Below are 57671 nucleotides of genomic sequence, written 5' to 3' on the forward strand. Positions count from 1 at the left end.
AAGATAGAAGCAAAAGTAAAGCACGTTCAATCCATCACTTTTCAGGATCGAAGAGTTGTGAGTGAATCGATCCGAATTGGACAATGGGAGCAAGAGATAAAAATAAGCTCCACTCCAGCCTTTATTAGAGGTAGGCTAATAGGATGTCTAATGATGATGCAAAACTTAAGTGAAATAAAAAAAGAAGCGCAAAAATTAGAGCAAGCTAAGCGATTAATTAGAAACTTGGAAAAGACATTCACTTTTGAAGATTTTATCGGTCAATCGTTCGAGATTAAAATGGCGAAGGAACACGGTAAATTATACGCAAAAACAAATGCCCCTCTATTTATAGAAGGAGAGACAGGAACTGGCAAGCGAATGCTAGCCCATATCATCCATTTTGCCAGTAATCGAAGTAAGCATCCATTTCGCCATATTCGTAACGATGGTCAAAATGTCAAGAAGCTGGAGGAACTACTCTTCGGTAACCAACAGCAAAAAGGCATCATAGAAACAGTTAAAAACGGAACACTCTTTATCGAAGAGATTACCGCTATACCGATAAATATACAATTGCAATTGGTAGAATTATTTCAAAACAATAAATATAATATTCGCTTAATCGTGAGTACTAGTAGAAAGGATATAAGGCAGAAGCTCGATTCAAAGTTTGCAGAGATGTTCCTTCGCTTTCCTATTCATTTACCGTCATTAACGAAAAGAAGAGAGGATTTAACTTTATTAGTGAACCATTTTATTACACAAAATAATTTGAAATATGGTATGAATATTAAAACGGCTGATGAAAATGTATTCGATTATTTTTACACATACGATTGGCCTAAAAATGTGTCAGAGCTAAAGTATTGGATGGATATAGCTTTTACTCATGCTGATTCATTAACAGAAGTATTAACTCTTGATCACTTTCGATCATTCATAGTAAACAAGCAAAAGGATATTTCGATTGATGATTCTCTTCCTTTGCAATCAGCTATGGATTTGTTCGAAAAAAAATATATATTGCAAATGTTAGAAAAATGTAAATATAACAAAACACAGACTGCTAAATCATTGGGAATTTCAGTTCGAAATTTATACTATAAAATGGATAAATATCAGATCAATAGGGAGAGTTCATAGCCAATGTCGAATAGCTATCGGGTTTTAGTAATTAATCCATTACTTTATACGACTAGAATTGCCGTATTCGAGAATGAACAAAATTTATACGAAGAAGAATTACCCCTTTCACTTCACGATGTAAATTTAGATATCTATGAACAGGTTCATATTAGAAGGGATGCAATATTTCAAGCATTTCGAGAAATTGGCTTAAACATTTCATCCGTAGATGCTGTTTGTGGCAGAGGTGGTTTACTTCAACCAATCAGTGGTGGAACATATGTTGTAACCGAAAAGATGATTGAAGATTTGTTTCAATCCATTAATGGAAAGCATGTTTCCAATTTAGGGGCAATTTTGGCTAATGAAATCGCTACTAATCTTAATATTGATGCATATATTGTTGACCCCGTTGTAGTGGACGAGATGACGACCATTGCAAAAAGAACAGGAATACCTACTATTCAAAGGAAGAGTATTTTTCATGCATTAAATCAAAAATCAGTAGCTCGGGAAATAGCTGAACTATCTAATTCTAACTATGATGAGATGAATTTAATTATTGCACATATGGGTGGCGGTGTAACAATTGGAGCCCATGCCAATGGCATAGTAGTTGATGTCAATAACGGCTTTGATGGAGAAGGACCCTTTTCATTAGAGAGAGCAGGCAGTATTCCAAATAATGAATTAATTAATTTGAGCTATCAACATCATGATCAAAATATGCTAAAGGAAATGATTATACATCAAGGTGGTATATATGCATATTTAGGAACAAATAAAGCAAGGGATGTAAAGGATCTGGTGGAAGCTAACGATAATAAAGCTATTTTAGTAATAGAAACACTTGCTTACCAAGTAGCTAAAGAAATAGGTAAAATGGCTGTAGTTCTTGAAGGGAATGTTGACAAAATAGTTCTAACAGGCGATTTAGCAGAGATTCACTATTTAAATCAAAAAATAATGAATCGTGTTAGTTGGATTGCAGACGTCCATGAATATCCTGGCGAGAATGTAATGCTAGCTTTATCAAGAGGAGCCTTAAGAGTTTTAGAAGGTACGGAAATACCAAAAGAGTATGAGAAAGAAATAAAGGATGATGGAGAATGGCAAAAGAATATGATCTGGTCCTATTAGGTGGCGGAACCGGAGGCTATGTTACCGCAGCAAGAGCAGCACGCTTTGGATTAAAAACAGCAATTGTGGAAAAGGAAAAACTAGGCGGCACTTGTCTTCATAAAGGCTGTATACCTACAAAAGCATTGCTGAAAAGTGCAGAAGTTTTCCAACAGGTAAAGAATGCAAAACAATTTGGTGTGGAAGTGAAGGAAACACAATTTCATTTGAATCAAGCAATAGAACGAAAGAATCAAATTATTAACACCCTACATAATGGTGTAAAATCTTTAGTTCAAAGTGCAGAAATCGATGTCTATCAAGGGTATGGCAGAATTTTAGGTCCGTCCATATTTTCTCCGATGGCAGGTAGTATCTCCGTAGAATATCAAGATGGAAGAGAAAATGATATCTTAGTACCAAAAAATGTTATTATTGCAACAGGTTCTGCACCAAATACGTTACCAGGCTTGGAGATTGATGGGGAAAAAGTCATCACATCTGATCATGCTCTTACATTAAATGAGCTACCAACTTCCATTATGATTGTTGGTGCAGGAGTAATTGGCGTAGAATGGGCATCCTTCTTCCAAGATGTTGGTGTAGAAGTAACGCTAATAGAAGCGGAGGAACAAATTTTACCTCACATGGATCAAGATATTTCGTCTGAGATGAGTAAATTGTTAACTAAAAGAGGGATTCAAGTATTAACCAATACAGCTGTTGATCCGAATACGCTACGTAAACAAGATCAGGTCGAGGTTGAAACAACCAATGGAAAAAAAATCAAAACAGATCTCATGCTAGTTGCTGTCGGTAGAAAAGCAAACACTCAAAATATCGGTTTAGAAAATACCGATATTCGAACATCAAGCAATGGTTTTATTGAAGTCAATAAATATTTTCAAACAAAGGAATCTCATATATATGCAATTGGCGATGTTAATGGAGGGAAACAACTAGCACATGCTGCGACATATGAAGGCAATATTGCAGTCGAACATATTGCTGGTAATTATCCAAGCTTATTAAAAGAAACAGCTATCCCTTCATGTGTTTATGGCAATATTGAAATTGCAACAATAGGATTATCTGAATCTGATGCAAAGCTTCAAGGAAAAACAGTCAAAATATCCAAAACATCTTTCCAAGCAATAGGAAAAGCTCATGTAAACGGAGATGTAAGTGGTTTTGCTAAGATTATTTTGGACAAGAATAATGATGATGTATTAGGTGTTCACTTGATTGGAAAAAATGTGACAGAATTAATAGGTCAAGCTAGTTTAATCCAATATTTTGATGGATCAGGGATAGAAACATCTGAAGCGGTATACCCACATCCGTCATTAAGTGAGATTATTGGAGAAGTTGCTTTAGCAGCTGAGGGGAGGAAAATTCATGGTTAACTTAAAAAATAGTAGCTTATTGAATGAGGAAACATTGTTAGAAATGTATAGAGAAATGCTCTTAGCTAGAAGAATAGATGAAAGAATGTGGTTGTTAAATCGTTCTGGCAGTATACCGTTTGTTGTCTCAGGCCAAGGACAGGAAGCACTACAAATAGCTGCAGCGGCGGCGCTGGATAATCAAGTCGATTATGTCCTGCCCTATTACCGAGATCTAGGTGTTGTGATCCATTTTGGCATGTCAACAAGAGAAATATTCTTACAAGCTTTTGGAAAAGCCGAGGATCCAAACTCTGGCGGGAGACAGATGCCTAGTCACTTCGGTCAACGAAAAAACCGAATTGTCACAGGCTCTTCTCCTGTAACTACACAAGTTCCACATGCTGTAGGCTTTGCTTTAGCTGCCAAAATGGAAAATAAACCACTCGTTAGTTTTGTTACACTTGGGGAAGGTTCATCAAATCAAGGAGATTTTCATGAAGGGTTAAATTTTGCTGGTGTTCATAAACTACCTGTCATTTTTATGGTAGAAAATAATAAATACGCCATTTCTGTACCATTAAACAAACAAGTAGCATGTGAAAAAATTTCCGATCGTGCAATAGGTTATGGTATGTATGGGATAACTGTAGACGGCAATGACCCAATTACGGTGTATCAAGCAGTAAAAGAAGCAAGGGAGCGTGCTTTAAAAGGGGAAGGACCGACCTTAATTGAAGCAACTTCCTATCGTTTAACCCCACATTCAAGTGATGATGATGATATGACGTATCGAACGAAAGATGAAGTGACAACCGCTCGAGAGACTGATGGTATTTGGTTATTTAAACAGGCACTGCAAGAAGAGAATATTTTGACAGAGGATTTGGAACAGGAAATGGAAGAAAAAATAAAACAAGAAATAAACGAAGCAACCAGTTATGCCGAAAATGCTCCATATGCGGATATTCGTACATTGACAGATCATGTATATGGGGAGGAGGGAAAATAATGGCAGTATTATCCTATATTCAAGCAGTTACAGCTGCACTAAAAGAAGAAATGGAAAGAGATGAAAAGGTATTTATTCTTGGAGAAGATGTTGGTCCAAGAGGGGGAGTTTTTCGTGCAACAGACGGGCTATACGATCAGTTTGGTGAACAAAGAGTATTGGATACACCTTTAGCTGAATCTGCAATTGCTGGAGTTGGAATTGGTGCAGCGATGTATGGGATGCGCCCAGTCGCAGAAATGCAATTTGCTGATTTTATTTTGCCAGCTGTTAATCAAATCATCTCAGAAGCGGCAAAAATTAGGTATCGTTCGAATAATGATTGGCATTGTCCTATTACGATCCGTGCACCATATGGTGGTGGTGTTCATGGAGGACTATATCACTCTCAATCAATCGAGGCGATTTTTGCTAATCAGCCAGGTTTAAAAATTGTTATGCCATCAAGTCCTTATGATGTTAAAGGTTTGTTAAAGGCTTCTATTCAAGATGATGATCCTGTATTATTTTTAGAACATAAACGTGCTTACCGATTGTTAAAGGAAGAAGTACCAGAAACAGATTATACGGTACCTCTTGGAAAAGCAGAGGTGAAAAAAGAAGGCTCGGATGTAACGGTGATCACATATGGCCTTTGTGTTCATTTTGCGAAACAAGCGGCAGAGAAGCTAGAACAGGAAGGTATCAGTACAGAAATATTGGATTTAAGAACCGTTTACCCTCTTGATCAGGAAGCAATTATTAAGGCTGCTACCAAAACTGGTAAAGTTCTTTTAGTCACAGAAGATAATAAAGAAGGCAGTATTATAGGAGAGGTTGCTGCCATTATCAGTGAAAATTGCTTATTTGATTTAGATGCACCGATTAAACGACTTGCGGCACCGGAAGTACCTGCAATGCCATTTGCATCACCATTAGAAAAAGAATTTATGATCAACCCTGATAAAATAGAACAGGCAATTAAAGAATTAGCGGAATTTTAATTAGATCGGAGTGAGACGCTTGACTGTGGAAAGAATTAATATGCCCCAACTTGGTGAGAGTGTTACAGAGGGAACAGTGAGTACATGGTTAGTCAAGGTAGGGGACTATGTTGAAAAATATGATGCAATTGCTGAAGTCATGACAGACAAAGTAAATGCAGAGGTACCTTCTTCCTATTCTGGAGTGATTAAAGAAATCATCGCACAAGAAGGAGAAACAATAGAGGTCGGCCAATTAATGTGTTATATCGAAATGGAAGCAGAACAAGCAGTTGCTGCACAGGAGAGTGAACAACCGCAGCAAGTCGTTGAACCAGGGCACGTTTCGACTGAGAAAACGATGAAAAACCGTTATTCACCTGCAGTAATGCGTATGGCACAGGAAAACAACCTAGATTTAAAAACGATTAATGGTACAGGAAAAGGTGGAAGAATTACGCGAAAAGATGTAGAAAAAGTCATCGAAAGTAAGCACTCTCCCCAAAAAGATAACCAGGAGCCTATTCCTACTAAAAAGGAAGAAGAAGAATTTGAGGAATTTACACCACCAATCATCCGTCGTAAACCAGTCAAAGCAAGACAAGGTGATAGGGAAATTCCTGTTACTGGCTTAAGAAGAACCATTGCTCAAAATATGGTGCGCTCCAAGACAGAAATACCTCATGCATGGATGATGATCGAGGTAGATGTGACGAACTTAGTTGCCTATCGAAATGCAGAAAAGGATTCCTTCAAGGAAAATGAAGGATATAACCTTTCTTACTTTGCTTTTTTCTTGAATGCCGTAGCAAAAGCTTTGAAAAAATTCCCTGAGCTTAACAGTTGCTGGGCTGGAGATCGAATTATCCAAAGAAATGAGATTAATCTATCCATTGCGGTAGCTCATGAGCATGAATTATATGTACCAGTAATTAAAAATGTGGATGAGAAAAGTATTAAAGGAATAGCAAAGGAAATTCACCAATTATCAAGAAAAGCAAGAACAGGCACCCTTGCAAAAGAAGATATGGAGGATGGCACGTTTACGGTTAATAATACAGGATCCTTTGGTTCCGTTGAATCGATGGGCGTTATCAATTATCCTCAAGCTGCTATATTACAAGTAGAGTCGATTGTAAAACGACCGGTTATTATAGATGACATGTTTGCCGCAAGAGATATGGTTAATCTTTGTTTATCTTTGGATCACCGTGTATTAGATGGTGTCATTTGTGGTGCTTTCATGTCACATGTGAAATCCATATTAGAAAATATATCTAGCGACACTACACCTATTTACTAAAAATAGGTTATTCTCTCAAAAAGTTGTTTCTTTTTATAACAAAATTTCGTATACTATGTAAGAAGGAAACCCTAGCACAGTGACAGGGTTTCCTTCTTTTTAGAAGCTAGCAAATGAGACGCAGCTTAGTCTGTAAGTGTTGCTAAGTACAAGGTCTTGGATGACATACACCTTGACTCTCATCTCTAAGGCGTTAGCTAGCAAGCTATTATGTATCGAGATTTGGATGGATATTATGCAAAAACTGTTGAAAATCTTATATGATTCGCTTATGATTTTATTGATTATTGTAACCATATTAACCCTATGGTCCGACAATGAAATAAATTCTGAGATACACTTTATTGTCTGGTTAGTGTTTGCAATTGATTTTATTGTAAGATTTGCATTGGCGAAAGAAAAGTGGCAATTTATTAAGAAAAACCCTTTTTTGATAATAGCAGTTATTCCGTTGGATCAATTTTTTCAGTTAGCTAGAATAGTGAGGATTTTCTATCTTTTTCGAATTAAGACAATCACGAAATATTATATTAAACCTTATTTAGAGAAATTAGAGCGAACTCATAAACTAATCATAATATGTATAATTCCTTTTGGGTTATGGATAGAAGCACTAATTATCTGGAGAATGGATAACAAACTGGATTCATGGAATAATGCGATAATAGAAGTTTTTAGTCATCTTTTTTTATTTGCTAAAAGTATAGAAATGATAAAACATTTTCCTACTATTATTCTGTTAAGCATCACTTCGATATTAGGGGTACTACTCCAAGGTTTAGCATTGCAATGGTTTTTTACAAAAATAGAGGATGTTTATCGCCGAAGTGTGAATTAGTTTCGAAGGAGGACATGGGATGTTTTTAATTGAAACATTTGTTTATATTGGAACAATGGCGTTTGCTATATCGGGTTCTATTTTAGCCATACGTAAAAATTTAGATATATTTGGAGTTTTGTTATTAGGACTAACTACTTCTTTGGCTGGTGGAGTTATACGTGATTTAATGATCGGAAATATACCGCCAACAAACTTGATCTACCCGCAATATTTTCTAGTCAGTTTGTTGGCGAGTTTAGTGACCATTTTATTTTATGAAAAGATTCGACAGTTTAAAAATAGTATTGCCTTTTTTGATGCGATTGGACTTGGTGTATTTACTGCTGTTGGTGCAAACGCAGCAATTAGTTTAGATTATTCACAACCCTTTCTTATTGTAGCAATGGGGCTGGTGACAGGGATTGGCGGTGGTGTTTTACGAGATGTATTCGTTAAAGAGATTCCGTTAGTATTTAGGAAGGAAATTTACGGAATAGCCTCCATAGCAGGGTCCCTTGTATTAATTCTAACAAATGATTTCCTTCCATTGATGATCAGCCTATATCTTTGTTTTATTATGACGTTTGCTATACGTATGCTTGCACTTAAATGGAAGTGGAATGTTCCAGTTGTCACCAAAAGAACTAAAATAAAAAATACGATCAAGTCTTAAGTAGCTTCTCGATTCGTGATATAGCCTGTCAGAATTACAGCCAATGTTAAAATACAGGAGAATAATAAAGGAATAACGGCATGATGAATTTGAAATAGCTGGATGATAAATTCTTCATGAACAATCATGTCGGCACCGGTGTAGACTAAAATTGCTGATCCAACATACATTAAAGACGGGAATTTTTTTAATAATATCACAATAAATTTAGCACCAAAAACCATAAGTGGGATGCTAATAATCACTCCGATAGCTAATAACGGAATATTTCCTGCTGATGCTCCAGCGATAGCTACTACATTGTCTAAGCTCATTACTAAATCAGCTGAAATGATTGTGAGGATGGCACGATATAAGGAATGATGGGAAGAGATGTCTGGATTCTCTTCTTTTTTTATTAAAATTTTGTAACCAATCCAAATGAGTAGGAGACCACCAATTAGATAGATAAATGGAAATCTCAACAAGTAAATAATTCCACTGGCAAAAAGTATTCGAAGCACAATTGCTCCTGCAACACCTATGAAAATGGCTCTATTTTGATATCTTTTCTCAAGATTTTTAGTTGCCATCGCGATAATTAGTGCATTATCACCAGATAGGACAATATCAATGGAGATTACTTGTAGCAAGCGAACCCAATCAATGTCCCATTGTAATAAATAAAATAACAATATAACCCCCCCTTGTAATGACTTACTATATTCTATGCTTATCCAATTTTCCTTTATGACAAAATGGTCCGTTTTTTTTGTACGAGCTACTTAAAATGTTTTTGTCGAATTAAGGTGAATTATGTAAAAGTATGTGTTCAAATCGAATTCTTTTATGTATAATGAAAATGGAAGACATCAATATAGGGAGTACAAAAATGGATGCTAAAAAACAAATAAAATTAATTTTTACTGTTATACTATCAATTATTTCCATTTTCTTTATCATCTTATGTGTCAAGACAACACAAATTATAAGTGATATGAATGCTTCTGAAAAAAAGACGACAAATGTACTCATACTAACGACAGATGAAATGACTGACCAGAGCTGGGGAAGTCTTGCTTATAAAGGGAAATTATTAATAGAAAAACAATTTGATGTTCAAGTTTCCATGGAAGATGAAGTAGATATTGACTCGGATTTAAAAAATTTGATAAAGGCAAACAATAATGAAAAAGAATTGGATTTAGTAATTGGCCATGGAAGAGAGTTTTCAGAGGCTTTTTATACGATATCTAATCAATTTAAAGATATTCAATTTGTTACGATTCATGGTGATTATCTAAATTCCAATTTAACGGTTTATACATTTGATCATCAGGAGATGGAGTATGTTGCAGGTGTTGCTGCAGCATTACAAACAAAGACAAATAAAATAGGTGTGATTGACGCAGTTAATAATGAGCATTTGGATTGGGGGTTTTCCTCTGGGATAGAAGCCATTAATCCGAAGATTGAATTATTATATGAAGTTGTTTATAGTAGAGAGGACAAAGAAAGAGCCCTTTCGATAGCTGAAAAGATGATAGATGACGGTGTCGATATTATTTATACAAAAGGAAATGGTTATAACCAAGCCGTTATTAATTATGCCAAAACGAAAGGTATATATATGATTGGATACTTAGAAGATCAATCTTATATGGCAGAGAACCATATGTTAACAAGTGTGTTAAACAATGTTCCGCAAATGTATGTCGCTATTTTGAAAGATTTTCAAAAAGACCTTAAGACTCCGGAAAAGAAAGTTTATTTAGATTCATATGACGGAGTTTACGGACTAGCGCCATTAGGGAAAATGTACACAGAAGATGAAATAGAAATTATTGAACAAGAAAAAAAGGAAATTTTATCACAAAACAAAAAATGAAAGTGTTAAGAAGTGATTGGAGTAATGCAAATGCGTGATTTTTTTAAACAATTTTCATTAAAAAATAAGCTTTTAAGCATTCTCCTCTTTATCTTGGTTATTTTTAGTGGTTTTTCTCTTTTCCTGATTCAATCCATTGATGAAATAAGTGAAATCACTAATCGGATTAAAAACAAAAACATTCCAGAATTAACTTGGTATAAACAATTAGAGCAAGAAGTGATGATAAAAAAATATCTAGTGGAGGCTCATCTTGAGAAAGGAATAGAACCTGACCTAGTTGATAAATATCAAGATCTAGAAACTGAACAACAAGCAAGTGATTTGTCTGAATTAATGCCTATCCCAAAAGATTTGGAAGCTTACCAAAATCAAGTACAGACATTGGATTTTATCATTGTAAATAAAGTGGGAGGATTGCTAGAATACGAGAATCAAGAAGTAGCCGAAGATGTGATCAGAAATGAATACTTACCGAAGCTAGAAGAAATACATACATCCATTCAGTCTGCAAGTAATGAGGAATTTAAAATCTTTAATGAGAATGCCAATACTTATCCAGTTATTATTGAAAAGTCTTTGATCGTATTATTAGTTATTACATTAGTAGCATTTATCATTTCCATCATTTTATCCTATCGCATTAGCCGAAGTATGACAAAGCCAATTGAATCAATGGTGGAGAAGGTGAATAAAATTGCGAAAGGGAACTATGGTGAAAGACTAAAGCATTCCAACCAATTAGAGCTGCAAAGTCTGACGGAATCGATTAATCAAATGTCTCTTCAATTACAGCAGTCATTTCAAACCATTATTGGAGATAAAATAAAGCATGAACAGGTACTTAATTCGCTACCAATTGGCATTATTACATACGATAATAAAAGTCGAGAATATACGACTAACTCCTTTGTTTATAATACTTTGAAGATTACGACAGATGAATTGAAGCGATTAGTCATTGAGGAAACAGAGGAATTACATCCATTATTAGAAATGTTTATTTCCGAAAGAAATTATCACAATAAAAAGATTCTCATAAATTTAAATAAGAACAAATATGTATATTTAGTATCCCAAACAAAGTTAAGAGATCAGGAAGATAACATTACAGGTCGAATTTTTTATTTTATCGATGTCACAGAGTCAACACTTCTAGAAAAAAGAATTGTTCAATCTGAGAAATTAGCTCTAGTTGGGGAAATGGCAGCAATGTCAGCACACGAAATCAGAAACCCACTAACAGTTATTCATGGATTTTTAACGTTAATGCTAGAATCATCTGAAAAAGATTTGATGGAAAAGTATAATGTGAATTTAATGATGAAAGAAGTAGAAAGATTGTATTCCTTAGTCGAACAAATGCTTCTTATGTCTAAACAAAAAGAACCCGAAAAACAACTAACGAAAGTGAAGGATGTTTTAGATGATTTAATGCCTTTACTTAATAGTACTCTAGAGGCCAAGAATATTCATTGCGAGTTAGATATAGAAAATCATTATATTTTTGCTGATATGAAGCAATTAAAGCAAGTATTTCTGAATCTATTTAGAAATAGTATTGAAGCAATTGGTTCAAACGGAAAAATTGAAATCAAGTCAATGGTCGCGGCAGACCAGTGTATACTATCTTTTAAAGATAGTGGCCATGGAGTTCCTGACCATATAAAGGATAGTCTATTTGAACCTTTCTCAACGTCCAAATCTAATGGAACTGGTTTAGGGTTAAATTTAGTTCGACGTATAATAGAAAATCATAATGGCAAAATTTGCTTATCCCATTCAGACAAAACAGGAACGGAATTTAAAATTTCCCTTCCCATTGTTAAGGAAGCAATAACTAATAAAGGGGAGCCTCCTCCTAAACCAAACAATTGAAATAACAGACTGCTTTTTGATAAGATATAAGAGAAGCATTCGTCCGACAATTGCAGTCATTTCTAATTAGTACTGAGTATCGAAGGGTTACATATAGATAAATAGAGGAGTGGAAGAAAAATGGATTTTAATATTTTTATGGGTGATGTAGTGGAAGCGGCCAGAAAAGAGATTAAGGAAGCAGGATATACAGAGCTTCAAACCCCAGAATCAGTAGAAGAAACCCTTGAAAAAGAAGGTACCACCTTAGTGATGGTTAATTCTACCTGTGGTTGTGCAGGGGGTGTAGCAAGACCTGCTGCAGCAAGTGCGATCCATTACGACAAACGACCGAATCAATTAGTTACTGTTTTTGCTGGTCAAGATCGAGAAGCAACAGAAAAGGCTAGAGAATATTTTAAAGGTTATGCCCCATCTTCGCCATCATTTGCCTTATTGAAGGATGGAGAAATCTTAAAAATGGTGGAACGCCACGAAATCGAAGGACATAGTCCAGTAGAAGTGGTGAATAAGTTACAGCAATTATTTGATGCTTATTGTGAGGAAGTATAAGTTAAAGAGGTAAGCAGAGAAGGGAAAGGATGTGATGATCTCCTTTCCCTTTTAATTGTAATATTTTCTGTTATTATCCTGAAGTTCACTGTTCGCAAGGAGTTTATTGGGAGATAAATGCTGATAATCCCATTGTGAATGTTGATAAAATCATTGCAGCAATCATAAGATAAACAATTAACTTAATTCTTCTTTGTCGTTTTGATTTTGATGCCATGCCGATAGCCTCCTTTTAGCAATACTACTATTTATTTTACATGGTATTTTATCATTGGACAAGTACATAATAGAATAAGATTCCTCGTCGTGTATATAGAACAATTTAAATGAAAGGATGGAAATAGGATGAATGATTTACGGATCGTACATCAATTTATTGAGCTCGTTCAAATTAATTCCGAAACGACAAAAGAGCGTGAGATAGCAGATTATATTTTAGATAAAATGAAGGATTTAGATCTTGAAGTATTAGAAGATGATAGTTACAAAGATACACAACACGAAGCTGGAAATATAATTGGCAAATTAACTGGAAAAAACGAAAATGCGGACAAGATTTATTTCACTGCTCATATGGATACAGTAACACCAGGAAATAATATTCAACCACAACAGAAGGATGGTTACATTATGTCAGATGGTAGCACCATACTAGGGGCGGATGATAAAGCAGGGATTGCAGCTATTTTTGAAACGATTCATCTCCTAAAAGAAAAGGATATCGAACATGGAGACATCTATTTTGCTATTATGAGTGGAGAGGAATCAGGATTAGTAGGTTCAAGACATTTTGACAAAAAGCATTTACCAGTGGATTATGGATATGCATTGGATAGTGATGGAACGGTAGGTCATATCATCACTTCTGCCCCTTCTCAAGCAAAGATCTATGCTACTATAACTGGTAAAGCGGCACACGCTGGTGTTCAACCCGAAAAAGGAGTCTCTGCTATTAGTATTACGGCCAAGGCGATTACTAAAATGTCACTTGGTCGTATTGATGAAGAGACGACAGCGAACATTGGAAGTTTTGAAGGTCGAGGCCCTACAAACGTTGTATGTGATGAAGTGTTGCTAGTTGCAGAAGCTCGTTCCCTGTCAAAAGCTAAGCTAGATACGCAAGTAGAAATGATGACAAATGCGTTAAAAGAAACAGCAGAGCAAATGAACGGGAAAGCAAAGGTTAATGTAGAATATATGTATCCTGCATACCATTTTAGTAAAGAAGACAAAGTGGTTAGGAATGCAATGGAAGCAGTGACAAAGATTGGACGAACTCCAAAACTCGTGAAAAGTGGTGGAGGTAGTGATGCAAACCACTTATCCGGAAAAGGGATTCCTACAGTTAACTTAGCAATTGGATATGAAAATATCCATACCAAACATGAAAAAATGCCGGTAGAGGAATTATTAAAAATTCCAGAATTAATGATTGAAATCATTAAACAAGCAATTAAAAAGTAGTGAGAGAAAATGAATAAATGGTATCCGAAAAATGGTCGTGTAATCTTACATGTTGATATGAATAGCTTTTATGCGTCTGTTGAAATTGCCGATGACCCTAACTTAAAAAACAAGCCTGTGGCAATAGCGGGAAATCCAGATGAACGAAAAGGAATTATAGTAACAAGTAGTTATGAGGCAAGAAATAAAGGAGTAAAGACGACGATGCCTCTATGGGAAGCTAGAAAGCTATGTCCTGACTTAATAGTCATTCGTCCTAATTTCCCGCGCTATCGAGAAATTTCCCAACAAATCTTCAAGCATCTAGAAACGTACACAGAATTTGTGGAGCCAGTCTCTATAGATGAAGCCTATATGGATATAACAAAATGTGCACATATTGGCTCTCCTTTAGAAATCGCTAAAATGATTCGAGAGGAGCTTCGCAAGGAACTAGGTTTACCATGTAGTATTGGTATTTCCCCGAATAAATTCTTGGCTAAAATGGCTTCTGATATGAAAAAACCAAATGGAATTACTATATTACGTAAAAGAGATGTTGAGACAAGGCTATGGCCACTACTATTAGAGCAAATGTATGGCGTTGGAAAAAAAACAGCGGAAAAATTACAGAAATATGATATTCATACTATCGGTGATTTAGTAAGAGCAGATACGCATGCTTTAAAAGCAATATTAGGGGTGAATGGGGAAAGGCTACAAGCAAGGGCGAAAGGAGAGGATCCACGACCAGTAGATCCTGATCAGGCGCAAGCATTTAAAAGTATAGGAAGTTCCATGACTTTTCCAATGGATATTGATGTGTATGATGAGCTTATTGTACAACTACAAGACCTTTCTAAAAAGGTCGCTTTCCGGTTAGAAAGGAAAAAGGCAGTTGGAAATACCATTCAGCTTGTGATTCGTTATAACAATCGTCATACAGTTACACGCCGAATAAAATTACCTCATTTCATTGAGAAAGGGGAGCAGATCTTTTACTACAGTGAAACACTTTTAAGTAAGCATTGGAACGGTGAACCAGTTCGGTTATTGGGCATAACGATGCAGAATACGGAAAAAAAGGATGAATTATTTTATCAAATTAATCTTTTTGATTACCTTGATGAACTTCCGTAGTTTTAATCAAAAATTCGTCTAAATCGTTGGCGATTTGTGTATTAGTAAATACGGATTGTGCCTCCTGTAATAATTGATTGGACTCACTCTTATGAAATCTTGCGGAAATATGGGTTATAATTAACCGTTTTACTCTCGCTTCTTTAGCTAGATGGGCAGCTTGAATAGTGGTAGAATGAAAATAATCCCTTGCAAGCTGTCCTTGCTCCTTTGAAAAGGTCGCTTCATGAATGAGTAATGTTGCATTCTGCGCAAAAGCAATATGCTCCTCATTATACCTTGTATCACCGAATAAAACGATTACTCTTCCTTTTCTTGGCTTATCTATATATGGACTTGTATCGATTTCTTCCCCGCTTGGCAATGTTACAAAATCATTTTCTTTTATTTGTTGATAAACGGGGCCGGGTAATATATTGTCTTTCTTTAACCGATCGACAAGCAATCTACCTGGCAAATCTTTTTCTTCCATACGAAAGCCGTAGCTTGTAATTCCGTGATCTAATTTTTTACAATAGACTTTAAATTTACTATCCTCAAAAATTAAACCTTCTTCCAATTCTTTAAAATATATGGAATAAGAAAGCCTTGTGCCACTAATCTCTAAGCTAGTTTCCACAAATTCTCGGATACCTTTAGGACCATAGATAAAAACAGGCTCCCTACCAGCTTGAAATGCCCGACTGCTTAAAAAACCGGGGAGGCCAAAAATATGATCACCATGAAGATGTGTGATAAAAATCTTATTAATCTTTCTAGGACTGACAGTTGTATGAAGTATTTGATGCTGGCTAGCTTCGCCACAATCAAACATCCAAAATTCATTTAGTTCTTGTCGCAGATCTAACAGGATTGATGTAACATTTCGATTTTTGCTGGGCATTCCAGCTCCTGTACCGAGAAAAGTAACATTCATTTGATTCATTCCTTAAGGGTTGGTTAATTTTTTTTTGATTTGTATAGCTAAGCTTGGTATATCCGTAAATAATCCGTGTGCGCCTAATCGCAACACTCGAGCTATCGAGAAAGGATGATTAACCGTATAGACAGCCGTATAAATTTTTTCTGCCTTGGCTTTTTCGACTAATCGCTTGGATAATAATCGGTAGCGAATATGAAGACCTGTAACCCCTAATTCTTTAGCAAGTTGGACCAGATCGGGATTTCTTCTACTTGTTAAATAGGAGTATGGTATTGCACAATTAAGCTTTTGCAGACGCTTAAGACTCTTAAAATTAAAAGTCGAGATGACAGAAAGTTTTTCCATCTTATGTGCTTGGATTCTTTCACAAACAATTTTTTCAATGTGCTCATAATCAATGACACCATTTTTTAATTCTATATTCAGCTTTAACTTCTTCTTTTTATTCCATGCTAGTAACTGATCTAAAGTTGGGATGGTGGTATTGGAATAAGTAGAAGAAAACCATGACCCTGCATCTAATTCTTGGAGCTCTTTATATGTATAGTCTTGAACAAAACCAATTCCATCCGTCGTCCTTCTTACATTTTCATCATGAATGAGTACTGGTATTTGATCCTTCGTTAGTTGAACATCTGTTTCAATACCATCTGCTCCTTGTTTAGCAGCTAGTTCAAAAGCAGGCATTGTATTTTCTGGAGCTGCTTTACTTGCACCCCTATGTGCGTAAATAATTGGTGCCATTATAAATCCACTCCCGCCCTTTTAGTCTCCTCTGATTGTCTAGTATTTTTTATAAATTGTCAATGCTCTTAACATTCTTTACCTATTGTATTAATGATAGGACCTTTTTAGTCTTTATCCTTCGTTTTTGAGGTAATGTTTCGAATGGATGAATAAAGCAAATTACACCTTAAGAGAAGTCTCTTCTTATCCCATGATTATTTCATTATAGGAAGGATAAACTAAAGTATCAATTAGTGAAAGGGTGTTAGCAGTAAATGGAAAAAGTGTTTATTAGTCCAGCGAAATATGTTCAAGGTAAAAATGTAATAGAAAATATTAGTCAATATGTAAAGGGAATGGGAGATCAAACCATTGTCATGGCAGATGAATTAGTTTGGGACATTGCGGGACATAAAGTAGTCAATGAATTAAAAAAAGGAAGTATTAAGTCCGAAGAGGTATTATTTAAGGGAGAGGCATCAAAGGAAGAGATTAACCGTATCTCACAAACCGCAAAGGATACAGGGGCAACTATAGTTGTAGGTGTAGGTGGTGGTAAAACCCTAGATACTGCAAAAGCAGTAGCAGATGACCTTGATGCCTATACGGTTATTATACCAACCGCTGCCTCTGCAGATGCACCAACTAGTGCACTTTCTGTCGTTTATTCCGATGACGGCATTTTCGAGTCCTATCGCTTCTATAATCGGAATCCTGATTTAATCCTAGTAGATACAAAGGTGATTGCAGAAGCACCGCCACGACTTTTAACTTCTGGTATCGCGGATGCTATGGCGACCTGGATTGAAGCAAGAAGTGTTATTCGGTTCGGGGGAAAGACAATGGCTGGTGGTGCAACAACAATTGCTGCAGAAGCAATTGCAGAAAAATGTGAGGAAACGTTATTTAAATATGGCCATCTAGCTTATGAATCAGCAAAAGCCAAAGTAGTAACACCTGCACTAGAGTATATCGTGGAAGCTAATACATTACTTAGTGGACTAGGCTTTGAGAGTGGGGGATTGGGAGCTGCACATGCTATTCATAATGGTTTTACGGCACTTAAAGGAGATATACACCACTTAACTCACGGGGAAAAGGTAGCTTTTGGTACATTAGTGCAGTTAGCCTTAGAAAAGCATAGACTAGAAGAAATTGAAAAATATCTTGGATTTTTTATTAGTCTGGATTTACCTGTAACGTTAGCTGATATCAAACTGAAGGATGCTACTAGAGAAGATATTATGAAAGTGGCAAAAGCTGCAACCATTGATGGCGAGACCATTCACCAAGCATTTCATATTACAGCAGATCAGGTAGTGGACGCGATCTTTGCTGCCGATCAGTACGCTAAAGCATATAAGAAAAAGCAGCAGTTATAATTTGATTAAAAGAATGTGACCTTATGGGTAGGTTAACGAATCAGGTCACATTTTTTTGTAAGGTAAGACAGATAAAAATATGATCCCAAAGAAAAAGAGAAGCGCATTGGGCAACGTCCACGACGCGCCTAGAAAATAGGTAGGCGACTTCCCGCACCACCCTGCGATAAGTCATCATCGGTTTTAAATGTGAATGAAGGCTGACTAAATACGGATTGTGCGTCCAATGTCGGCATACCCCTATGAAGGGACATATTTCCATAATCTCAGTTGTGCACTCCGTCGCTACGTTTCTAAACGGTCGCCCAGCGCTTTTATTGCTGCCATGCATGTATGTGTTTACTGACTAAGTCTTCGCTATATGGTAAAATAATTATAGGTGATGTGAATGAAATCGATCAATGGCAAAAAGGTTTTAATAACCGGGGCATCAAATGGTATTGGTGCTGCAGTGGCCCTTGAGCTTGCAAAAAGAGGGGCCATTCCGATTATGGTAGCTAGATCAAAAGACAAATTACAAACATTACAAAATAGATTAAAGGAAGATTTTCAAATTGAAGCTACGTACTATCCGGTTGATCTACTAAACCTTTCAGAGTGGAAACAAGTGATAGAACGAATAAAAATCGAAAATGTAGCGATAGATGCCATTATCAATAATGCAGGGATAGGTTTATTTGAATCATTAGACAAGATCGAGTGGAAAGAAGTAGAGAAAATGCTAAGACTTAATAACAAAGCATTAATATATACGACACATGCTTTTTTGCATCGGTTGAAACAGCGCCCAGAAGCTCACATTATTAATATAGCTTCACAAGCTGGCAAAATTGCCACACCAAAGTCTGCTGTTTATAGTGCAACGAAGTCTGGCGTGATCAGCTTTTCCAATGCTTTACGTCTCGAATTAATCGATACAAACATTCGAGTGATGACTGTTAATATTGGGCCTGTGAAAACAAACTTCTTTGACCATGCAGATCCATCAGGTAGTTACCAAAATAATGTAGCGAAATATATGTTAGAGGCAGATTATGTGGCCAAGAAGATAGTCCAAGCAATGTTCACGAAAAAAAGGGAGATCAATTTGCCATACTGGATGCAAGTAGGCGCGATTGTTTATCAACTTTTTCCAGCAACGATGGAAAAAGTTCTGCATAAGCAATTTCATTCAAAATAGGGGAGGTAGCAATTATGGAATTGACGATTACGAAAGATGCACTTCAAAAAATTAATACTCTAAATGATCGAAAGAAAGAGTGGATTCATTTAGCTTATGATACGGAAGATTGTGGTTGTGGGGTAAATGGTATGCCTACCTTTGAACTAAAGGATCAGATCGAGGACAATGAGAAGCGTGTTTCTTGTGATCAGTTTTCTGTTAGTGTCCATTACCAGCAAGCAGTGTTTTTTGCTAAAGAAATGACCCTTGACTTTAATGGACAAACCTTTCGACTATCCAGTCCTGAAGGGGTGCTAAACCCATTTATTCCACCATCTGTAATAGGTCACTAATAAGTGCAATCAAAAAAGTCGGTTTCTATTTACAAGGAACCGACTTTCATTTTGTTAACATTTTACATCAATATGACTACTCCTACTGCCCGAAATGATGATTTTACTACTTCTTCTAATTGGGATAGAACCCCTATTTATCGATGCTTTTCATATTTATTCTGTTTGGCAATATGAGCCACTTGTTCGAGTTGAGCTGTTGTAAAAGATTGTTCCAATGCTTTTACATTTTCGCTTAATTGAGTAGAGGAACTAGCCCCAGCTACAATGGAGGATACTGCCCCATTTTGGAGAGCATATTGGATGGCTAAACCGGTCAAAGTCTGGTCCCTATTTAGTAGATCAATTAATTGCTTTATCGTGGAGAGTAGCTCATCCTGACGATAATCCAGATAGCCTTTCTGTGCTTTCGCTTGAGTAATCGATAAGGCATCCTTTGTAAGCATGCCTTTAGCAAGACTACCCCTAGTAACAACACTAATTTTTTGTTTCTGTAATAGTGGTAGTATCTCTTCTTCTGCTCTACGATCAAAAATACTATATTGCATCATGACACTTTGGATGCTTGCTTTATTGACAAACTGCTTAATGACATTAGGACGAATCGAAGAGATACCATAATAACGAATGACCCCTTCTTCGACGAGTTCTTCGAATGCTTCAATTGTTTCATCGATTGGATCCTCTATTGTTCCACCATGTAATTGGTATAAATCAATATGATCTGTTTGAAGACGCTTGAGACTACTTTTCACCTGTGATTTTATGTAAGCTTTTGACGGATCCCAATACCAGCTTCCATCTTCCTTCAGATGATTGCCAACCTTTGTAGCTAAAACAATATCATTTCTTCTTTTTTTAATAGCTTCTCCGACTATTTCTTCATTTCTACCTTGATCATATAAATCGGCAGTATCTAAATAATTGATTCCATAGTCGAGAGCTTGATCGATTATATAATTGGCTTGCTTTCGTTCCGTGCCGAGTGACATACATCCTAGAGCCAGCTCCGATACATATAAATTAGAGTCACCTAACTGTACCTTCCTCATCTACAAACATCCTCTCTTTATATAAATGGCTGTTCTTTTTCATTGTATATATAGCGATTAAGAAATACAATAATTGTAGCTCATCTGTAATGAGTGTAGATTATGTAGTAGAAGTATATTGTGGAACTAACTGTAGACAAAGGAGCTTATGTGTAGTGAATTTAGAAGAAAAAACAATCCAAACAAAAGAAATTTTTGATGGCAAAATTATTAAGGTGCAGGTGGAGGATGTTACACTACCGAATGGGCATACTTCCAAACGAGAAATTATTAAGCATCCGGGAGCCGTTGCCGTAATTCCAATTACGAAGGATAATAAAATCATATTTGTGAAACAATATCGAAAACCGTTAGAAAAGGTTTTAGTAGAAATCCCTGCTGGTAAATTAGAAGAAGGAGAAGCACCAATTACTACAGCTCTTCGTGAGTTAGAGGAAGAAACCGGCTATACAACGAAGTCGTTACATTATGTAACATCCTTCTATACTTCACCAGGCTTTGCAGACGAGATTATTTATTTATATGAAACGAGCGATCTAGAGAAACTAGAGGTTGAAAAACAGCTGGATGAAGATGAATTTGTCGAGCTATTAGAATTAACATTAGAAGAAGCAGAGCATTTAATACAAAGTCAAGAAATACATGATGCGAAAACTGCTTATGCAATCCTTTATTTAAAAAGCAAAGGTATGAGATAAAACATGAATACATTTTTTGCCGATTTACACATTCATATTGGTAGGAACAAATTTGGAAAACCTGTGAAAATTACGGGTTCGAAGAGTTTAACAATTACTAATGTATTAAAAGAAGCTTCTGAACGAAAAGGAATGGATTTAGTTGGAGTAATCGATTGCCATGCTCCAGCAGTAATGAGTGAGCTTGAGGATGCTATTCAAGATCAGATGGCAGTCGAGCTAGAGGAGGGTGGAGTTCGTTATCAGAATACAACCCTACTATTGGGAAGTGAAATCGAAATATATGATAATCATTGCCGCGGTCCGATTCATGTCCTTTGCTATTTTCCAACCATTAATAAAATGAAGCAATTTTCTCAATGGTTAGTTGGGAAGATGAGGAATCTGGAGCTTAGCTCTCAACGCTTTTATGGGGAAGCGGTTGAATTGCAACGAACGGTGAAGGAGCTAGACGGATTGTTCATTCCTGCCCATATCTTTACCCCTTTTAAAAGTCTATATGGTAAAGGAGTGCACCGTAGTTTAAAGGAAGTATTAGATCCATCCCTAATAGATGCTATCGAACTTGGCTTAAGCTCTGATACACAAATGGCAGATCAAATAAAGGAATTACATGAATATCCCTTTTTGTCCAATTCAGATGCTCATTCCCTAGCGAAAATAGGAAGAGAGTATCAGCAATTACAGATGAAAGCAGCAAATTTTGATGAATGGTATAAAGCATTACGGAATGTAGATGGTAGAAAAATAATCGCTAACTATGGACTTAACCCTAAGTTAGGAAAATATCATAATACCGTATGTAAGGAATGTTTATCTCCAATAAAAGAGACTCCATGTCCACATTGTGGTGCCACATCCATGATAAAAGGTGTAGCAGATAGAATAATGGAGTTATCGAGTAATGGAGAGAGTCCAGAACGACCACCATATATTTATCAAGTCCCTCTAGAATATGTACCAGGACTTGGAAAGAAAACCTTTGAAAAGTTACTTGACCACTTCGACAATGAAATGAACATCATTCACTTTGTTGAAAAAAACGACTTAATAGATGTAGTAGGTGAAAAAATAGCAAATTCTATCATTAATATTAGAAAAGGAAAAGTGGAGATTATTACTGGTGGCGGAGGTAGGTATGGCAAAATAACTTAATAAGTAAGTTCTATTTCTAGCATCCTTTTCATAGATTGAAATGAGACTATGTTCAAGGATGTGAAGGAAATGCTAAAGAAGAGAAATCATATTGTAGCACATTTAAACCAACACTATACTATTTATATATTTACTATTATCTTGTTTTTGACTGGGATCATTTTCGGAGCCATTATAGTGAATAGTATGTCATTTATTCAGAAACAAGATCTCTTTTTTTATTTAGAACGATTCTTCCAAAATTTTTTAGTGGAGGATGGCGTTACTCGTAAAGCTCTATTTCAAAATGCCATGCTTTACCATATACAGTTTCTTGCACTTCTTTTCTTCCTGGGACTAGCAGTTATTGGATTACCAATAATTTGGGTCCTATTATTCGTCAAAGGAGTAGCAATTGGTTTTACTGTTGGTTATTTTGTAAATCAACTTGGATGGAAGGGATTACTGTTCTCTTTTTCTGCCATTGCACCTCAGAACCTCATTGTTATACCTGTTTATATAATGGCGAGTGTTTTTGCAATGATCTTTTCCTTTACGTTAATACAAAGTATCTTTTCGAAACGGTATAAGCTTCCTGTACTGCAAGTGTTTTATCGTTATATTGCATTGTTCGTCCTTTTAATTATAGGAGCAAGTGTTGCAGCGGTTCTAGAAACAGTCGTTTCATTTGAATCGATGAAGCTTATATCTGAGCAAATTCTTAAATGATAACAATTTCAATTTAGAAATTAATATTATTTATCTAATTATAATAATTTTAATTGACAGTCGGAGGACCTCTATTTATAATTGTTTTGTAGGGAGGTCTTAGGTATGGAACATCGATTAGACCGTATCAAAAAAGAATTACATGCACAAAGCTATAAGTTAACCCCTCAAAGGGAAGCTACGGTTAGAGTTCTTTTAGAACGGGAAGAAGATCATTTAAGTGCTGAGGATGTCTATTTATTAGTTAAAGATAAAGCACCTGAAATTGGCCTAGCAACAGTTTATCGAACATTAGAATTACTGACAGAGCTAAAAGTAGTAGATAAAATAAATTTTGGTGATGGTGTTTCTCGTTATGACCTTCGGAAGGAAGGGGCTAAGCATTTTCATCACCATCTAGTTTGTACAGAATGTGGGTCTGTAGAAGAAATAATGGATGATTTATTAGAAGAGGTTGAGGAAATCGTTCAGAAGGATTGGGGATTTCTCGTGAAGGATCATCGACTAACCTTCCATGGGATCTGTAGAGTATGTCAGGAAAATATGGAGGAAGAGGAGAAGAATTAGGTATATTTCTTCTTTTTTTTGGTATAAATTCTAATAGAATAATATTTTCTATTAGGAGAATCAAAATGTCTAAAATGATCAAAATTATATTAGAGATGACAAAGGTTTTGTTGATCTTTGTCATATGTACATTATTGTTTTATTATGTTATAAAGGCATTACACCAAGAGTATGAACAGCTGGACCGCTATGAAATGCCAAAAGGCAACGCAGTAGAGGTTTTCGAACAGGAGGAAAATGATCTCCTGGAAAGGATAAGTATATTTTTTCGATTGGGTGAATAGATCATGGATGACATGTTATATCCTGTAGAAGAATTCTATCATTATTTACGAATTGAGCGAGGCTTATCAAATAATACACTTCAGGCCTATCGCAGAGACTTATCGCATTATTATCAATTTTTAAATGAAAATAAAAAGCTTGAAAAATGGGATAATGTCTCTAGGCAAGATATCTTGCAATTTTTATATCATTTAAATGATACGGGAAAATCAACCTCGACGATTGCGAGAACACTATCTACGATTCGATTATTTCATCAGTTTTTGATTAGAGAATTTCAACTTTCTCAAGATCCGAGTTTACATATCGAAACACCAAGAACCGGAAGGAGACTTCCCAAGGTTCTTTCGACGGATGATGTAGAAAAACTACTAAGCATAGAGCCCAAAGACAAATATTCGATTCGTAACAAAGCAATGCTAGAAACACTTTATGCAACTGGCTTGCGCGTAACCGAATTAACCGATTTAACATTAGCAGATCTACATTTGACAATGGGCTTTGTGCGCTGTTTTGGTAAAGGCTCTAAGGAGCGTATTGTACCATTAGGTGACCTAGCAAAGGAATCGGTCGAAATGTACCTTGAACAGGCGAGGCCAATGTTAGTAAGCAAAAAAAATACGGAAAATGTATTTGTTAATCATCACGGAAATCGGTTATCACGTCAAGGTTTCTGGAAAATTATTAAGCAAATTGCCAAAGATGTAGGAATTGAAAAAGAAATATCTCCACATACATTAAGGCATTCCTTTGCTACACATTTATTAGAGAATGGTGCTGATTTAAGAGCTGTTCAAGAAATGCTTGGACACTCTGATATTTCAACCACTCAGATTTACACACATGTATCGAAGTCCCGCTTGAAAGATATTTACAAAGAGCATCATCCGAGAGCTTAGTCCGAAGATTACAGCACCCATTGACATTCGTTTAAACTTGTCAATGGGTGTTAACTTTCTCCTAAATAAAACTTGATTATTAGGTAACGTAAATTTTTCGCATAGTAGGTTAAACTATAGGGTAATGATTACTGGGAGGGAAAGAATATGTCACCATTTAAACGAATATTTTTAATTGTGTTAGATTCTGTAGGAATAGGCGAAGCTCCCGATGCAGAAGCCTTTCAAGATAAAGGAGCAGATACTTTAGGACATATTGCAGAACATCGAGGTGGCCTAAACATGCCAAATATTGCGAAGTTAGGATTAAGTAATATACGTGAAATAAAGGGCATTGAGCCAGCAGCTGAACCTAAAGCCTTTTATACCAAAATGCAAGAGGCATCAAATGGGAAGGATACGATGACTGGCCATTGGGAGATTATGGGACTAAGAATAGATACTCCATTTCGTACGTTTGAGCAATTTCCAGCTGAACTAATACATGCCCTTGAGAAAAAAACTGGACGTAATGTGATTGGAAATAAGCCTGCCTCTGGAACAGAGATAATTAAGGAACTGGGAGAAGAGCATATCAAAACAGGAAATTTAATTGTATATACCTCTGCTGATTCCGTTCTTCAAATCGCAGCACACGAGGAAATAGTCCCTATCCGAGAGTTATATAAAATTTGCGAAATTGCTCGTGAGTTAACGTTAGACGAAAAGTATATGATAGGGCGAGTCATTGCAAGGCCATTCATAGGGAAGCCAGGAGCCTTTGAGCGCACTTCTAACCGACATGATTATGCGCTGAAACCGTTTGGTAGAACAGTTATGAACGAATTAAAGGATGGTGGCTTTGACGTCATTGCACTTGGCAAAATCTCAGATATTTATGATGGTGAAGGAGTAACCGAAACAATTAGAACAAAGGATAATACAGATGGCATACAGAAGTTTATTGATTCCATGTCCAAATCCTTCCATGGTTTAAATTTTCTTAACCTAGTCGATTTTGATGCTAAATATGGTCATCGTAGAAATCCAGCTGGCTATGCAGAGGCTTTAGAAGCGTTTGATACAAGACTACCAGAAATTCTAGAGAATATTGGTACAGATGATTTATTGATCCTTACGGCAGATCATGGCAATGATCCAACCCACCACGGCACCGATCATACTAGAGAATTTGTACCATTACTAGTCTTTCATCAAAATATTACCAAGGCAAACCGATTACCAATTCGTGAAACTTTCGCGGATATCGGTGCAACCATTGCAGAAAATTTTGATGTGAAAAGGCCACAACATGGGACAAGCTTTTTACAGGATATTTTAGCTAATAGCTAACCGTTGGTTTAATGGAATTTCCTTGATATCATAATTGCTTATGCATTTATGAAAATTACAACTAAAAGGATGAGTTTATATGAGAATGGTTGATATTATTAGCAAGAAACGAAATGGAACGAAACTAGAGGAAGCGGAAATTCGCTTTTTCATCGAAAACTATATGAAAGATGAAATTCCAGATTATCAGGTTTCTGCTTTATTAATGGCAATATATTATCAAGGAATGGATCAAGATGAAACGGCGTTATTAACAAAAGTGATGGTAGAGTCTGGAGATGAGATTGATTTATCCCCAATTAAAGGTCATAAAGTTGATAAACATTCTACAGGTGGAGTAGGCGATAAGACAACATTAATTGTAGGACCATTAGTAGCAGCTGCGGGTATACCTGTTGCTAAAATGTCAGGTAGAGGTTTAGGACATACAGGTGGAACGATTGATAAATTAGAGTCTATACCTGGATTTCAAGTGGAGATAACGAATGATCAATTTATTCGTAATGTTAATCAATATAAGCTAGCAGTTGTCGGTCAAACAGGGAATCTAGCTCCTGCAGACAAGAAGCTATATGCGTTGCGAGACGTAACCGCAACAGTGGAGTCTATACCGTTGATAGCAAGCTCTATAATGAGTAAAAAAATTGCTTCAGGTGCAGACAGTATTGTTTTAGACGTGAAAACTGGTTCAGGGGCATTTATGAAATCGTTAGAAGATTCGAAACGTCTGGCTAAAGAAATGGTCCAGATTGGAAATCAATTAGGTCGACGAACAATAGCTGTTATTAGTGATATGAATCAACCATTAGGTTATGAAATTGGGAATGCAAATGAAGTGAGGGAAGCTATCCATGTCTTACAAGGAAAACAAGTAGAGGATCTTCGAGAACTTGTATTAGAATTAGCTGCTCATATGACAATATTAGCAGGAATTTACTCAAGCTATGAAGAGGCGATAGCAAAACTGACCATATTATTGGATGAAGGCCATGCTCTAAAAGCTTTTAAAGATTTTATATTGGCACAAAACGGAGATATTTCGGTTATTGAAGATCCTGAAAAGCTACCGAGCTCTTCTTACCATATTCAAGTTAGTGCAAAACAAACAGGATATATACACGAAATAACAGCTGATACTATTGGAATCGCAGCAATGCATCTTGGAGCAGGACGTGCGAAAAAAGACGATCAGGTTCATCATGGAGTTGGAATAACCTTACACAAGAAAATAGGTGATAAGGTCGAAATCGACGAACCACTAGCAACTCTCCATGCTGATCAGGAGGATGTCCAAGAGATCATGGAACTCATTAGGGATGCTATTACAATCCAAGATAATCCTTCTAATAAACCTAAGATGATTTATGAAGTAATAGATAAGTAAAGAACCTTAGTATTCGTAAAGCGATGAACTCATTCATCGCTTTTTTTTTACGTTAGGAAGCATAAAATTTCTACACAGTAGAAGTTTCGAAGTAGCTGAAATTTTAAGGTATTAGGTATAAGAAAAACTAGGCATTCACCAAAAAAGAGTGAATCCGAGTTTTTCTAATGTTATAAAAATACTCGGTTTTGGCAAAAATAATTAGTGTTAACTATTGGAGGTGTATGTAGGTGAAAATGGTAAATAGACTGCTACTAATAATGGCAAATGTTCTGCTTCTAACATGCTTTTCAGGATATCTAAATATCCATGCTTCCCATCATCAACCAGTAAGTGAATCTGCTTCTCTTGATTTAGCTGAAAATTCAAAATCAGCTATATTAATAGAACGAGATACTGGTAAAGTTTTGTTTGAGAAAAATGCTGACGAGTCCTTACCACCAGCAAGTATGACTAAAATTATGACAATGCTATTAATTATGGAAGCTCTTGATAAGGGAGAAATAACCTTAGAAGAAACGGTTCGAGTCAGTGAGAATGCTGCTTCCATGGGTGGCTCACAAATATTTTTAGAGGCAGGAGAAGAAATGACCGTAAACGATTTACTGAAAGGTATAGCGGTAGCTTCTGGAAATGATGCAAGTGTTGCGATGGCCGAAAAAATAGCCGGTAGTGAAAAAGCATTCGTAGAGCTAATGAACAAAAAAGCGAAGGAATTAGGTCTTAAGAATACGGTCTTCCAAAATGCGACTGGACTCCCCGCTGAAAACCATACAAGTACAGCAGCAGAGATGGCCACAATGGCAAAGGCTTTATTAAAATATGAAAATATAACAGATTATACAAGTATTTATGAAGACTATTTACGTGAAGGCAAGGAAAATGAATTTTGGCTTGTGAATACAAATAAGCTGGTAAAATTTTATGATGGCGTAGATGGTTTGAAAACAGGATTTACGAATGAAGCGAAATACTGTCTAACTGCTACTGCTGAAAAAGAAGGAATGAGGGTGATTGCAGTAGTGATGGGTGCTGGGTCCACTAAGGAACGTAATAGTGATGTTAGTCAAATGCTCGATTATGCTTATAGCAAATATGCAACAAAACCGTTATTCGAAAAAAACCAATCGATTACTAGTTTTGAATGGCTAAAAGCTGACAAACAAAATGTGGATATCATTACTAATGACTCTATTTCCATTGTACATCAAAAAGGGGAGGACTTAAGTGGAATTGAAACAAAAATGAAAATAAATCAAAATATATCCCTTCCAATCAAAAAAGGAACTACTGTTGGTAAGCTACAAGTGATGCAAGGTGGAAAAGTGATCAGTGAAACAGATCTCGTCCTTTCTGAGGATATGAAAAAAGCAAGCACATTCCAATTATGGAAGAGAACTTGGCGGTCGCTCTTTTCTCTATAGTTTTACCGTAAATATATCGTTTCCTAAATTGAAGAAATGATTTTGCAATATTTGCTCGATTTCGTTCTAGTTTTGTCATAAAGCAGGATAATAAAAGATCTTTGTAGAAATAGAAACTCAAGTTAGAAAAGAGGGAGGATGAATAATGCAATTAACGACACAATTTGTTCCTATTGAAAATGTATTAATTGTACGATTAGAAGGAGAGCTAGATCACCATTCTGCAGCAAGACTAAAGATAGATTGGCAAGAGGAAATGAGAAAAAACCGAACAAAACATGTGGTTTTAAATTTGCAACATCTACATTTCATGGATAGTTCAGGTCTTGGAGTTGTCTTAGGTAGATATAAAGAGATTAAACAACTGGGCGGCGAGATGGTTGTTTGTTCTATTTCCCCTGCAGTAAAACGCTTGTTCGAAATGTCGGGTTTATTCAAAATAGTTCGATTAGAATCAGATGAATCCTTTGCATTGCTTACGTTGGGGGTGGCCTCATGAATAATTCGATGCAATTACATTTTAAAAGTATTAGTGAAAATGAAGCATTTGCACGGATTACGGTAGCTGCCTTTGTATCCCAAATTGATCCAACGATGGATGAATTAACAGAAATCAAAACTGTTGTCTCCGAAGCGGTGACCAATGCAATTATTCATGGTTATGAGGAAGACCCGAATCAATATGTCTATATTGAGTGTTCCATTACAGATAGCACCTTATCCATTTCTATTCAGGATCAAGGCCTAGGAATTGAGAACATAGATTTAGCTAAAGAGCCATTGTTTACCTCTAAACCAGAGCTTGAAAGATCGGGGATGGGCTTTACCATCATGGAAAACTTTATGGACAAGGTAGAAATACAATCAAGTCCTGGAGAAGGCACCACTATCAGAATGGTCAAAGACTTCCAACGAAGTAAAAGTTTTTGTAATTAGGTGATGCGGATGACAAAAATGAAAAATGCATCCCCCCTTCAGGATAAAGAGGTCAAACGATATATTCAATTAAGTCAAGAAGGCGATGAAAATGCTCGATCCATTCTTGTAGAAAAAAATATCCGGCTAGTATGGTCAGTTGTGCAACGATTTTTAAATCGGGGGTATGACCAGGACGATCTTTTTCAAATTGGTTGTATTGGTTTGCTGAAATCGATTGACAAATTTGATCTGAATTACGATGTGAAATTTTCTACCTATGCAGTACCTATGATAATCGGTGAGATTCAACGATTTATTAGGGATGATGGAACGGTGAAAGTAAGCCGATCCCTAAAGGAGATTGGTAATAAAATTCGTCGCACCTCGGATGAATTAACGAAGGATTTAGGGAGAGCACCAACAATTCAAGAGATCGCTAATAAGCTCGAACTAAGCCCAGAGGAGATCATCCATGCACAAGAAGCAACGAAGAAACCACAATCCATTCACGAGACTGTTTTTGAAAACGACGGCGATCCGATCACCCTGTTGGATCAAATTGCAGATACAGGAGATAACTGGTTTGAAAAAATTACGATGGAACAGTTAATTAATGAATTAGATCAAAGAGAGAGACTTATTGTTTATCTTAGGTATTATAAGGATCAAACACAAACTGAGGTTGCCAATCGTTTAGGTATTTCACAAGTTCAGGTTTCTAGGATTGAGAAAAAGATATTAGAAAAAATGAAAGAAGAAATGTTGAATTAAAATAGTATAGCCTTTACGTAATAACTCGGCGAATGCCGAGTTTTTTATTTTACGTTAAGAAAGTATAAAATTTTTGGCAGGAAGTAAAGCAACGAAGCGAAAATTTTGAAATCCAAAGTATAAGAAAAGCTAACCCATCGGCTAAAGGACGAGCGAATGCGAGTTTTTCTAATGCTGGAAGAGTCGTTGTTTTTCTTATATGGGTATAATTTTTCCCTAATTTCAAAAACTACTTCATAACTAACAGTTTATAACTAAGTTTGTATAAGGGGTGATGCTTAGTGGAGGAAAAAGTATATATCCGGCTTAGAAAGAAAATTAGAGTTAAACATAATCACCTTATTTTACTGAAGGATATCGCTTATTTAACAGGGAATATTTCTTATCTTGATAAGTTAGATCACTTAAAGATTTATCAGATTACGGAAGAGGATAAAAATGTATCAGTTATTGATGGATTTCATCTGTTAGATAAATTAATTAAAGCATATCCATCCTTGACTTTTGAATTAGTTGGACCTAGTCAGACAATTGTGGAAATTAGTAAACAAAAAAAACAAGCCAATATTTTGCTCGTTACAGCAATCTGGCTACTTCTGTTCGTGGGATCAGCCATGGCAATTATCAATTTTCACTATGATGTTAGCATGCAGGAGGTTCATCAGAGTTTGGCATATTTCTTTACAGGGGAAAGAGTGAACAAACCACTATGGATACAAATTCCATACTCGATCGGATTAGGACTAGGAATGGTACTCTTTTTTAATCACATCTTCCAAAAACGATTTAATGAGGAACCGAGCCCGCTCGAAGTAGAAATGTTTAATTATCAGCAAGATTTAGATACCTATCTTATTAATCATGAGAATGTTTTGAATAATAGAGACAATGAATGACATGCGATCTATTATTGCAGAAACCATTATCGGGTTTGGTTCTGGAATTATTGTTGGTTCAGGTCTAGTCGCTTTATTAACAGTGTTAGGAATTATTCCACGGTTGGTCCAGCTGAGTAAATCTTATACTTTTGTCAAATCATATCAAGCAGCTGTCATACTAGGAGGTATAATAGGGACACTTTTTTCCTTCAGTCAAATTTCGATCCATGTTCCCATACTTATCCAAGTATTGTTCGGACTATTCCATGGTGTTTTTATCGGAATGCTTGCAGCAGCATTGACAGAGGTGCTAAATGTTTTTCCCATCTTAATGAAAAGATTAGGAATGAGCACAGCACTGTTGTGGTTATTAATGGCAATCGTATTAGGCAAAATTTTTGGCTCTCTTTTCCACTGGATCACCTTTGTCGATATTATGTCATCGTGAAATATGTTAATTTAATGAGGGATAATAGATGAAAAAAAACAAAAATCAAAAAAAAATCTCATCATCTATAAATATGAATGAGTCTTATTTAAAATCAAAGCTCGGAATAGGTGTTTCCTTTGATGTCGGATTTCGAGAATTAGTGGTACTTAAAAAGAGAATACAATTATACTATGTAACAGGGTTAGTAGACACGGATTTTGTCATTGAGATCATGAAAAAATTGATCTCTATTAATGATGACGAAAATGCTCATACTGATATCTATGATGAGCTAAATAATCGTGTTGTTCACCAACAAGTGGAAAAGACCGATCGATTTGATAAGGCAATGGATCGATTACTATCTGGTTTACTGGTGATTTTTGCAGACGGAGAAGAAAATTGTTTTATCGTGGATGTCAGACACTATCCAGGAAGAACTCCGGAAGAACCTGACACAGAAAAAGTGGTTCGAGGTTCTAGAGATGGCTATACAGAAAATATTATTGAAAATACTGCATTAACTCGAAGAAGAATACGAGACGAACGACTAAGAAACGAAATTATGCAGGTTGGAGAAAGATCGAAGACAGATATTTGTATATCTTATATCCAAGATGTAGCAGATCCGGATTTAGTAAACTTAATTAAAGAAGAACTACAAAATATTGATGTTGACGGAATATCTATGGCAGACAAAACAATAGAAGAATATTTGGTTCATCAAGGATTAAATCCATATCCCCAAGTAAGATATACAGAAAGGCCAGATGTGGCATCGACTCATTTATTTGAAGGACATGTGTTAGTGATGGTGGATACTTCACCTAGTATGATTATTGTGCCTACAACTTTTTTCCACCATGTTCAACATGCAGAAGAGTACCGGGAAGCACCGGCTGTCGGTACCTTTATTCGTTGGATAAGATTTTTAGGTATATTTGCCTCTTTATTTTTATTGCCATTGTGGCTATTGGTAGTTCTAGACCCTACATTATTACCAGAAAAACTACAATTTATCGGGCCGAACGAAACAGGTAATGTTCCGATAATTGTACAAATTCTTTTAGCTGATATAGGGATTGAGTTTTTAAGGATGGCTGCCATTCATACACCAACCCCTTTATCAACCGCCATGGGTTTGATTGCAGCAGTATTAATTGGAGAAATTGCAATCGAGGTTGGTTTGTTTAGTTCAGAAGTCATTCTTTATGTTGCGATCAGTGCAATTGGGACTTTTGCCACACCTAGTTATGAACTAAGTGTAGCCAATAAGATGGCAAGATTACTTTTGCTCATTGTGACCTTTTTCTTCCATGTTCCAGGTTTTCTCATCGGAACAACCTGCTTCATACTGTTTCTTGCTAGTACAAGGTCGTTACAGACCCCTTATTTATGGCCACTTTTACCGTTTAATGATAAGGCATTGTGGCAAATATTATTCCGAGTAGCTGTTCCGTTATCGAAAACACGTCCAAGCATTGTACAAACAAAAAATCATCGAAAACAATCTTAGAATTCTTGTACAAAACTGCTTTTGCGGTTATGCTTGAACTTAGGAAGGCTGTGTGGTAAATTATTTTTATACTTTTTTCGAAATGATTTATTTATGGTACTGCGGGAATAGAAAATCCCTTACTACTTTACCAAGCAGGTGAATAGGAGGGTTTTTTCTTTGTACACATTAGATTGATAGCAGATTTTTTACTAATAAATCATGGAACGCTAAATTTTATTGGATGACAGAAGGCTATCGTTACTAGGGGGATGACTATATGGCAGAGCAATTCAGTTATAATGAAAAAGGGCACTTATTGTTTGGAGGACTTGATACCATCGATTTGGCGAAAAAATATGGAACACCATTATTCGTTTATGATGTAGAAAAAATTCGGGAAAACGCCCGTGCATTTGTGGAGACATTTCAAAAGCATGGTATAAAGGCACAGGTTGCTTATGCAAGCAAGGCTTTTTCAAGTATAGCAATGGTACAGGTTGCAAAACAAGAGAATCTTAGTTTGGATGTTGTGTCTCAAGGGGAGTTATACACGGCACTTCAAGCTGGTTTTCCGGTTGACAAAATTCATTTTCATGGTAATAATAAAAGTCTTGAAGAACTTAGAATGGCGATTGAGAGTAAAATTGGCTGTATTGTTATCGACAATTTTCATGAGATGGTATTGTTAGAATCACTACTAGCTGAATATGATGCAACAATGGATGTACTCATTAGGGTAACGCCAGGTATTGAAGCACATACACATGACTACATTTTGACTGGTAACGAAGACTCTAAATTTGGGTTTGACCTAACAAATGGTCAAGCAGATAAGGCAATACAACAGCTTTTAGCGAAAGAGCGTATTCATCTGAAGGGCTTGCACTGTCATATAGGTTCTCAGATATTTGAAACAGATGGATTTATGATGGCAGTGGAACGGCTTTTTGAGAAATTAGCAGAGTGGTCAAAAAGCTATCAATTTACTGCTGAAGTGCTTAATTTAGGTGGTGGTTTTGGCATTCGCTATACGTCAGAGGATGAACCGTTACCATTAGAGAAATACGTAGAATCATTAATAGAAAAAGTTTCCTCCCAAACTAATAAATATAACATGGTGTTTCCTGAGATTTGGATAGAACCAGGCAGATCTATTGTCGGGGATGCCTGTATCACTCTATATTCAATTGGTTCGATCAAGGAAATTCCGAATGTGAGAAAATATGTAGCGGTAGACGGCGGGATGACTGATAATTTGAGGCCTGCGCTATATCAAGCGAAATATGAAGCAGTTGTCGCGAATAAAGCCCAACAACCGAGCGATGAAGAAGTTTCTATTGCTGGAAAATGCTGTGAATCAGGAGACATGTTAATTTGGGATATTATGTTGCCAGAAGTGGAGGCAAATGATATATTAGCTGTATTTAGTACAGGTGCGTATGGTTATTCTATGGCAAACCACTACAACCGTTTTGCCAAACCAGCAGTTGTATTTGTAGAAAAAGGGAAGGATCAGTTAGTGGTCAAAAGAGAAAGTTACCAAGACTTAGTAACAAATGACTTATCCTACGAGGAGGAATAACAATGAAGCAAGCGACAATAGCATTTGAAAATGGAGAAGAAATCGTAATAGAGTTATTTGAGGAGGCTGCGCCAAACACCGTAGCTAATTTTGAAAAACTAGCAAACGATCATTTTTATGATGGTGTTATTTTTCACCGTGTCATTCCAGGATTTGTTGCGCAAGGCGGAGATCCTACCGGAACCGGAATGGGTGGTCCTGGCTATACTATAAAATGCGAAACGGAAGGAAACCCACATAAGCACGTCGCTGGAGCATTATCTATGGCTCATGCCGGTAAGGATACGGGAGGTAGTCAATTCTTTTTAGTTCACGAGCCTCAGCCACATTTAGATGGCGTGCATACCGTGTTTGGACAAGTTATAGAAGGAATGGATACCGTCCTTCGAATCAAACAAGGTGATGCAATGAAAACCGTTCGTGTGACGGAATAGAAATTGTCAAGGTTTGACATCTTTATTTGATTATACTATTGTAATGATTAGAATGTTTAATTTCTAAATTAAAAGGGAAAGATAGGGATGAATCAAAGACGCAAAAATTGGATATTGTTGATCTTTCTTTTTGTCATTGCAGTGATATGGGGTTTTTATTATTGGTTCGGTATAGCACTACCAAATGGTTAAATGATTCAAATTTTTATCCAAGGTAACGACACATCGAATCAGAACATAACATAACAGTATGAATAATGTTATGAATAATGAGGGGTTCAAAATGTTAATTCGTTATAAGAAAAGGCTTGAAAAGATAGCAATGGGACTCTTATCTTTTATGCCTGATGAGAAAGAAGTTAAACGACTACAGGATACGATCAAGGAATATGAGACAAACGATCAATGGCAGCTATTTTTATGGAAAGAAGAAGACGATGTTCTAGGGGCTATTGGTTTGATTGTCAAGGAAGATAACAAATCAATTTTAGTACAGCATATCACGGTAGATCCATCACATCGTAATATGGGCATTGGAAAGAAAATGGTACATGCATTAGAAGGTTTTTTCGATGAGTCCTACTCCATCCATGCGAATGAGCAAACAGAACGATTTCTAGAGAAATGTAAAACATCTTAAACAATTATATAGATACAATGAATGCATCCTGATAGCCAGTCAAATAATGACAATGGTATGGAAGGTGCAAGAAATACGATTATGGTAAAATAGAAAAGAACCTTTGTGGGTTTCACAAAGGTTCTTTTCTTGTCGTTTAACATCGTAAAAGTGGATGGCTAGGGATGGTTGGTGAGTACCATTATTCTAAAGTCCGTTTTTTAATACCAAGCTGCACCAACAATAATCAACAAGATAAATAACACAACGATCAACGCAAATCCACTACCGTAAGAATAACCCATTTTTATTCCTCCTATTTTCAATTTTAAATCAATTATAAAATTGATTTCTCGAGATTAATGTATGCTAACAATGGAAAAAAGTATGGGCATATGTAATAGTATATAATAAATGATGGCAGTTTGTTTTTACACTTTTCTTATAAAGAATGATTTAAAAATATTTGTGTGATTTTTGGAGGAAAAATGTGTGGCTAATCAGTATGAAGTAAAGTTAGACTCTTTTGAAGGACCATTAGATTTATTATTGCATTTAATTAATAAGTATGAAATTGATATTTATGATATACCTGTTGCGGAAATCACCTCTCAATACATGGTATATATACATACAATGCAGCAATTAGAGCTTAATATTGCAAGTGAATATTTAGTGATGGCGGCAACCTTATTAGAAATTAAGAGCAAGGTGTTATTACCCAATCCTTCTATAGAGGTGGATGAGGAATATGAAGAGGATCCTCGTGAGGAATTGATGAGAAGGTTAATTGAATATCGAAAGTATAAGGAAGCGGCAGAACAACTAAAAGAAAGAGAGATGGAACGAAGTCACATACATACGAGAGCTCCTGTTCCATTAGAAAAACCAAAAGGAGTTACTGTCCCAGAAGGTACAGCTAGTGTTTATGATATGCTAAACGCAATGGCAAAAGTATTAGAGCGGAGAAAATGGAATCAACCAATGGAAACATCTATTCAGAGAAGGGAGATACCGATAAAAGAAAGAATGGATGCAATATTATTACAATTGCAGGAATCTGATCAAGGTATTTCCTTCTATCAACTATTTCCAGAAAATACGAAATCCTATGTTGTGGCAACCTTTATAGCGGTTTTAGAATTAATGAAGGATAATAAAATTCATTGTATTCAAGAGAAACAATTTGATGATTTAATGGTTTATCAGGCTTAAACACAAAAAGGATCATTCCGTAATTATGGGTTTATGAATGAAGGACGGTGTATCAATCTAGTGGAACTATCAGAGATGAAAGCAATTATAGAAGGTTTAATTTTTGTATCGGGAAATGAAGGTATTACAAAGAAGGAAATTCAAAAGGTATTAGATTTAGATAAGGACATGGCTGAGCATGTATTAAATGAGTTAAAGTTTGACTATGAAAGTAGTAGTAGAGGAATGATGTTAGTCGAATCAAAAGGTTCCTTATTTTTGTCCACAAAACCTGAGCATGGTGAATACTATACCAGCCTGACTGAAACGAAGACTATTTCAAAGTTGTCACAGGCTGCATTAGAAACATTAGCAATCATAGCTTATTTACAACCAATAACCCGAACGGAAATTGAAGAGATTAGAGGAGTTAAGAGTGACAGGCCTGTACAGACATTAATTTCTCGTGCACTTATTGAAGAAGTAGGTCGAAAAGAAGGAGTAGGACGACCAATTCTATTTGGTACTACCTTAGATTTTTTAACTTATTTTGGTTTAAAATCATTAGAGGAGCTGCCTCCATTACCAGAAAACATAGAAGATATTGATGTCGAAACGGAAGCAGATTTATTTTTCGATCGTTTCCAAGAGCTTGAACAGGAATAGGAAAAATACGTGAGCATATGCTTGTCTTTTCTGCATACAATGAAGATATAAAAATTAATTGTCTGAGAAGAGGTGAAGCAGTGCGTTTTGCTATCACAATCATATGTCTTGTATTTGGAGGCTTACTACTATCTCCAGCAGTAGAGGCTCAAACCGAGATAAACGTGTCTGCCGAAAGCGCAGTACTCATAGACCAAACGTCTGGTCGAGTGTTGTACGAAAAGAATGCTCATAACCAATCCTTGATTGCTAGTATTACGAAGATCATGACAGCCATTGTTGCCATTGAATCAGGTGAGTTAGATAGTCAAGTAAGCATATCGGATAATGCCATCGGCACAGAAGGTTCTTCTATTTACTTAAGGTCCGAGGATCAGTTTACACTGGAGGAATTAATCTATGGGCTGATGCTACGCTCTGGAAATGATGCAGCTGTTGCGATAAGTGAACATGTTGGTGGTAGCTTAGAAGGGTTTGTTCATCTAATGAATGAGAAAGCCCATTGGATAGGCATGACAAACACACATTTTTCCAATCCTCATGGTCTTGATTCAGAGGACCATTACTCTACTGCCTATGATATGGGACTCCTAATGAAGTATGCAATGGAAAATGATACTTTTCAAAAAATATCAGGTGCAAAATCATTTCGAGCAAATGACCGTGATTATTCCTGGCAAAATAAAAATAAATTATTAACAAGGTATTATGAATATTGTACTGGGGGTAAGACAGGTTTTACGAAGGCTGCCGGAAGAACGTTAGTGACAACGGCGCAGAAGGATGGACAAACCTTGATTGTGGTTACTCTCAATGCTCCTGATGACTGGCAGGATCATATTAGACTATATGAATGGGGATTTGAGCATTATCCTCTTGAGGAAATCCAATCTGAGGGGGAATATTCCTACGAAAACAAGAAAGATGAAGGTCTTACAAATGGTTGGATTTCGGACGATGTTCTCTATCCTTTAACCGATTCAGAAATAAAAAACCTTTCTTCTAAGGTATTTTTAACAACAGAAGCATTAGCATTTGACCAAATTGGAAAAAAGATATTCTACCTAGATGGGGAGAAGATTGCAGAAACTGCTATTTATCAAGAAGAAGTAAATGAAGAAAAAAGTGGATTTTGGCAAGCTACTCTCGATACCTTTCAAACATTATTAGGTGAAAAGCAATGATTAACCTTATTTGGGTACTAATGGCCGCTATTGGTATTGTGTATGCAATGTTTAATGGGACGATGGAACAAGTTAATAAGTCATTGTTTGATGGAGCAAATGAGGCTGTCACATTAGTTATTGCGCTTACTAGTGTTCTAGTTTTTTGGTTAGGTATGATGAGAATCGCAGAAAAGGCAGGATTATTGAAAGGGCTTAGTAAACTTTTTCGTCCACTCGTAGTAAGACTCTTTCCAGAAATTCCAGCAGATCATCCAGCGATGGGCTATATATTAGCGAATTTTAGCGCAAATTTGTTTGGTTTAGGTAATGCAGCAACACCAATGGGAATCAAAGCAATGGAAGAAATGAAGAAGCTAAGTAATTCGAGCACTGTTTCTAATTCCATGATCACCTTTCTCGTAATTAATACGTCAAGTATTACTTTAGTCCCGACCACCGTTATTGCGATTAGAATGGAGTATGGATCTCACTCACCAACTGAAATTGTAGGCAGTACTTTAATTGCTACACTGGCAACTACCATTACTGCCATTCTCGTAGATCGTCTATTTCAGAAACGAAGGGAGAAGAAGCTGTCTTGATTCAAATTGTGACAACGATAAGTGTTTGGCTCATTCCTTGCATTATTTTAGTCATATTGCTTACTGCTGTATGGAGAAAGATACCTGCATACGAGGAATTTGTGGAAGGTGGGAAAGAAGGCTTAAAAATGTCGATTTCCCTTCTTCCATTTTTATTAGGGATGATGGTAGCTATTTCCATTCTAAGGAGCTCTGGAGCTCTGGATGCGTTTATTGGGTTACTCCAACCATTTCTCGAGAAAGTAGGTTTCCCTGCAGAAATTACACCATTAGCGTTGATCCGTCCTATTTCAGGAACTGCTGCCTTAAGTGTTACATCTGAAATGATTGAACTATATGGTCCTGATTCGTTCTTAGGGAGGTTAGCTTCCACCATGCAAGGTAGTACTGACACAACATTATATATTTTGACTGTCTATTTTGGAGCAGTTGGCATTAAAAAAATGGGGGATGCGCTTAAAGTTGGACTGATTGCTGATTTTATTGGTATAATTGTTTCAGTTATTGTAGTATCATGGATGTTCTTGTAGAAGCGTTAACATAGGTTAACGCTCCTTTTCATGATAAGGGTTATGTGAAAATGACGAACTAACTTAAAAAAACAGAGGAAGAGTGTATAGCATGAGTGAACGTCTACAAAAAGTGATTGCAAAGAGCGGAATCACTTCAAGAAGAAAAGCAGAAAAACTAATTGAAGAAGGTAAGGTAAAGGTAAATGGTAAAGTGATAACGGAATTAGGAGTGAAAGTAACCGATAGTGATCAAATCGAGGTGAACAACATTCCAATAGAGAAGGAAAAGCCTGTCTACTTTCTCTTTTATAAACCGAGAGGCGTTATTTCTAGTGTATCTGATGATAAGGACCGTAAAACGGTTGTGGATTTTTTTGAGGAATTTGAACAAAGAATTTTCCCTGTTGGAAGATTAGATTATGATACTTCCGGCTTAATCATTATGACAAATGATGGTGACTTTATGAATGTATTACTTCATCCAAGGTACAAAATGGACAAAGAATATATTGTGAAGACAAAAGGAATTCCAGCAAATGAAGCTCTTAAAACATTTAAAAAAGGTATCCGTTCAGAGGGTGATATTCTAAAGGCTAAGCAGGTCAAAATCATGTCAGTAGATAAAAAGAAGCAAACAGCCATTGTGAAGGTCATTCTTCATCAAGGAAAAAATCGCCAAATTAGAAGAATGTTTGATGCCATCAATTGTCCAGTAATGAAATTGCGACGCGAAAGGCTTGCTTTCTTAACACTAGATGGATTGCAACCAGGGGAATATCGTGAGCTCAAGCCTCAAGAAATTAGCGATTTAAAAAAGTTAGCTCAAAAAATTGTTAAATAACTGTCACAATATTGTGATAAATATGATGGTAAAATGTTCGAAGGGAGTGAAAATCATGAATAAGGTAGAGAAAGCAAATCAACAAAAACGTAAAAAAAAGCGATTTCGCCTAATTTATCGAACAGCCATTTTAGTCGTTTTGTTTGGCGCTATGCTCTTTGCCATTGTTTCAAATGTACTTAGCGAGGATGAAGCGGTTGATGTAGGTGAACAGGCCCCAGACTTTCAATTAACACAATTAAATGGAGAAAATGTAGAGAATCTACGTCTATCTGATTTAAAAGGGAAAGGGGTTATGCTTAATTTCTGGGCAACTTATTGTGAACCTTGTAAGCGAGAAATGCCTTATATGGAATCCTTGTATCCACAATACAAGGAAAAAGGAGTAGAAATTGTTGCAGTAAGTGTTGATATGACAGAAATTGTGATCAATAAATTTGTAAATCAATATGATTTAACCTTTCCTATCCTTCATGATAAGTCATCAGAAGTAATGGATGCATATGGAATTAAACCACTTCCAACAACCTATTTCATTGATGAGAATGGAGTTATTGTAGAAAGGGTCTTAGGAGAATTAACTCTAGAAAACCTGGAAGGTTATCTAGAGCAAATAGTACCTAGTTAATATGTAAACGAGGGGTTTTTTATGGGAGCGTATACTTGTAGGGCTTGTGGATTTGAAAATAAAGAAGGTACCTCTATTTGTAACAAATGCGGTAATCCATTAGATGTAGAAAATAAAAAATTGCTCAATATGCGTTATGACGGTAGAGCAATTCGTTCCAAGACGAGAAATCAATCCATTGTTGATAAGATATGGAATTTTTTCTCATCTATCAAGGTAGGAGTTACCCTAATTGCGATTGCTCTTGTAGCATCAGCAATCGGAACCATCTTTCCACAAGAGATATACATACCAAATACCGTTAGCGCATCAGAACATTATCGAGATCAATATGGCATTTTTGGTCAAATCTATTATCAGCTAGGATTTCATCAGTTATATAGTTCCTGGTGGTATATGTTATTAATAGCACTTATAGGTATTTCTATTTTTATTGTTAGTTTAGATAGAGGTATCCCATTATATAAAGCATTGAAGCACCAAAATCCTAAAAAGCATGCTGCCTTCTTAAAAAGGCAAAAGCTTTATGGGGAATATAACAACTATGAGCAAAATGATGTAGACCAATTGTTATCCCACCTACGCAAGAAACGATATCGTATAACAGAAAAAGATGGCCATTATCTTGCTGAGAAAGGAAGATTCTCCAGATGGGGACCTTATGTTAACCATCTCGGTTTAATTATATTCCTTCTTGGAACCTTATTGCGCTTTGTTCCATTTATGTATATCGATGAGTTTGTATGGGTTAGAGAAGGAGAAACTGAAGTTATCCCTGGGACAGATCAGCAATACTACGTAAAAAATGAGAAATTTATTATTGAGACTTACGGAGAAAAGGAAGAGGATGCTAAATTTGACGAGGTAATTAGTAGTCAAGAGGCTCCTATTCCTAAGAATTTTCAAACGAATGCTGTTGTTTTTCAGGATATATCTGAAAATCTTCCTGGAATGGAACCAGAATTAAAAGAAGTGAAAAGTGGAGAAATTATTGTCAACGAACCTATGAAATTCGACGGATTAGCACTATATCAAGATAGCTATCAATTAAATGAGTTTCAAAGTATGTCATTTAAGTTACATGAGAAAGATGATGCAAACGAAAAAGCGATGGTTGAATTCACGGTTGACTTAACTGATCCTAAATCTGAATATACGTTTGATAATGGATTTCGTATTGAGCTAGATAGTTATTATCCGGATTTTGTGTTAGAGGATGGTATGCCAAAGTCAAGAACCAATTATCCTCGAAACCCTGGTTTTGTCTTTTTTGTATATCCTCCGAATTCAGAAGAACCTGAGGTAAGCTTCTTAGCTATTGGACAAAATATTGATCCAAATAATCAAAACAATTATAAAATTGGTTTAACTGGATTTGATGTTCGAAATGTAAGTGGATTAAAAGTGAAGAGGGATTATACGTTACCGGTAATTGGAATAGGTGCGTTCATCTTTATGATTGGTGTTGTGCAAGGGATGTACTGGCAGCATAGAAGAATATGGATTCATCCAGAAGAATCTAAACTTTTAATTGCTTGCCATACGAATAAAAACTGGTTCGGTATGAAAAATGAATGGGAGAAGGTTTCTTCCAATACTAAATTTAAATTCCTACAGGATCAAGAAGACAAAGAGTAATGATTACCGATTAGGAGGCTTACAATGGAAGACTTAATAACTTGGAGCGGCAGGCTCTTATATAGTGCCTTTATTATTTATTTAATAGCCACGTTATTATTTGCTGCTACGATAAAAGACAAAAGAAAAGAAAAAACATTTACAAAGCTACACCTTATAGCTATAAGTACAACCATTATTGGTTTTCTTGCACAGCTAGGTTATTTCTTCACGCGTTGGGCAGCAAGTGGACATGCGCCAGTTAGTAATATGTTTGAATTTGTTACGTTTTTTGGTATGATGCTTGTACTAGCATTTATTATCCTTTACTTTATTTATCGAATCGAGCTACTTGGCTTATTTGCATTGCCAATAGCCCTTTTAATTATTGCTTATGCGAGTATGTATCCAAGGGAAATCTCGCCATTGGTTCCTTCCCTGAAGAGTCACTGGTTGTACATCCATGTAACAACCGTTGCTTTAGGTGAAGCGATTTTAGCTGTTAGTTTTGTTGCGGGAATTATCTATTTAATAAGACAGATTAACCAATCAAAATCGACTGCTAAGACGAAATGGTTGGAGATCATTATGTATGCAATCTTTTCTACGTTAGGATTTGTTATCATCACTACCGCTTTTTCGATTGCAGATTATTCTGCTACATTTGAGTATACGCTGGAAGGAAATGCTACAGAACTGGATTATCAAATACCGGCAATATTTGGTCCACCTGACGGAGAGCTTCTTACTGAAGAAAGAATGGATGCACTTATTCCAACTCCAGAATGGCTACATGGCGCGGAAGCACCTCGTAAGCTAAATACATTAATATGGTCCTTATTAGTTGGATTACTATTATATACAGGAATAAGATTAATTCTAAGAAAAAGGGTGGCTGCAGCCATTCAGCCTTTTTTGAAAAAAGCGAATCCTGAATTACTTGATGAGGTTTGCTATCGATCAGTGGCGATCGGATTTCCAGTGTTCACATTAGGTGGTCTAATATTTGCAGCCATTTGGGCTCAAGAGGCATGGAATAGATATTGGGGTTGGGACCCTAAGGAAGTATGGGCACTAATCACGTGGTTTTTCTATGCTATCTTCCTTCATTTGAGGTTGACGAGAGGTTGGCATGGTGAAAGGTCAGCATGGCTAGCTGTAGTTGGATTTGCGATCATTATGTTTAATTTAATCGTCGTTAATCTGGTTCTAGCAGGTTTACACTCCTATGCCGGTTAAACCATAGCTAAAAAAGAATAATAGATCTGCGAGAAAGTACAAGAGATATTTGTCCCTTGTGCTTTTTCCGTATATACTAATAGAGTAGTGATAGGAGGTAAAATCATGGATAAGGAGCAGAAGAAAGTATTAGTTGTGGATGATGAAGACCGTATTCGTAGATTATTGAAGATGTATTTAGAGAGAGAAGAATATACGGTGGAAGAAGCAGCTGATGGAGAGGAAGCTTTAAAAAAAGCTTTAAATGAGGATTATGAAGTTATATTATTAGATTTAATGATGCCTGGGAAAGATGGATTAGAGGTTTGTAAGGAAATTAGAGAACATAAATCTACACCGATCATGATGCTAACAGCAAAAGGAGAGGAATTAAGTAGAATTCATGGTTTCGAAGCAGGGACAGATGACTACATAGTAAAACCATTCAGTCCAAGGGAAGTAGTTCTAAGAGTAAAAGCACTTTTAAGAAGAGCTGGTAATTTACAACTACAGAATCAAAGTAATCGTTCGAAAGATATGATAGAATTTCCACATCTAGTAATAGATAATGATGCACATAGAGTTCTAGCTGACCATAAAGAAGTTAACTTAACACCGAAGGAGTACGAGCTACTATTATTTTTAGCAAAAGCTCCAGATAAAGTTTTTGAACGAGAGGAATTATTAAAAGAAGTTTGGAAATATGAATTTTTCGGTGATTTAAGAACCGTAGACACCCATGTAAAAAGACTCCGCGAAAAGCTAAGTAAAGTATCCGAAAATGCTGCTAAAATGATTGTTACTGTATGGGGAGTGGGTTATAAATTTGAAGTAAAATAAATTAATTTGTAATCATTAACGATGTAATGAGTACTTAATGGGGAATCTTGTGAAATCCAGTTCTGTCCTCAAACTGTATGTACCGAGCGTATGAGAAGATTCTTAGTAGGCTAAAAGCACAAGCCAAAAGACCTGCCATTAAGCCAAATGGTTATGCTTAGAGGATTGAGCATGAAAGTATAGTTGTAGAGACCGCCAATGTATTAGACTCTTGATTTACTTTTTTGTAAAATCCTCCAAAGATTAAGGAGGAAGAATGATGCGCCGTAATTTTAGCATTTTATGGAGTCTTATTTTAGCTATTGTATTTATATCTGGATGTTCGACAAATGATCTAGATCCAGACAGTTCATCTGTTACCACAGCAAATATACAAATTTATAATGAAAATAACCTTATAAAGGAAGAAAATGTAGAAATTGATGAACAGTCTGTACTACTAGATGTACTTCAGAGAGAATTTGAAGTGGAGGTAACAGAAGATGGCTTTATCACTTCAATAGAAGGTTATGATCAAAATAAAGAGAAGAGCAAGTACTGGTTATACACGGTAAATGATGAAATGCCATCTGTCGGTGTGAATGATTATATCATTCAGGACCAAGATCAGATTGTCTTAGAATTAAAGGTGATTACTGAATGAAATTGCGTTTATCTCAATTAACTACAATTTCATTATTAGCAGCCTTAGCAGTAGTTGGGAGAATATTTTTTCAGTTTCTCCCTAATATTCAACCCGTTTCCTCCATTATCATTCTAAGTGCTTTTTATTTGGGGCCATTGGCAGGCGTACTTCTTGCAATTACTGCTGCATATGTATCTAACCTGGCACTAGGAGTGGGGATCTGGACGATATGGCAAATAATTAGCTGGGGAATCATCGGCTTAATAGTAGGATTTATCGGTATGAAATGCTGGAATAAGCCATTCATGGTAGTACTAACCATTAGTTTAATATCTGGATATGTATATGGCTTTATTCTCTCGCTCGGCACTTATACTTATAGTGGTACTTTTTTCGCTTACTATATTGCTGGCCTTCCATTTGATACCTTACATGCCATTGGAAACGTAATATTTACTATTTTGTTATATCCATTTCTTGCAAAAAACCTTCCGAAGCAAGCTTTGTCTTAGTTTTAGCAAGTGTAAGAGGAACCGCAGTATTCTTGCTGTGGTATTTCAATATGGAATTTGACATTTGGTGTAACCTTTCTTCTGTTTAATCGACAAATTACAAGAGTGAGGGGGTCTATTGGTGAAGACCACTTTTGAACAATTATACGATGAATACCACAAGGACTTATATCAGTACATTTTTTATATGGTAAAAAACAAAGAGCAAACAGAAGATATTTTACAAGATGTGTATATCAGAGTATTAAAATCCTATCAAAAGTTTAAAGGAAATAGTTCCGAAAGAACTTGGTTATTTTCTATTGCACGGCATGTCACTTTTGATTATTTTCGCAGCTTAAAAAGAAAGCGTCAGCGAATTAAAGAATTTTTTAATTGGGGTGCAGAAGGAGAGATGATTAAAGCGAATGAACCATTGCCTGAGGAAGTTACGATTTTAGATGAGCAAATGAAGTTACTGTATCGATTACTTGATCAGTGCAATTGGGATCAAAAACATGTCATTATTTTAAGGTATCTTCAGGATTTTAATATAAAGGAAACAGCAGATATTCTTGGCTGGTCAATCAGCAAAGTGAAAACAACGCAGCATCGTGCATTAAAAGTACTGAAAGCATTAATGGAGGATGCTAGGGAGAAGGAGGATGTTGATCATGAAAACAAATCATTCTAATAATAAGCAAACAGTAGAGGATTTGTTAAAAAGGCTTCCTAAAATCCAAGACAAACGATCCAAACAAGAAATCCTCCGAAATATTGAAAAAGAGTTTCAAACAATCGATGATGATACACGGCCAAGAAAAAGAAAAAAACTTTGGATTCCTGTAGTCGCAACTTTCTGCTCCATCATTGTTCTTCTTGTCGTTGCTCGAAGTTTAGATTTTGACTTGATTCAGAGGAATAATTCTTCTATGGATATTGCAATCAACGAGTCAGCGACAGAAAGAGAATATTCATCTGAATTACCAGAGAATGATGTCATAGAAAACAACTCTGTTGCAAATTCAGCAGATAGATTATTAACGGACGATTCCTTGTTCCCTTTTAAAAATATTAATGAAGACACCTTCTCTTATTCTGTTGAGTATATACAGAAAGATAACACGATTTATACAGCATGGCTTGTGGAGGACTTATCCTACATTATTCCGATCAGTTTGATCGATAGTGAAGGTCTAGTTACAAATTTAGATGATTATTATATGAAATTGGATCAATTTGTCCAACCAGAAACATATGGTTTACGTAATTTACAACTCGAAAAGCTAGATATTCAGTTAGATTCGGCTCCAAACGAGTTGGAAGTTATCTTCAATGACACTTATCCAGTAACTGCATCTAGTAACCATTTACAATCATTTAGGAAATTGATCTCCTATATGTTTAGACCATATGGTTATGAAAAATTAAAGGTAAGTGGAAATCATCCATTTGTTGAAAAGCTGTCTGAACACAATATGTTAAGCTTAATGGAATTACAGCCAGTAGCCTATAAAAAATTCCAATCTTCAGACAAAGAAACAACATGGCTCATACCAATTGAAAAAGGGCATATTTCATCATTTGAAGAGGCACTTACAGAAATGACGTTAAATGAGTCTGCTAATGAAGTTCTTGCTACGGTACCAAATGATGCTCAAATTGAGGTAGAAACAAAAGAGGATAGTGTGAGGGCAATGATACGTTCCGAGCTATTAGGAAATAACCAAGGAACAGTGACTATGATTGAAGCTATTTTAATGACGGCTAAAAGCTATGGCTATGATAAAGTAGATTTGGATATTGGATACAATCGTGTAGGGAAGTATGACCTAACAAAAGAACTAACTGTACCTATTCAAGTAAACCCGATTCCAATTCAGTAGGTTAAGTGGTCCATTGTGTCATCGAAGGCTATTTGTACACAATGGACTACATCTATTAAATATATAAGTTAACTGCCGTTCCTATCTATTGTTCGTATTTTCCATTACCTTAATGGACTCCGTAGGGCAACCTTCCTTTGCATCCAAAAGATCCTCTTCCTCTTCCTTTTTGATCGGTGTGCTCCCTTGATTGTTATCTCTCTTCGCAAATGCTATTCCTTCATCGTTATAATCAAAAATACTCGGAGCAGTTGCTCCACATACCCCACATGCAATACAGGTTTCTTGATCGACCCATGTATATAAAGGCATAAATAGGTCCTCTTTTCTTTAAAAAATATTCAATAATATTGTATCATATATATGAATTTCATATCTATTTTCTACATCCATTGGTACAATAATAAAAAGGAGTGTAAAGTAGAAAAATGTTTCAATGGATTTTATTATATTGCTTGCAGCAAGTTCAAGGTGAACGTTCTGTAGCCAACATATACCACTTAATTGTAGGGAAAAAATCAACACAATCTATTCAAGATAGTTATATTTATAACCTTTCAAAATATTATGGAATTTATCGCATCTTAAAGCGTGATCAATTTGAAGAGATGATCCATCAGTTGATAGCCGATGGATATATGAAGTTAGACCAGGATGGAAAAGGAACCCTTACAGAAAAAGGCTCTCTTTATCTAGTAAAAGGTAGTCATTTGCAGCTGCTTTCACTTAATGGGGAGAAATTTAGTGAAAAGGCACCTGCCTTTTTAGATAAGCTATTACTTCTTATACAAACTATGACGAATGTAATGGCAGGACAACGTGGGTTTATTCCGGTTATCGATAATCCTTTAATCCAAAGGGAAGTGAAACAAATAATCGCTCGGCATTCCTTATTAAGCCAAGCGAATTTCTCTAACTTATACAAGGATTTATATTCACATTTAAACACAATCCCATCAAGCTATGCGGATATTTTCGTTGACCATATGACTACATATCGACAAGTTGGATTAAGTAAACAGCAACTAGCACTTAAATATCAAGTAACTGTGTTCGATATACATTGTATATTAATGAATATAATCCACCAGCTTCTAGCGTCAATACAACAATCCTCATCCTTTTATGTGTTAGATAAAATTGATTTGGTTCATAAGTCTATTCCGATAACAGAATCTGCTCAAAGAACTTATCAACAGCTGAAAAAGGGAATGGATATAGAACAAATTGCCAAGAGAAGAGGCTTAAAAGAGAATACAATTCAGGATCATATTATTGAAATAGCTTATTGGGAAAATAATTTAGTTTGGTCGGAATTTATAACGAAAAAGATATATGATGAAATTTTGCAGATAGTAAATCATCTCAATACCAATAAATTAAAAAACATTAAGTCTCATTTACCCGAGTATGTTAGTTATTTTCAAATAAAACTCGTAATTGCGTTAGAGAATAAGAAGTCCAGAAAGGAACAAACACAATGACTGGCAGGCTAGAACAACATCTAAAGCATCATTTTGGTTATGATCATTTCCGAACTGGTCAGAAGGAGATTATAGAAGCGGTGCTTTCTGAGCAGAATGTTGTTGCGGTTCTTCCCACTGGTTCTGGTAAATCAATCTGTTATCAATTGCCAGCTCTTTTGTTAAAAGGTACCGTAATCGTTGTATCTCCTTTATTATCCTTGATGACAGACCAGGTGAAGGAATTAAAAGCACACGGATTTAAGCAAGTTGCCGCAATCAATAGCATGATCACAGAATCCGAAAAACAATATATATTCAATCGTCTAAGTGAGTACAAGCTATTATACGTATCACCAGAAATGTTACAAAATAATTTTCTTCTTAAAAGGTTATACTCCCTTACCATTCCCTTAATGGTAATTGATGAAGCCCATTGTATTTCACAATGGGGCTTTGAATTCCGACCGGACTATTTAAGACTTGGTGAAGTCCACCACAAATTAAATAAACCGACTATTTTAGCACTAACAGCAACAGCTACGAAGGAAGTGCAAGAGGATATTATTCAGTCACTTCAAATGAATAATTGCATAAGATTAATATATCCGATGGATAAACCGAATATAGCTTTTAAAGTAAAGCAGTTTACGGAAAGAGAGCGGAAAAAGGAGTACATTATTTCTAAATTGAGGGAATTTCCCGTTCCAACTATGATTTATTTTTCCAGTAGGAAGGAAGCGGAAAAAATAGCGATTCACCTCCAAAGCGAGCTAGCAGATCTACGTATTGCTTTTTATCATGGTGGTTTAGAAACCAATGATAGGCTATTGATTCAGCAACAATTTATGCAAAACCAACTGGATGTTATATGTTGTACAAGTGCTTTTGGAATGGGGATCAATAAACAGGATGTTCGTTTAGTCATCCACTATCACATACCATCACAGATTGAATCATTTATTCAAGAGGTAGGTCGTGCAGGTAGAGACGGAGAGGAAAGTATTAGTATCCTATTGTATCATGATATGGATAAATTCATTCCTAAACGACTAACACAATCTGAATTACCAGATGTTACTACTGTTAGAATGGTATTAGAAGAAATAAAACAAAACCCTCAACTAGACTTACAAGAAATAAAGGATTTTATCTTAAGCTTGACCCAAAATAATGAAACACATTGGAGATTTTTACATTATCAAGTAGAAAAATTAGGTGTTCTCGACGTAGACGGAAAGGTTAATCATTCGTTCAACATTGATCAAAGTATGTATAAAATCGAAAAAACCATTCAAAATCGACTGGATCAAAAAAATCTAAAATTACAAGAAATGGTCGACTGGATAAATACAAAAAAGTGTAGAAGAGCGACATTGTTTCAACATTTTCAAAAAGGGTACAATAACCCTAAAGGAATATGCTGTGATAAATGTGATTTCGATTGGACTAAATGGAAGCCTGCTAAAAGAAAAGTAAATCTACAACTTAATAGCTGGAAAGATAAATTAGCCTATGCTTTTATGCAGGAAAACATAGAAAGCTAAAAAGGGAGAACAAGGTAATGGAGGGGAGTCAATCATGACGGATTTTAAAGATGATCAAGCAAGTTCCCTTCGTCAACTAGTTGATGAGCATAACAGTCAAATGGAAAGGGACCAAATATCTACTTTTCCACCGAGAAGTACAGTGCATCGTCGAATCAAAAGAAAGAATAATCCTTTCTTATTCATTCGTATACTTCTCATTGCCTTTATCGTCATTATTATTACTACCATCATTTTTAGTCTGATGGAGAAGAATTTCTAGCATGTAAAAAGCGCCTAGTTTAATGCATAGGCGCTTTGTCATATTAAAAAATCTTTTTTCGATCACGTTCTTCCTTTAATATTTCAACCGCTTCATGGAAACGTTGTGAATGGACAATCTCTCTTTCCCTTAAAAACTTCAAGGAGTCATTAATAAAAGGGTCATCCGATAAATCAATGATCCATTGGTAAGTTGCTCTAGCTTTTTCTTCTGCTGCAATATCCTCATACAAATCAGCTATCGGATCTCCTTTTGCTTGGATATAGGTTGCCGTCCAAGGAGATCCAGCTGCATTATGATAAAATAAAGCATGATCATGATTAACAAAATGTGCGCCTAAGCCAGCTGCTTCTAGTTGTTCAGGAGTGGCATCCTTTGTTAATTTATAAACCATTGTCGCAATCATTTCCAGATGGGCAAATTCCTCTGTACCGATATCATTTAACAAGCCAACAACCTTATCTGGTATCGTATAGCGTTGGTTGAGATAACGGAGTGCTGCTGATAATTCTCCGTCTGCACCACCATATTGCTCGATTAAATATTTCGCAAGCATTGGATTACATTGACTAACCTTTACAGGGTACTGAAGTTTTTTTTCGTAATACCACATTGCTGTTCCCTCCCTTTACACTTGCCATGGCCATGGGGCATTTTTCCAATCCCACGGATAATTCGAAAAGCTTCCACCAAATTGCATAAGAGGACCGAACTTACTCTCAAACTCTGCTTTTAATTGTTTGCTTTCATAAGAGGCTTGGTTAAATTGTTTTATCGCATCAAGGTCATCGGGATGGGTATCTAAATAGAGTGTAAGATCGACTAACACGAAGTCAACTGCTTGAATTTTCTCTAATAGCTGATAATAGGACTCTGGTAAAGCGGATTGACTCATCTGGTTATGCCTCCTCTCGCTTTAGATAATATGGGTCATAAAGAAATGGCCAAAGTGTACCACGAAAAAGGGCTTCTCGTGCTGTTGGATATTGTTCTAAATTAGTTGGCTGAAAATTTAAATAAAGATTAGGTGGAGTTGAATAACATTTTTTTAAGATAGGTTTGCAAGGATCTAATGGGCTTATATACGGTGTATAACATTTCACTAATGTAAAATTCAATAAAACCTTCTCCTTTCTTATCCATACCTATATCATAGTATGTGCAGGACGTTTGTCCTATGTTATTCTGAAGAGGATTCTTTTTCCTTTCTATTGCACTACATAGTAAGAAAAATATAGGAAAAACATATCGGATATTTCACAATCGCAAAATAAAATTGTATACTAATATTATGTATTTTTACGTGGATCGGTAGGAGAGGACAAAATTGAACACTAGCTATGAACATTTGCAAAATATGATGGAAGATGTGTTAAGACAACTAGGATATCCTAATGAAATATATCACTTATTAAAAGAACCTTCTCGAGTGTTAAAAGTACGTATTCCTGTTCGGATGGATGATGATAAAATCCGAATTTTTACCGGATATAGAATACAGCATCACGATCTATTTGGTGTGACCCAAGGAAATGTCCATTTTCGACCAACATTAACGGAAAAAGAAGTCTCAGCATTGGCAATCTTAAGGAGCGTAAAAGCAAGTAATCTACAGCTACCATTAGGAGGAAGCTGTGGAGGAGTTGTGTGTGACCCTCGAGAATTATCCTATAGGGAATTAGAAAGACTATGTAGAGGATACGTTCGGGTCATTCAACACGTTATTGGCCCACAACTAGATATACCTTCATCGGATGCTTCACTTGATCCACAGATCATGGCCTGGATGATGGATGAGTATAGTAGATTGAACGCAAACGAAGATCCCAATTTTATTACAGGTAAGCCATTTGTGCTAGGTGGTTTGAAAAAGAAAGAAGAAGCTATCAAACAGGGGATCCTTCAGACAATCCTTTCTTTGACCGAGCAGCATCAGCTGGATTTACATAATACGAGAATATTAATACATGGCACTGGGCAGATCGGTAGTTATTTAGCAGATGCGTTATATGAGAAAGGTGCGAAAATTGTAGGAATATCTGACCCACAAGCTGCCATCTTTGAAGAAGACGGTATTGACATACCAGAGTTATGGAAATCTAAGGATCGTTTTGGAATCATTACAAGAAACAAAAATAGTATAACCATCGAAGAACTAATGAGACAGCAGGCAGATGTGCTAATTTTAACAACGAAAAATGAACAAATAACTAAAGAGCTTGCTGAACAATTACATTCTACTTTCATTGTTGAAACAGTCAGCCATACATTAGAAAGGGAAGCAATTCACTTCTTACATCAGCAACAAGTTCAAATAATTCCGGAAGTATTATCTACAACCGGAGGAATTATATATGCCTATATCGAGTGGATGGAACATAAGCAGGGAAAAAAGTTCACTGATGATGAGATTACAGAGTTATTTGGTACTATAATCAAGCAAGCAATCCAAGCTGTTTCAGACATCGCAGAACAGAAAGATGTAAATTTATATACTGCAAGTTATATGATTGGGTTAAGAAATCAAGCAGAAGCGTTACGATTTAGAGGCTGGCTTTAAATTAAAAGGGAGTGTTAATAAAAATGCAACAGGAGCAAGCGATTATTATTGGAGCAGGTCCATGTGGGATGTCTGCAGCCATTGAATTGCAAAATATTGGAATTGATCCATTATTGATTGAAAAGGGAAATATTGTGGATGCGATCTATCGTTATCCAACCCACCAAACCTTCTTCAGTTCAAGTGATAAATTAGAGATAGGCGATGTTGCCTTTGTTACAGAAAAACAAAAACCTGTTCGAAATCAAGCATTAGCCTATTATCGAACAGTAGCTGACCGGAAGCAATTAAGAATTAACAGCTTTGAAGAGGTAACTTCTATTGATAAGAAGAGCAACTCCTTTATTCTAGAAACCGTTAATTATGATAAGGAAATCAATCAGTATAAGGCAAAGTATATTGTTATCGCTACTGGTTATTACGGGCAACCAAACCGTATGGGGATTAAAGGAGAAGAGCTAAACAAGGTTTCCCATTATTTTAAAGAAGCACACCCCTTCTATCAAAAAGAGGTGTGTATCATTGGAGGTAAAAATTCTGCTGTAGATGCAGCGATTGAACTACAAAGGGCACGAGCTAAAGTCACTGTACTATATCGTGGTCAAGATTATTCTCCAAGTGTAAAACCATGGATTTTACCAGAATTTGTTTCACTCATCAAGCATGGTAAAATCAAAATGGAATTTAATGCTGATCTATTAGAAATAACGAGAGATAAAGTTATTTATGAAGTAGATGGGAAGAAAAAAGAATTAGATAATGATTTTGTATTTGCAATGACAGGATATCAACCAAATCAATCCTTCTTAAAGGATATTGGGATAACTGTGGATCTTGCTACCGGTCGACCAACCTTTAACCCAGATACAATGGAAACAAATATTGAAAATGTCTATATTGCCGGTGTTATCGCAGCCGGTTATGATAATAACGAAATCTTTATCGAAAATGGTCGATTTCATGGAGGGTTAATTGCCAGATCAATTCATAACAAATAATGTTTTAGTCACAAAAAGCTTGTTCTATTTCATAAGTTGTTGCTCCTTGTTCTAAAAGGAGCATTAACTTTATTCTTGCTTTAGGTCCATTCACATGATTAGCAAAGATCACTCCAATATCCTGTAATGTTTTCCCGCCACCTTTATAGTTATAAGTCGGTTGAACCCTGCCTTGATAGCAACGGGTGACCAAAACAATGGTAATACCATAATCGATTAATTGCTTTAGAGCTGGCAGAATATCTGGTGGCACATTTCCTTGCCCAAATCCTTCTATAACAAGACCGTCAACTTCTTGACTGCATAGGCACGATAGGATGGAAGGAGACATACCAGTAAAAGCTTTTATTAGAAATACATTCCTCGTTAATTGCTTAGGTTGATAATATTCTTTTTCATCCGTTAATAGCTGATAGAAGTTTATACTTTTTTTATTAACAAAACCGATCGGTCCAACAGGAGGACTCTTAAAAGTTGAGACATTACTAGTCGATGTTTTCGTAACATATTTCGCTGTATGTATCTCATCATTAAATACAACAAGTACGCCATGGTTTCCTGCCTTCTTATATGAGGCAACTTGAATAGAGCATAGCAGATTGTACAAGCCATCTGAACCTACATCATTACTAGAGCGCATGGCACCTGTTAACACAATAGGTATAGAGGTCGATAGGGTAAGGTCAAGAAAATAAGCAGTTTCCTCTAAAGTATCGGTGCCATGGGTTATGACGACACCTCTCGTTGTCTCTTGAATATTGCTTTCCACAAATTGTGCAAGCTTTAACATATGGTTTGGTGTAATATGTGGCGAAGGTAATGAGAATAATTCTATTTCTCTAATCGTAAAATCTGTTGATTGAACTTTATCTAATAAAGGATGATTCTCACTTGATCCAACATGACCTTCATGGTCTTGAACCATCGATATGGTTCCACCAGTATGAATTACTAAAATTTCTTTCATTTTATCCCTGCCTTTTTAGGTAGTGTATTCGTAGTTTTTTGAGAGTAGGTGTCGATTTGTTTGGACTTTTAACAGCAGCTATAGCTCCCGCTTTTGCCATATTAGCTTTTTTTTACCTAAAGGATGAATATGAATTAGAACCTTTATCCGCAGTAACCAGAACTTTTACCTATGGAGCTTTATTAGTGTTCCCTATTATGTTCATCCAATATGCTTTTATCGAAGAAGGGATTGCTCAAACGCCCATGTGGAGAAGCTATTTTCTCTTTGGTTTATTAGAGGAATTCTTTAAATGGTTCTTCTTCTTAATTACTACCTATAAATATTCGAAATTTTCCTCTGTATATGATGGTATCGTTTATGGTGTATCGATCAGCTTAGGATTTGCTACGGTTGAAAATTTGCTTTATTTATTCGCACATGGTATTGAAAGTGCCTTTAGCCGTGCCATATTCCCTGTATCCTCCCATGCTCTATTTGGTGTTATTATGGGATATTACATGGGAAGAGCAAAGTTTCGTTCTAAGAATAGCTATTTCCATTTATTGATCGCATTAATTATACCAGTTATTTTACACGGAACCTATGATTTTATTTTAGAAACCATCACCAAATCTTGGTTATATTGGTTAATACCATTTATGATTGTATTATGGTTTTATGGATTAAGAAAGGTAAAAATGGCCAACGAATATTCCAAGCTTCATCAATATGAAATATGAAAAAGCTAGCAGGTGGAAATTTTCACCTGCTAGCTTTTTTGATTATTTATAAACAGTGGACTTAACAGATTTATTCCTTCATCAACACTTACACAAAAAATCATGAATAATTTACCTTTAATTAATAAAACCTATCGATATATCAATTCAATTTATGGGGCTAAATGGAGGTAATGAAAATGAAAGTGCTCAAAACTGGCATGCTAATTGTATTTATTTTTTCCCTTCCTTTCTTGTTAACATCACAAGAGACGGAGGTTAAAGCATTTAGTGATCAAGTAATACAACACGGAGCAACTGGTGAAGACGTCATTGAGCTTCAAGCAAGACTTCAATATCTTGGTTTTTATAACGGAAATATTGATGGAGTATTTGGCTGGGGGACTTATTGGGCTTTAAGAAATTTCCAATACGAATTTGGTTTAG

Annotated in this window: 66 protein-coding genes (2 of these 66 cut by a window edge); 55 read left to right on the plus strand and 11 right to left on the minus strand. The window is 36.0% G+C overall.

All coding sequences use genetic code 11. The features are described 5' to 3' along the window. The 8 genes from DLJ74_RS09020 to DLJ74_RS09055 form a co-directional block, all read left to right on the plus strand. A protein-coding gene (locus DLJ74_RS09020) for a sigma 54-interacting transcriptional regulator (RefSeq protein ID WP_181397484.1) crosses the window boundary here: on the plus strand, nt 1-1125 show its 3' portion. It extends 495 nt beyond the left edge of the window; the window shows 1125 of its 1620 coding nt (coding positions 496-1620); the start codon falls outside the window, past its left edge; it ends in the stop codon at nt 1123-1125. A 3-nt stretch (nt 1126-1128) separates the two neighbouring features. Further along, on the plus strand, nt 1129-2247 hold the full coding sequence (buk, locus tag DLJ74_RS09025; RefSeq protein WP_109984210.1) for a butyrate kinase: 1119 nt from the start codon (nt 1129-1131) through the stop codon (nt 2245-2247). Continuing rightward, complete coding sequence (gene lpdA, locus DLJ74_RS09030; RefSeq protein WP_109984211.1) at nt 2217-3632, plus strand: dihydrolipoyl dehydrogenase; 1416 nt, start codon at nt 2217-2219, stop codon at nt 3630-3632. The genes buk and lpdA overlap by 31 nt, the downstream gene beginning before the upstream one ends. Next, the gene (locus tag DLJ74_RS09035) at nt 3625-4623 is read left to right on the plus strand and encodes a thiamine pyrophosphate-dependent dehydrogenase E1 component subunit alpha (RefSeq protein ID WP_109984212.1); all 999 of its coding nucleotides are present in this window, start codon (nt 3625-3627) and stop codon (nt 4621-4623) included. Before lpdA ends, DLJ74_RS09035 begins: the two co-directional genes overlap by 8 nt. Next, nucleotides 4623-5606 (plus strand): alpha-ketoacid dehydrogenase subunit beta, encoded by a 984-nt coding sequence (locus DLJ74_RS09040; RefSeq protein ID WP_109984213.1) that lies wholly within the window; start codon nt 4623-4625, stop codon nt 5604-5606. The genes DLJ74_RS09035 and DLJ74_RS09040 overlap by 1 nt, the downstream gene beginning before the upstream one ends. Before the next feature lie 19 nt (nt 5607-5625). Beyond that, a complete protein-coding gene (locus DLJ74_RS09045; RefSeq protein WP_146202432.1) occupies nt 5626-6888 on the plus strand; it encodes a dihydrolipoamide acetyltransferase family protein in 1263 nt (420 codons plus the stop codon). 235 nt (nt 6889-7123) lie between these two features. Then, nucleotides 7124-7726, plus strand: a complete 603-nt coding sequence (locus DLJ74_RS09050; RefSeq protein WP_109984597.1) for a transporter — start codon at nt 7124-7126, stop codon at nt 7724-7726. A 19-nt stretch (nt 7727-7745) separates the two neighbouring features. Next, nucleotides 7746-8381 carry a trimeric intracellular cation channel family protein gene (locus DLJ74_RS09055; protein ID WP_109984214.1) on the plus strand — a complete coding sequence of 212 codons (636 nt, stop codon included), beginning with the start codon at nt 7746-7748 and terminating at the stop codon, nt 8379-8381. On the opposite strand, the gene DLJ74_RS09060 is transcribed toward DLJ74_RS09055, so the two are convergent. Then, on the minus strand, nt 8378-9055 hold the full coding sequence (locus tag DLJ74_RS09060) for a TerC family protein (protein WP_245902302.1): 678 nt from the start codon (nt 9053-9055) through the stop codon (nt 8378-8380). The two genes, DLJ74_RS09055 and DLJ74_RS09060, sit on opposite strands and share 4 nt — an antisense overlap. A gap of 197 nt (nt 9056-9252) precedes the next feature. Between DLJ74_RS09060 and DLJ74_RS09065 the strand changes: the two genes are divergently transcribed. From DLJ74_RS09065 to DLJ74_RS09075, 3 genes are all read left to right on the plus strand, one after another. After that, on the plus strand, nt 9253-10248 hold the full coding sequence (locus DLJ74_RS09065; RefSeq protein ID WP_109984215.1) for a BMP family ABC transporter substrate-binding protein: 996 nt from the start codon (nt 9253-9255) through the stop codon (nt 10246-10248). A gap of 30 nt (nt 10249-10278) precedes the next feature. Further along, the gene (locus DLJ74_RS09070) at nt 10279-12126 is read left to right on the plus strand and encodes a sensor histidine kinase (RefSeq protein WP_109984216.1); all 1848 of its coding nucleotides are present in this window, start codon (nt 10279-10281) and stop codon (nt 12124-12126) included. A gap of 120 nt (nt 12127-12246) precedes the next feature. Next, nucleotides 12247-12678, plus strand: coding sequence for a BrxA/BrxB family bacilliredoxin (locus tag DLJ74_RS09075; RefSeq protein ID WP_109984217.1), 432 nt, complete (start codon nt 12247-12249; stop codon nt 12676-12678). Nucleotides 12679-12781: 103 nt separating this feature from the next. Here DLJ74_RS09075 and prli42 read toward each other — a convergent pair whose 3' ends face one another. Further along, nucleotides 12782-12895, minus strand: a complete 114-nt coding sequence (prli42, locus tag DLJ74_RS20430; RefSeq protein WP_181397486.1) for a stressosome-associated protein Prli42 — start codon at nt 12893-12895, stop codon at nt 12782-12784. 128 nt (nt 12896-13023) lie between these two features. Here prli42 and DLJ74_RS09080 point away from each other — a divergent pair, with 128 nt between their 5' ends. Both DLJ74_RS09080 and DLJ74_RS09085 read left to right on the plus strand, forming a co-directional pair. Continuing rightward, nucleotides 13024-14142, plus strand: coding sequence for a M20/M25/M40 family metallo-hydrolase (locus DLJ74_RS09080; protein ID WP_109984218.1), 1119 nt, complete (start codon nt 13024-13026; stop codon nt 14140-14142). A gap of 9 nt (nt 14143-14151) precedes the next feature. Continuing rightward, complete coding sequence (locus tag DLJ74_RS09085) at nt 14152-15261, plus strand: DNA polymerase IV (protein WP_109984219.1); 1110 nt, start codon at nt 14152-14154, stop codon at nt 15259-15261. Here DLJ74_RS09085 and rnz read toward each other — a convergent pair. After that, complete coding sequence (rnz, locus tag DLJ74_RS09090) at nt 15227-16177, minus strand: ribonuclease Z (RefSeq protein ID WP_109984220.1); 951 nt, start codon at nt 16175-16177, stop codon at nt 15227-15229. The genes DLJ74_RS09085 and rnz overlap by 35 nt on opposite strands. Nucleotides 16178-16189: 12 nt before the next feature. Next, entirely contained in the window at nt 16190-16927 is a 738-nt protein-coding gene (locus tag DLJ74_RS09095) for a glycerophosphodiester phosphodiesterase (RefSeq protein WP_109984221.1), read from the minus strand. A 257-nt stretch (nt 16928-17184) separates the two neighbouring features. On the opposite strand from DLJ74_RS09095, the gene DLJ74_RS09100 reads away from it, so the two are divergent. The 3 genes from DLJ74_RS09100 to DLJ74_RS09110 all read left to right on the plus strand — a co-directional run bounded on the left by DLJ74_RS09100 (nt 17185) and on the right by DLJ74_RS09110 (nt 19806). Then, nucleotides 17185-18291, plus strand: a complete 1107-nt coding sequence (locus DLJ74_RS09100) for a glycerol dehydrogenase (RefSeq protein ID WP_109984222.1) — start codon at nt 17185-17187, stop codon at nt 18289-18291. 388 nt (nt 18292-18679) lie between these two features. Continuing rightward, entirely contained in the window at nt 18680-19471 is a 792-nt protein-coding gene (locus DLJ74_RS09105; RefSeq protein ID WP_109984223.1) for an SDR family NAD(P)-dependent oxidoreductase, read from the plus strand. A 14-nt stretch (nt 19472-19485) separates the two neighbouring features. Then, nucleotides 19486-19806 carry an iron-sulfur cluster biosynthesis family protein gene (locus DLJ74_RS09110; RefSeq protein WP_109984224.1) on the plus strand — a complete coding sequence of 107 codons (321 nt, stop codon included), beginning with the start codon at nt 19486-19488 and terminating at the stop codon, nt 19804-19806. Between the two features lie 137 nt (nt 19807-19943). Here DLJ74_RS09110 and DLJ74_RS09115 read toward each other — a convergent pair whose 3' ends face one another. Then, complete coding sequence (locus DLJ74_RS09115; RefSeq protein ID WP_109984225.1) at nt 19944-20858, minus strand: aldo/keto reductase; 915 nt, start codon at nt 20856-20858, stop codon at nt 19944-19946. Between the two features lie 155 nt (nt 20859-21013). Between DLJ74_RS09115 and DLJ74_RS09120 the strand changes: the two genes are divergently transcribed. The 18 genes from DLJ74_RS09120 (at nt 21014) to DLJ74_RS09205 (ending at nt 36461) form a co-directional block, all read left to right on the plus strand. Next, on the plus strand, nt 21014-21556 hold the full coding sequence (locus DLJ74_RS09120) for an NUDIX domain-containing protein (protein ID WP_245902303.1): 543 nt from the start codon (nt 21014-21016) through the stop codon (nt 21554-21556). Nucleotides 21557-21559: 3 nt separating this feature from the next. Further along, nucleotides 21560-22711, plus strand: coding sequence for an endonuclease Q family protein (locus tag DLJ74_RS09125; RefSeq protein ID WP_109984227.1), 1152 nt, complete (start codon nt 21560-21562; stop codon nt 22709-22711). Nucleotides 22712-22780: 69 nt separating this feature from the next. After that, the gene (gene spoIIM, locus DLJ74_RS09130) at nt 22781-23419 is read left to right on the plus strand and encodes a stage II sporulation protein M (RefSeq protein WP_054859332.1); all 639 of its coding nucleotides are present in this window, start codon (nt 22781-22783) and stop codon (nt 23417-23419) included. A 105-nt stretch (nt 23420-23524) separates the two neighbouring features. Next, nucleotides 23525-23986, plus strand: a complete 462-nt coding sequence (fur, locus tag DLJ74_RS09135) for a ferric iron uptake transcriptional regulator (protein WP_109984228.1) — start codon at nt 23525-23527, stop codon at nt 23984-23986. Between the two features lie 65 nt (nt 23987-24051). After that, nucleotides 24052-24270: a DUF4227 family protein gene (locus tag DLJ74_RS09140; RefSeq protein WP_054787953.1), complete on the plus strand. Its 219-nt coding sequence runs from the start codon at nt 24052-24054 to the stop codon at nt 24268-24270. 12 nt (nt 24271-24282) lie between these two features. Further along, nucleotides 24283-25170, plus strand: coding sequence for a site-specific tyrosine recombinase XerD (gene xerD / locus DLJ74_RS09145; RefSeq protein ID WP_109984599.1), 888 nt, complete (start codon nt 24283-24285; stop codon nt 25168-25170). Nucleotides 25171-25317: 147 nt separating this feature from the next. Beyond that, nucleotides 25318-26502 carry a phosphopentomutase gene (gene deoB, locus DLJ74_RS09150; RefSeq protein ID WP_109984229.1) on the plus strand — a complete coding sequence of 395 codons (1185 nt, stop codon included), beginning with the start codon at nt 25318-25320 and terminating at the stop codon, nt 26500-26502. A gap of 79 nt (nt 26503-26581) precedes the next feature. After that, the gene (locus DLJ74_RS09155) at nt 26582-27886 is read left to right on the plus strand and encodes a pyrimidine-nucleoside phosphorylase (RefSeq protein ID WP_109984230.1); all 1305 of its coding nucleotides are present in this window, start codon (nt 26582-26584) and stop codon (nt 27884-27886) included. A gap of 230 nt (nt 27887-28116) precedes the next feature. Then, entirely contained in the window at nt 28117-29310 is a 1194-nt protein-coding gene (locus tag DLJ74_RS09160; protein WP_425454573.1) for a D-alanyl-D-alanine carboxypeptidase family protein, read from the plus strand. A 145-nt stretch (nt 29311-29455) separates the two neighbouring features. Then, nucleotides 29456-29809, plus strand: a complete 354-nt coding sequence (spoIIAA, locus tag DLJ74_RS09165) for an anti-sigma F factor antagonist (protein WP_109984231.1) — start codon at nt 29456-29458, stop codon at nt 29807-29809. Further along, nucleotides 29806-30246 (plus strand): anti-sigma F factor, encoded by a 441-nt coding sequence (gene spoIIAB, locus DLJ74_RS09170; protein WP_054787954.1) that lies wholly within the window; start codon nt 29806-29808, stop codon nt 30244-30246. The genes spoIIAA and spoIIAB overlap by 4 nt, the downstream gene beginning before the upstream one ends. Before the next feature lie 3 nt (nt 30247-30249). Next, nucleotides 30250-30999 (plus strand): RNA polymerase sporulation sigma factor SigF, encoded by a 750-nt coding sequence (gene sigF / locus DLJ74_RS09175; RefSeq protein WP_109984601.1) that lies wholly within the window; start codon nt 30250-30252, stop codon nt 30997-30999. A 281-nt stretch (nt 31000-31280) separates the two neighbouring features. Next, nucleotides 31281-31895 carry a stage V sporulation protein AA gene (locus DLJ74_RS09180; RefSeq protein WP_109984232.1) on the plus strand — a complete coding sequence of 205 codons (615 nt, stop codon included), beginning with the start codon at nt 31281-31283 and terminating at the stop codon, nt 31893-31895. Between the two features lies 1 nt (nt 31896). Beyond that, on the plus strand, nt 31897-32325 hold the full coding sequence (locus DLJ74_RS09185) for a stage V sporulation protein AB (protein WP_054859335.1): 429 nt from the start codon (nt 31897-31899) through the stop codon (nt 32323-32325). 28 nt (nt 32326-32353) lie between these two features. Further along, nucleotides 32354-33823: a spore germination protein gene (locus tag DLJ74_RS09190; RefSeq protein WP_109984233.1), complete on the plus strand. Its 1470-nt coding sequence runs from the start codon at nt 32354-32356 to the stop codon at nt 33821-33823. 259 nt (nt 33824-34082) lie between these two features. Further along, on the plus strand, nt 34083-35387 hold the full coding sequence (gene lysA / locus DLJ74_RS09195) for a diaminopimelate decarboxylase (protein WP_109984234.1): 1305 nt from the start codon (nt 34083-34085) through the stop codon (nt 35385-35387). Between the two features lie 2 nt (nt 35388-35389). Then, nucleotides 35390-35821: a peptidylprolyl isomerase gene (locus DLJ74_RS09200; protein ID WP_054787955.1), complete on the plus strand. Its 432-nt coding sequence runs from the start codon at nt 35390-35392 to the stop codon at nt 35819-35821. A 283-nt stretch (nt 35822-36104) separates the two neighbouring features. Continuing rightward, entirely contained in the window at nt 36105-36461 is a 357-nt protein-coding gene (locus DLJ74_RS09205) for a GNAT family N-acetyltransferase (RefSeq protein WP_054787956.1), read from the plus strand. Nucleotides 36462-36661: 200 nt separating this feature from the next. Here DLJ74_RS09205 and DLJ74_RS09210 read toward each other — a convergent pair whose 3' ends face one another. Next, nucleotides 36662-36745 (minus strand): YjcZ family sporulation protein, encoded by an 84-nt coding sequence (locus DLJ74_RS09210; protein WP_054787957.1) that lies wholly within the window; start codon nt 36743-36745, stop codon nt 36662-36664. Between the two features lie 187 nt (nt 36746-36932). Between DLJ74_RS09210 and DLJ74_RS09215 the strand changes: the two genes are divergently transcribed. From DLJ74_RS09215 to DLJ74_RS09280, 14 genes are all read left to right on the plus strand, one after another. Beyond that, nucleotides 36933-37655: a segregation/condensation protein A gene (locus DLJ74_RS09215; RefSeq protein WP_054859340.1), complete on the plus strand. Its 723-nt coding sequence runs from the start codon at nt 36933-36935 to the stop codon at nt 37653-37655. Between the two features lie 60 nt (nt 37656-37715). Then, a complete protein-coding gene (gene scpB, locus DLJ74_RS09220) occupies nt 37716-38300 on the plus strand; it encodes an SMC-Scp complex subunit ScpB (protein WP_054787994.1) in 585 nt (194 codons plus the stop codon). Between the two features lie 80 nt (nt 38301-38380). After that, nucleotides 38381-39484, plus strand: a complete 1104-nt coding sequence (locus tag DLJ74_RS09225; RefSeq protein WP_245902305.1) for a D-alanyl-D-alanine carboxypeptidase family protein — start codon at nt 38381-38383, stop codon at nt 39482-39484. After that, nucleotides 39481-40068 (plus strand): nucleoside recognition domain-containing protein, encoded by a 588-nt coding sequence (locus DLJ74_RS09230; protein ID WP_109984236.1) that lies wholly within the window; start codon nt 39481-39483, stop codon nt 40066-40068. The genes DLJ74_RS09225 and DLJ74_RS09230 overlap by 4 nt, the downstream gene beginning before the upstream one ends. Then, nucleotides 40068-40598: a spore maturation protein gene (locus tag DLJ74_RS09235; RefSeq protein WP_109984602.1), complete on the plus strand. Its 531-nt coding sequence runs from the start codon at nt 40068-40070 to the stop codon at nt 40596-40598. Before DLJ74_RS09230 ends, DLJ74_RS09235 begins: the two co-directional genes overlap by 1 nt. Before the next feature lie 91 nt (nt 40599-40689). After that, the gene (locus DLJ74_RS09240) at nt 40690-41421 is read left to right on the plus strand and encodes a pseudouridine synthase (protein ID WP_109984237.1); all 732 of its coding nucleotides are present in this window, start codon (nt 40690-40692) and stop codon (nt 41419-41421) included. 55 nt (nt 41422-41476) lie between these two features. Next, nucleotides 41477-42049, plus strand: a complete 573-nt coding sequence (gene resA, locus DLJ74_RS09245) for a thiol-disulfide oxidoreductase ResA (RefSeq protein WP_054787995.1) — start codon at nt 41477-41479, stop codon at nt 42047-42049. A gap of 21 nt (nt 42050-42070) precedes the next feature. Continuing rightward, the gene (resB, locus tag DLJ74_RS09250; RefSeq protein WP_109984238.1) at nt 42071-43687 is read left to right on the plus strand and encodes a cytochrome c biogenesis protein ResB; all 1617 of its coding nucleotides are present in this window, start codon (nt 42071-42073) and stop codon (nt 43685-43687) included. A 24-nt stretch (nt 43688-43711) separates the two neighbouring features. Further along, a complete protein-coding gene (gene ccsB, locus DLJ74_RS09255; protein WP_109984239.1) occupies nt 43712-44905 on the plus strand; it encodes a c-type cytochrome biogenesis protein CcsB in 1194 nt (397 codons plus the stop codon). 105 nt (nt 44906-45010) lie between these two features. Next, the gene (locus DLJ74_RS09260) at nt 45011-45724 is read left to right on the plus strand and encodes a response regulator transcription factor (RefSeq protein WP_054859342.1); all 714 of its coding nucleotides are present in this window, start codon (nt 45011-45013) and stop codon (nt 45722-45724) included. A gap of 259 nt (nt 45725-45983) precedes the next feature. Then, nucleotides 45984-46367 carry a DUF4430 domain-containing protein gene (locus tag DLJ74_RS09265; protein ID WP_054787959.1) on the plus strand — a complete coding sequence of 128 codons (384 nt, stop codon included), beginning with the start codon at nt 45984-45986 and terminating at the stop codon, nt 46365-46367. Then, on the plus strand, nt 46364-46861 hold the full coding sequence (locus DLJ74_RS09270; RefSeq protein WP_342767735.1) for an ECF transporter S component: 498 nt from the start codon (nt 46364-46366) through the stop codon (nt 46859-46861). Before DLJ74_RS09265 ends, DLJ74_RS09270 begins: the two co-directional genes overlap by 4 nt. A gap of 121 nt (nt 46862-46982) precedes the next feature. Continuing rightward, nucleotides 46983-47534 (plus strand): RNA polymerase sigma factor SigX, encoded by a 552-nt coding sequence (locus DLJ74_RS09275; protein WP_109984241.1) that lies wholly within the window; start codon nt 46983-46985, stop codon nt 47532-47534. Further along, a complete protein-coding gene (locus tag DLJ74_RS09280; protein WP_109984242.1) occupies nt 47515-48726 on the plus strand; it encodes a hypothetical protein in 1212 nt (403 codons plus the stop codon). The genes DLJ74_RS09275 and DLJ74_RS09280 overlap by 20 nt, the downstream gene beginning before the upstream one ends. 81 nt (nt 48727-48807) lie before the next feature. Here the strand turns inward: DLJ74_RS09280 and DLJ74_RS09285 are convergent, their stop codons facing one another. Further along, the gene (locus tag DLJ74_RS09285; RefSeq protein WP_109984243.1) at nt 48808-49038 is read right to left on the minus strand and encodes a ferredoxin; all 231 of its coding nucleotides are present in this window, start codon (nt 49036-49038) and stop codon (nt 48808-48810) included. 116 nt (nt 49039-49154) lie between these two features. Between DLJ74_RS09285 and DLJ74_RS09290 the strand changes: the two genes are divergently transcribed. Genes DLJ74_RS09290 through DLJ74_RS09300 form a run of 3 tightly spaced genes read left to right on the plus strand, consistent with a single transcriptional unit; the run spans nt 49155 to nt 51998 of the window. After that, entirely contained in the window at nt 49155-50210 is a 1056-nt protein-coding gene (locus DLJ74_RS09290; RefSeq protein ID WP_109984244.1) for a YpbB family protein, read from the plus strand. After that, nucleotides 50207-51736 carry a RecQ family ATP-dependent DNA helicase gene (locus DLJ74_RS09295; RefSeq protein WP_109984245.1) on the plus strand — a complete coding sequence of 510 codons (1530 nt, stop codon included), beginning with the start codon at nt 50207-50209 and terminating at the stop codon, nt 51734-51736. Before DLJ74_RS09290 ends, DLJ74_RS09295 begins: the two co-directional genes overlap by 4 nt. A 34-nt stretch (nt 51737-51770) precedes the next feature. Beyond that, the gene (locus DLJ74_RS09300; RefSeq protein ID WP_054859346.1) at nt 51771-51998 is read left to right on the plus strand and encodes a hypothetical protein; all 228 of its coding nucleotides are present in this window, start codon (nt 51771-51773) and stop codon (nt 51996-51998) included. Between the two features lie 43 nt (nt 51999-52041). Here DLJ74_RS09300 and DLJ74_RS09305 read toward each other — a convergent pair whose 3' ends face one another. The 3 genes from DLJ74_RS09305 to DLJ74_RS09315 are packed head-to-tail and all read right to left on the minus strand — an operon-like array spanning nt 52042 to nt 53116. After that, nucleotides 52042-52611, minus strand: a complete 570-nt coding sequence (locus tag DLJ74_RS09305) for a manganese catalase family protein (protein ID WP_054859347.1) — start codon at nt 52609-52611, stop codon at nt 52042-52044. 15 nt (nt 52612-52626) lie between these two features. Continuing rightward, complete coding sequence (locus DLJ74_RS09310; protein WP_054787965.1) at nt 52627-52893, minus strand: spore coat protein CotJB; 267 nt, start codon at nt 52891-52893, stop codon at nt 52627-52629. A gap of 4 nt (nt 52894-52897) precedes the next feature. Continuing rightward, entirely contained in the window at nt 52898-53116 is a 219-nt protein-coding gene (locus tag DLJ74_RS09315; protein ID WP_054859348.1) for a spore coat associated protein CotJA, read from the minus strand. Nucleotides 53117-53325: 209 nt separating this feature from the next. Here DLJ74_RS09315 and DLJ74_RS09320 point away from each other — a divergent pair, with 209 nt between their 5' ends. After that, nucleotides 53326-54558, plus strand: coding sequence for a Glu/Leu/Phe/Val family dehydrogenase (locus DLJ74_RS09320; RefSeq protein WP_109984246.1), 1233 nt, complete (start codon nt 53326-53328; stop codon nt 54556-54558). Nucleotides 54559-54581: 23 nt separating this feature from the next. Next, nucleotides 54582-55556 carry a YpdA family putative bacillithiol disulfide reductase gene (locus DLJ74_RS09325; protein ID WP_109984247.1) on the plus strand — a complete coding sequence of 325 codons (975 nt, stop codon included), beginning with the start codon at nt 54582-54584 and terminating at the stop codon, nt 55554-55556. A gap of 4 nt (nt 55557-55560) precedes the next feature. Here the strand turns inward: DLJ74_RS09325 and DLJ74_RS09330 are convergent, their stop codons facing one another. Continuing rightward, entirely contained in the window at nt 55561-56523 is a 963-nt protein-coding gene (locus tag DLJ74_RS09330; RefSeq protein WP_109984248.1) for an asparaginase, read from the minus strand. A 56-nt stretch (nt 56524-56579) separates the two neighbouring features. Between DLJ74_RS09330 and prsW the strand changes: the two genes are divergently transcribed. Next, nucleotides 56580-57245, plus strand: coding sequence for a glutamic-type intramembrane protease PrsW (gene prsW, locus DLJ74_RS09335; protein ID WP_054787996.1), 666 nt, complete (start codon nt 56580-56582; stop codon nt 57243-57245). A gap of 200 nt (nt 57246-57445) precedes the next feature. After that, on the plus strand, nt 57446-57671 hold the 5' end (the start) of the coding sequence (gene sleB, locus DLJ74_RS09340) for a spore cortex-lytic enzyme (RefSeq protein ID WP_425454577.1). Its footprint extends 599 nt past the window's final position; 226 of the gene's 825 nt are visible here — the first part of the coding sequence; its start codon is at nt 57446-57448; its stop codon lies off the right edge, out of view.

Source organism: Gracilibacillus dipsosauri, assembly GCF_003176895.1.
Lineage (GTDB): Bacteria > Bacillota > Bacilli > Bacillales > Amphibacillaceae > Gracilibacillus > Gracilibacillus dipsosauri.

Coding starts and splice junctions, on each gene's coding strand:
- ccsB (WP_109984239.1), top strand. CDS start 43,712: ATGGAAGACTTAATAACTTGGAGCGGCAGGCTCTTATATAGTGCCTTT.
- DLJ74_RS09095 (WP_109984221.1), bottom strand. CDS start 16,927: ATGGCACCAATTATTTACGCACATAGGGGTGCAAGTAAAGCAGCTCCA.
- rnz (WP_109984220.1), bottom strand. CDS start 16,177: ATGAATGTTACTTTTCTCGGTACAGGAGCTGGAATGCCCAGCAAAAAT.
- DLJ74_RS09240 (WP_109984237.1), top strand. CDS start 40,690: ATGAGTGAACGTCTACAAAAAGTGATTGCAAAGAGCGGAATCACTTCA.
- DLJ74_RS09190 (WP_109984233.1), top strand. CDS start 32,354: ATGAAAAAAAACAAAAATCAAAAAAAAATCTCATCATCTATAAATATG.
- DLJ74_RS09055 (WP_109984214.1), top strand. CDS start 7,746: ATGTTTTTAATTGAAACATTTGTTTATATTGGAACAATGGCGTTTGCT.
- DLJ74_RS09280 (WP_109984242.1), top strand. CDS start 47,515: ATGAAAACAAATCATTCTAATAATAAGCAAACAGTAGAGGATTTGTTA.
- DLJ74_RS09125 (WP_109984227.1), top strand. CDS start 21,560: ATGAATACATTTTTTGCCGATTTACACATTCATATTGGTAGGAACAAA.
- prli42 (WP_181397486.1), bottom strand. CDS start 12,895: ATGGCATCAAAATCAAAACGACAAAGAAGAATTAAGTTAATTGTTTAT.
- DLJ74_RS09110 (WP_109984224.1), top strand. CDS start 19,486: ATGGAATTGACGATTACGAAAGATGCACTTCAAAAAATTAATACTCTA.
- DLJ74_RS09105 (WP_109984223.1), top strand. CDS start 18,680: ATGAAATCGATCAATGGCAAAAAGGTTTTAATAACCGGGGCATCAAAT.
- DLJ74_RS09080 (WP_109984218.1), top strand. CDS start 13,024: ATGAATGATTTACGGATCGTACATCAATTTATTGAGCTCGTTCAAATT.
- DLJ74_RS09040 (WP_109984213.1), top strand. CDS start 4,623: ATGGCAGTATTATCCTATATTCAAGCAGTTACAGCTGCACTAAAAGAA.
- DLJ74_RS09265 (WP_054787959.1), top strand. CDS start 45,984: ATGCGCCGTAATTTTAGCATTTTATGGAGTCTTATTTTAGCTATTGTA.
- DLJ74_RS09085 (WP_109984219.1), top strand. CDS start 14,152: ATGAATAAATGGTATCCGAAAAATGGTCGTGTAATCTTACATGTTGAT.
- DLJ74_RS09075 (WP_109984217.1), top strand. CDS start 12,247: ATGGATTTTAATATTTTTATGGGTGATGTAGTGGAAGCGGCCAGAAAA.
- DLJ74_RS09185 (WP_054859335.1), top strand. CDS start 31,897: ATGCGATCTATTATTGCAGAAACCATTATCGGGTTTGGTTCTGGAATT.
- DLJ74_RS09070 (WP_109984216.1), top strand. CDS start 10,279: ATGCGTGATTTTTTTAAACAATTTTCATTAAAAAATAAGCTTTTAAGC.
- DLJ74_RS09325 (WP_109984247.1), top strand. CDS start 54,582: ATGCAACAGGAGCAAGCGATTATTATTGGAGCAGGTCCATGTGGGATG.
- spoIIAB (WP_054787954.1), top strand. CDS start 29,806: ATGAATAATTCGATGCAATTACATTTTAAAAGTATTAGTGAAAATGAA.
- DLJ74_RS09260 (WP_054859342.1), top strand. CDS start 45,011: ATGGATAAGGAGCAGAAGAAAGTATTAGTTGTGGATGATGAAGACCGT.
- DLJ74_RS09310 (WP_054787965.1), bottom strand. CDS start 52,893: ATGAGTCAATCCGCTTTACCAGAGTCCTATTATCAGCTATTAGAGAAA.
- DLJ74_RS09290 (WP_109984244.1), top strand. CDS start 49,155: ATGTTTCAATGGATTTTATTATATTGCTTGCAGCAAGTTCAAGGTGAA.
- DLJ74_RS09295 (WP_109984245.1), top strand. CDS start 50,207: ATGACTGGCAGGCTAGAACAACATCTAAAGCATCATTTTGGTTATGAT.
- DLJ74_RS09035 (WP_109984212.1), top strand. CDS start 3,625: ATGGTTAACTTAAAAAATAGTAGCTTATTGAATGAGGAAACATTGTTA.
- DLJ74_RS09050 (WP_109984597.1), top strand. CDS start 7,124: ATGCAAAAACTGTTGAAAATCTTATATGATTCGCTTATGATTTTATTG.
- DLJ74_RS09155 (WP_109984230.1), top strand. CDS start 26,582: ATGAGAATGGTTGATATTATTAGCAAGAAACGAAATGGAACGAAACTA.
- sigF (WP_109984601.1), top strand. CDS start 30,250: ATGCGGATGACAAAAATGAAAAATGCATCCCCCCTTCAGGATAAAGAG.
- DLJ74_RS09140 (WP_054787953.1), top strand. CDS start 24,052: ATGTCTAAAATGATCAAAATTATATTAGAGATGACAAAGGTTTTGTTG.
- DLJ74_RS09300 (WP_054859346.1), top strand. CDS start 51,771: ATGACGGATTTTAAAGATGATCAAGCAAGTTCCCTTCGTCAACTAGTT.
- DLJ74_RS09305 (WP_054859347.1), bottom strand. CDS start 52,611: ATGTGGTATTACGAAAAAAAACTTCAGTACCCTGTAAAGGTTAGTCAA.
- DLJ74_RS09065 (WP_109984215.1), top strand. CDS start 9,253: ATGGATGCTAAAAAACAAATAAAATTAATTTTTACTGTTATACTATCA.
- lpdA (WP_109984211.1), top strand. CDS start 2,217: ATGGCAAAAGAATATGATCTGGTCCTATTAGGTGGCGGAACCGGAGGC.
- spoIIM (WP_054859332.1), top strand. CDS start 22,781: ATGCTAAAGAAGAGAAATCATATTGTAGCACATTTAAACCAACACTAT.
- DLJ74_RS09330 (WP_109984248.1), bottom strand. CDS start 56,523: ATGAAAGAAATTTTAGTAATTCATACTGGTGGAACCATATCGATGGTT.
- resB (WP_109984238.1), top strand. CDS start 42,071: ATGGGAGCGTATACTTGTAGGGCTTGTGGATTTGAAAATAAAGAAGGT.
- DLJ74_RS09200 (WP_054787955.1), top strand. CDS start 35,390: ATGAAGCAAGCGACAATAGCATTTGAAAATGGAGAAGAAATCGTAATA.
- DLJ74_RS09205 (WP_054787956.1), top strand. CDS start 36,105: ATGTTAATTCGTTATAAGAAAAGGCTTGAAAAGATAGCAATGGGACTC.
- DLJ74_RS09270 (WP_342767735.1), top strand. CDS start 46,364: ATGAAATTGCGTTTATCTCAATTAACTACAATTTCATTATTAGCAGCC.
- DLJ74_RS09115 (WP_109984225.1), bottom strand. CDS start 20,858: ATGAGGAAGGTACAGTTAGGTGACTCTAATTTATATGTATCGGAGCTG.
- DLJ74_RS09285 (WP_109984243.1), bottom strand. CDS start 49,038: ATGCCTTTATATACATGGGTCGATCAAGAAACCTGTATTGCATGTGGG.
- resA (WP_054787995.1), top strand. CDS start 41,477: ATGAATAAGGTAGAGAAAGCAAATCAACAAAAACGTAAAAAAAAGCGA.
- DLJ74_RS09210 (WP_054787957.1), bottom strand. CDS start 36,745: ATGGGTTATTCTTACGGTAGTGGATTTGCGTTGATCGTTGTGTTATTT.
- deoB (WP_109984229.1), top strand. CDS start 25,318: ATGTCACCATTTAAACGAATATTTTTAATTGTGTTAGATTCTGTAGGA.
- xerD (WP_109984599.1), top strand. CDS start 24,283: ATGTTATATCCTGTAGAAGAATTCTATCATTATTTACGAATTGAGCGA.
- buk (WP_109984210.1), top strand. CDS start 1,129: ATGTCGAATAGCTATCGGGTTTTAGTAATTAATCCATTACTTTATACG.
- fur (WP_109984228.1), top strand. CDS start 23,525: ATGGAACATCGATTAGACCGTATCAAAAAAGAATTACATGCACAAAGC.
- DLJ74_RS09100 (WP_109984222.1), top strand. CDS start 17,185: ATGGAAAAAGTGTTTATTAGTCCAGCGAAATATGTTCAAGGTAAAAAT.
- spoIIAA (WP_109984231.1), top strand. CDS start 29,456: ATGCAATTAACGACACAATTTGTTCCTATTGAAAATGTATTAATTGTA.
- DLJ74_RS09230 (WP_109984236.1), top strand. CDS start 39,481: ATGATTAACCTTATTTGGGTACTAATGGCCGCTATTGGTATTGTGTAT.
- lysA (WP_109984234.1), top strand. CDS start 34,083: ATGGCAGAGCAATTCAGTTATAATGAAAAAGGGCACTTATTGTTTGGA.